General features: G+C 43.9%; 49 protein-coding genes, 2 tRNA genes and 1 rRNA gene (1 of these 52 running past the window's edge). 35 read left to right on the forward strand and 17 right to left on the reverse strand.

Annotation, left to right across the window (positions count from 1 at the left end; all coding sequences use genetic code 11):
* A 5S ribosomal RNA gene (gene rrf / locus BUC17_RS10485) occupies positions 1 to 92 on the forward strand; the annotation flags it as partial.
* A 328-nt stretch (positions 93 to 420) separates the two neighbouring features.
* Here rrf and BUC17_RS10490 read toward each other — a convergent pair.
* Together BUC17_RS10490 and gldJ are read right to left on the reverse strand one after the other, a co-directional pair.
* On the reverse strand, positions 421 to 1698 hold the full coding sequence (locus BUC17_RS10490; protein ID WP_073364102.1) for a UDP-N-acetylmuramoyl-tripeptide--D-alanyl-D-alanine ligase: 1278 nt from the start codon (positions 1696 to 1698) through the stop codon (positions 421 to 423).
* 61 nt (positions 1699 to 1759) lie between these two features.
* A complete protein-coding gene (gene gldJ, locus BUC17_RS10495; RefSeq protein WP_073364104.1) occupies positions 1760 to 3469 on the reverse strand; it encodes a gliding motility lipoprotein GldJ in 1710 nt (569 codons plus the stop codon).
* A 191-nt stretch (positions 3470 to 3660) separates the two neighbouring features.
* Here gldJ and porU point away from each other — a divergent pair, with 191 nt between their 5' ends.
* From porU to BUC17_RS10520, 5 genes are all read left to right on the forward strand, one after another.
* Entirely contained in the window at positions 3661 to 7482 is a 3822-nt protein-coding gene (porU, locus tag BUC17_RS10500; RefSeq protein ID WP_073364286.1) for a type IX secretion system sortase PorU, read from the forward strand.
* Between the two features lie 37 nt (positions 7483 to 7519).
* A complete protein-coding gene (gene porV / locus BUC17_RS10505) occupies positions 7520 to 8716 on the forward strand; it encodes a type IX secretion system outer membrane channel protein PorV (RefSeq protein WP_073364106.1) in 1197 nt (398 codons plus the stop codon).
* A gap of 71 nt (positions 8717 to 8787) precedes the next feature.
* Complete coding sequence (gene cdd / locus BUC17_RS10510) at positions 8788 to 9270, forward strand: cytidine deaminase (protein WP_073364288.1); 483 nt, start codon at positions 8788 to 8790, stop codon at positions 9268 to 9270.
* A gap of 181 nt (positions 9271 to 9451) precedes the next feature.
* Complete coding sequence (gene pdhA / locus BUC17_RS10515) at positions 9452 to 10450, forward strand: pyruvate dehydrogenase (acetyl-transferring) E1 component subunit alpha (protein WP_073364108.1); 999 nt, start codon at positions 9452 to 9454, stop codon at positions 10448 to 10450.
* Positions 10451 to 10456: 6 nt separating this feature from the next.
* Positions 10457 to 12079 carry a pyruvate dehydrogenase complex dihydrolipoamide acetyltransferase gene (locus tag BUC17_RS10520; protein ID WP_073364110.1) on the forward strand — a complete coding sequence of 541 codons (1623 nt, stop codon included), beginning with the start codon at positions 10457 to 10459 and terminating at the stop codon, positions 12077 to 12079.
* Positions 12080 to 12149: 70 nt separating this feature from the next.
* On the opposite strand, the gene BUC17_RS10525 is transcribed toward BUC17_RS10520, so the two are convergent.
* Positions 12150 to 12545: an ExbD/TolR family protein gene (locus tag BUC17_RS10525; RefSeq protein ID WP_073364112.1), complete on the reverse strand. Its 396-nt coding sequence runs from the start codon at positions 12543 to 12545 to the stop codon at positions 12150 to 12152.
* Entirely contained in the window at positions 12529 to 13239 is a 711-nt protein-coding gene (locus BUC17_RS10530) for a MotA/TolQ/ExbB proton channel family protein (protein WP_073364115.1), read from the reverse strand. The genes BUC17_RS10525 and BUC17_RS10530 overlap by 17 nt, the downstream gene beginning before the upstream one ends.
* A 124-nt stretch (positions 13240 to 13363) precedes the next feature.
* Here BUC17_RS10530 and BUC17_RS10535 point away from each other — a divergent pair, with 124 nt between their 5' ends.
* The 3 genes from BUC17_RS10535 to BUC17_RS10545 all read left to right on the forward strand — a co-directional run bounded on the left by BUC17_RS10535 (position 13364) and on the right by BUC17_RS10545 (position 14857).
* Positions 13364 to 14584 carry a bifunctional folylpolyglutamate synthase/dihydrofolate synthase gene (locus BUC17_RS10535; RefSeq protein ID WP_073364118.1) on the forward strand — a complete coding sequence of 407 codons (1221 nt, stop codon included), beginning with the start codon at positions 13364 to 13366 and terminating at the stop codon, positions 14582 to 14584.
* A 70-nt stretch (positions 14585 to 14654) separates the two neighbouring features.
* A tRNA-Val gene (locus BUC17_RS10540) sits at positions 14655 to 14729 on the forward strand.
* 54 nt (positions 14730 to 14783) lie between these two features.
* Positions 14784 to 14857: transfer RNA gene (locus BUC17_RS10545), tRNA-Val, on the forward strand.
* Positions 14858 to 14950: 93 nt separating this feature from the next.
* Here BUC17_RS10545 and BUC17_RS10550 read toward each other — a convergent pair.
* From BUC17_RS10550 to BUC17_RS10570, 5 genes are read right to left on the reverse strand one after another with little or no spacing between them, the layout of a single operon-like run.
* Entirely contained in the window at positions 14951 to 15748 is a 798-nt protein-coding gene (locus BUC17_RS10550) for a TPM domain-containing protein (protein ID WP_073364121.1), read from the reverse strand.
* Entirely contained in the window at positions 15745 to 16182 is a 438-nt protein-coding gene (locus BUC17_RS10555; RefSeq protein ID WP_073364124.1) for a TPM domain-containing protein, read from the reverse strand. The genes BUC17_RS10550 and BUC17_RS10555 overlap by 4 nt, the downstream gene beginning before the upstream one ends.
* Positions 16183 to 16191: 9 nt before the next feature.
* Positions 16192 to 16794, reverse strand: coding sequence for a LemA family protein (locus tag BUC17_RS10560; RefSeq protein ID WP_073364127.1), 603 nt, complete (start codon positions 16792 to 16794; stop codon positions 16192 to 16194).
* Between the two features lie 60 nt (positions 16795 to 16854).
* On the reverse strand, positions 16855 to 17187 hold the full coding sequence (locus BUC17_RS10565; RefSeq protein ID WP_073364290.1) for a MerR family transcriptional regulator: 333 nt from the start codon (positions 17185 to 17187) through the stop codon (positions 16855 to 16857).
* A 19-nt stretch (positions 17188 to 17206) separates the two neighbouring features.
* Positions 17207 to 18187, reverse strand: a complete 981-nt coding sequence (locus BUC17_RS10570) for a M23 family metallopeptidase (protein WP_073364129.1) — start codon at positions 18185 to 18187, stop codon at positions 17207 to 17209.
* Positions 18188 to 18461: 274 nt separating this feature from the next.
* Between BUC17_RS10570 and alaS the strand changes: the two genes are divergently transcribed.
* The 9 genes from alaS to BUC17_RS10615 all read left to right on the forward strand — a co-directional run bounded on the left by alaS (position 18462) and on the right by BUC17_RS10615 (position 30559).
* Complete coding sequence (gene alaS / locus BUC17_RS10575; RefSeq protein ID WP_073364131.1) at positions 18462 to 21098, forward strand: alanine--tRNA ligase; 2637 nt, start codon at positions 18462 to 18464, stop codon at positions 21096 to 21098.
* Between the two features lie 67 nt (positions 21099 to 21165).
* On the forward strand, positions 21166 to 22110 hold the full coding sequence (locus BUC17_RS10580; RefSeq protein ID WP_073364134.1) for a GSCFA domain-containing protein: 945 nt from the start codon (positions 21166 to 21168) through the stop codon (positions 22108 to 22110).
* A gap of 82 nt (positions 22111 to 22192) precedes the next feature.
* Complete coding sequence (locus tag BUC17_RS10585) at positions 22193 to 22564, forward strand: hypothetical protein (RefSeq protein ID WP_073364137.1); 372 nt, start codon at positions 22193 to 22195, stop codon at positions 22562 to 22564.
* A 21-nt stretch (positions 22565 to 22585) separates the two neighbouring features.
* Entirely contained in the window at positions 22586 to 24388 is a 1803-nt protein-coding gene (locus tag BUC17_RS10590) for an outer membrane protein assembly factor BamB family protein (protein ID WP_073364140.1), read from the forward strand.
* A 66-nt stretch (positions 24389 to 24454) separates the two neighbouring features.
* Positions 24455 to 25864: a hypothetical protein gene (locus BUC17_RS10595; protein ID WP_073364143.1), complete on the forward strand. Its 1410-nt coding sequence runs from the start codon at positions 24455 to 24457 to the stop codon at positions 25862 to 25864.
* A gap of 68 nt (positions 25865 to 25932) precedes the next feature.
* Positions 25933 to 26220 (forward strand): hypothetical protein, encoded by a 288-nt coding sequence (locus tag BUC17_RS10600; RefSeq protein ID WP_073364146.1) that lies wholly within the window; start codon positions 25933 to 25935, stop codon positions 26218 to 26220.
* Positions 26207 to 27988, forward strand: coding sequence for a tetratricopeptide repeat-containing sensor histidine kinase (locus BUC17_RS10605; protein ID WP_083544919.1), 1782 nt, complete (start codon positions 26207 to 26209; stop codon positions 27986 to 27988). Before BUC17_RS10600 ends, BUC17_RS10605 begins: the two co-directional genes overlap by 14 nt.
* Positions 27954 to 29915 carry a tetratricopeptide repeat-containing sensor histidine kinase gene (locus tag BUC17_RS10610; RefSeq protein WP_073364151.1) on the forward strand — a complete coding sequence of 654 codons (1962 nt, stop codon included), beginning with the start codon at positions 27954 to 27956 and terminating at the stop codon, positions 29913 to 29915. Before BUC17_RS10605 ends, BUC17_RS10610 begins: the two co-directional genes overlap by 35 nt.
* A complete protein-coding gene (locus tag BUC17_RS10615; protein ID WP_073364154.1) occupies positions 29912 to 30559 on the forward strand; it encodes a response regulator transcription factor in 648 nt (215 codons plus the stop codon). The genes BUC17_RS10610 and BUC17_RS10615 overlap by 4 nt, the downstream gene beginning before the upstream one ends.
* A 33-nt stretch (positions 30560 to 30592) precedes the next feature.
* Here BUC17_RS10615 and BUC17_RS10620 read toward each other — a convergent pair whose 3' ends face one another.
* Positions 30593 to 30904 (reverse strand): rhodanese-like domain-containing protein, encoded by a 312-nt coding sequence (locus BUC17_RS10620; RefSeq protein WP_073364293.1) that lies wholly within the window; start codon positions 30902 to 30904, stop codon positions 30593 to 30595.
* Positions 30905 to 30993: 89 nt separating this feature from the next.
* On the opposite strand from BUC17_RS10620, the gene BUC17_RS10625 reads away from it, so the two are divergent.
* The 16 genes from BUC17_RS10625 to BUC17_RS10700 all read left to right on the forward strand — a co-directional run bounded on the left by BUC17_RS10625 (position 30994) and on the right by BUC17_RS10700 (position 48427).
* The gene (locus BUC17_RS10625; RefSeq protein ID WP_073364295.1) at positions 30994 to 31578 is read left to right on the forward strand and encodes a TetR/AcrR family transcriptional regulator; all 585 of its coding nucleotides are present in this window, start codon (positions 30994 to 30996) and stop codon (positions 31576 to 31578) included.
* 89 nt (positions 31579 to 31667) lie between these two features.
* Positions 31668 to 32741, forward strand: coding sequence for a 1,2-phenylacetyl-CoA epoxidase subunit PaaE (paaE, locus tag BUC17_RS10630; RefSeq protein WP_073364298.1), 1074 nt, complete (start codon positions 31668 to 31670; stop codon positions 32739 to 32741).
* A 207-nt stretch (positions 32742 to 32948) separates the two neighbouring features.
* Positions 32949 to 33905: a 1,2-phenylacetyl-CoA epoxidase subunit PaaA gene (paaA, locus tag BUC17_RS10635; RefSeq protein ID WP_129461618.1), complete on the forward strand. Its 957-nt coding sequence runs from the start codon at positions 32949 to 32951 to the stop codon at positions 33903 to 33905.
* Positions 33906 to 33940: 35 nt separating this feature from the next.
* Positions 33941 to 34222 (forward strand): 1,2-phenylacetyl-CoA epoxidase subunit PaaB, encoded by a 282-nt coding sequence (paaB, locus tag BUC17_RS10640; RefSeq protein ID WP_073364158.1) that lies wholly within the window; start codon positions 33941 to 33943, stop codon positions 34220 to 34222.
* 78 nt (positions 34223 to 34300) lie between these two features.
* Entirely contained in the window at positions 34301 to 35053 is a 753-nt protein-coding gene (gene paaC, locus BUC17_RS10645; protein ID WP_073364159.1) for a 1,2-phenylacetyl-CoA epoxidase subunit PaaC, read from the forward strand.
* A 16-nt stretch (positions 35054 to 35069) separates the two neighbouring features.
* On the forward strand, positions 35070 to 35558 hold the full coding sequence (paaD, locus tag BUC17_RS10650) for a 1,2-phenylacetyl-CoA epoxidase subunit PaaD (RefSeq protein ID WP_234977708.1): 489 nt from the start codon (positions 35070 to 35072) through the stop codon (positions 35556 to 35558).
* 84 nt (positions 35559 to 35642) lie between these two features.
* A complete protein-coding gene (locus BUC17_RS10655; protein WP_073364161.1) occupies positions 35643 to 36428 on the forward strand; it encodes an enoyl-CoA hydratase-related protein in 786 nt (261 codons plus the stop codon).
* Positions 36429 to 36489: 61 nt separating this feature from the next.
* A complete protein-coding gene (locus tag BUC17_RS10660) occupies positions 36490 to 37698 on the forward strand; it encodes a 3-hydroxyacyl-CoA dehydrogenase NAD-binding domain-containing protein (protein ID WP_234977709.1) in 1209 nt (402 codons plus the stop codon).
* Positions 37699 to 37877: 179 nt separating this feature from the next.
* A complete protein-coding gene (locus tag BUC17_RS10665; protein WP_073364163.1) occupies positions 37878 to 38279 on the forward strand; it encodes a PaaI family thioesterase in 402 nt (133 codons plus the stop codon).
* A 122-nt stretch (positions 38280 to 38401) separates the two neighbouring features.
* A complete protein-coding gene (pcaF, locus tag BUC17_RS10670) occupies positions 38402 to 39604 on the forward strand; it encodes a 3-oxoadipyl-CoA thiolase (protein WP_073364166.1) in 1203 nt (400 codons plus the stop codon).
* A 157-nt stretch (positions 39605 to 39761) separates the two neighbouring features.
* Positions 39762 to 42260, forward strand: coding sequence for a phenylacetic acid degradation bifunctional protein PaaZ (paaZ, locus tag BUC17_RS10675; protein WP_073364168.1), 2499 nt, complete (start codon positions 39762 to 39764; stop codon positions 42258 to 42260).
* 166 nt (positions 42261 to 42426) lie between these two features.
* Positions 42427 to 43176 carry an enoyl-CoA hydratase/isomerase family protein gene (locus BUC17_RS10680; protein ID WP_073364171.1) on the forward strand — a complete coding sequence of 250 codons (750 nt, stop codon included), beginning with the start codon at positions 42427 to 42429 and terminating at the stop codon, positions 43174 to 43176.
* 119 nt (positions 43177 to 43295) lie between these two features.
* Positions 43296 to 43892 (forward strand): acyltransferase, encoded by a 597-nt coding sequence (locus BUC17_RS10685; RefSeq protein ID WP_073364173.1) that lies wholly within the window; start codon positions 43296 to 43298, stop codon positions 43890 to 43892.
* A gap of 96 nt (positions 43893 to 43988) precedes the next feature.
* The gene (locus BUC17_RS10690) at positions 43989 to 45284 is read left to right on the forward strand and encodes a dihydrolipoamide acetyltransferase family protein (protein ID WP_073364176.1); all 1296 of its coding nucleotides are present in this window, start codon (positions 43989 to 43991) and stop codon (positions 45282 to 45284) included.
* A gap of 16 nt (positions 45285 to 45300) precedes the next feature.
* The gene (locus BUC17_RS10695) at positions 45301 to 46356 is read left to right on the forward strand and encodes a branched-chain amino acid aminotransferase (protein ID WP_073364179.1); all 1056 of its coding nucleotides are present in this window, start codon (positions 45301 to 45303) and stop codon (positions 46354 to 46356) included.
* A 25-nt stretch (positions 46357 to 46381) separates the two neighbouring features.
* Entirely contained in the window at positions 46382 to 48427 is a 2046-nt protein-coding gene (locus BUC17_RS10700) for an alpha-ketoacid dehydrogenase subunit alpha/beta (RefSeq protein ID WP_073364181.1), read from the forward strand.
* A 937-nt stretch (positions 48428 to 49364) separates the two neighbouring features.
* On the opposite strand, the gene BUC17_RS10705 is transcribed toward BUC17_RS10700, so the two are convergent.
* The 6 genes from BUC17_RS10705 to BUC17_RS10730 all read right to left on the reverse strand — a co-directional run bounded on the left by BUC17_RS10705 (position 49365) and on the right by BUC17_RS10730 (position 54574).
* Positions 49365 to 49943, reverse strand: a complete 579-nt coding sequence (locus BUC17_RS10705; RefSeq protein WP_073364183.1) for a hypothetical protein — start codon at positions 49941 to 49943, stop codon at positions 49365 to 49367.
* Between the two features lie 199 nt (positions 49944 to 50142).
* Positions 50143 to 50571, reverse strand: coding sequence for a TolB-like translocation protein (locus BUC17_RS10710; protein WP_073364186.1), 429 nt, complete (start codon positions 50569 to 50571; stop codon positions 50143 to 50145).
* 581 nt (positions 50572 to 51152) lie between these two features.
* Positions 51153 to 51716, reverse strand: a complete 564-nt coding sequence (locus BUC17_RS10715; RefSeq protein ID WP_073364188.1) for a tetratricopeptide repeat protein — start codon at positions 51714 to 51716, stop codon at positions 51153 to 51155.
* A gap of 82 nt (positions 51717 to 51798) precedes the next feature.
* Positions 51799 to 52341 carry a DUF4136 domain-containing protein gene (locus tag BUC17_RS10720; RefSeq protein WP_073364191.1) on the reverse strand — a complete coding sequence of 181 codons (543 nt, stop codon included), beginning with the start codon at positions 52339 to 52341 and terminating at the stop codon, positions 51799 to 51801.
* 45 nt (positions 52342 to 52386) lie between these two features.
* A complete protein-coding gene (locus BUC17_RS10725; protein WP_073364193.1) occupies positions 52387 to 54372 on the reverse strand; it encodes a urocanate hydratase in 1986 nt (661 codons plus the stop codon).
* A gap of 1 nt (position 54373) precedes the next feature.
* The gene (locus BUC17_RS10730; protein ID WP_073364196.1) at positions 54374 to 54574 is read right to left on the reverse strand and encodes a C1orf53 family protein; all 201 of its coding nucleotides are present in this window, start codon (positions 54572 to 54574) and stop codon (positions 54374 to 54376) included.
* 27 nt (positions 54575 to 54601) lie between these two features.
* On the opposite strand from BUC17_RS10730, the gene BUC17_RS10735 reads away from it, so the two are divergent.
* A complete protein-coding gene (locus BUC17_RS10735) occupies positions 54602 to 54928 on the forward strand; it encodes a hypothetical protein (protein WP_073364199.1) in 327 nt (108 codons plus the stop codon).
* On the opposite strand, the gene BUC17_RS10740 is transcribed toward BUC17_RS10735, so the two are convergent.
* A protein-coding gene (locus BUC17_RS10740; protein WP_143161781.1) for a hypothetical protein crosses the window boundary here: on the reverse strand, positions 54925 to 57671 show its 3' portion. 1621 nt of this gene lie beyond the right edge of the window; only the last 2747 of its 4368 coding nucleotides appear in the window; its start codon lies off the right edge, out of view; it ends in the stop codon at positions 54925 to 54927. The genes BUC17_RS10735 and BUC17_RS10740 overlap by 4 nt on opposite strands.

The raw sequence follows: 57671 nt of genomic DNA on the forward strand, positions 1-57671 counted from the left end.
GGGGCTCACCTCTTCCCATTCCGAACAGAGAAGTTAAGCCCGACAGCGCAGATGGTACTGCATAACTGTGGGAGAGTATGTCGCCGCCTTGTTTTTTGAAAGACCTTTACAGTAATGTAAAGGTCTTTTTGTTTTTATGATAAATTGTGAATTATAAATTATAAATGATTGGTTGCCCATTGGCAGGTTTTTTTGGGGGAATACGATAGGATTACTTCCATAGTAAACCAAGACTAGGGTTGTAAAAGCGCAATCACCCGCGTGAGGGACAGCAGTGGAAAGCCCACAGCGCAGGGCAACGGAGCGAGGACTTGCAACGGATTGCCCGACCCGCAGGGGCACGCTCGAGGAATTATTTTGAATTTTAAATTATGAATTATGAGTTTCGATTAAGCTGAAAAGTACATTTACAATACTTTGTTATAGCAATTCTAAGACTCGTTCAAGGGCCATGCCGCGGCTTCCTTTAATCAATACTAAAGCAGGGGGATTTGTTTTGAATTGGGCTTTGAATGCGTCAAAATCAGGGTAAAAGTGAAGGTTATTTTGTGACGTTTTAACGCGATTAAACCAATTTCCGATAAAATGACATACTAGATCTGAGGAGTCTGGAATTAGTTGAACAATTTGTCGGTGTTCCTCTTCACTTTCAGGACCGAGTTCAAACATGTCGCCTAAAATTGCAATTTTTGGAGTTTTGCTTAATTGCATAAAATTTTCCAACGCAAGTTTTAAACTGCTAGGATTCGCATTGTAAGCATCCAATATGATTTCGTAGTTATTCTTTTGGATGATTTGCGAGCGGTTGTTTTCTGGAATATAACCTTCAATAGCCTCTTTAATCGCATCGGTATCGACTTTAAAGTATTTTCCTATGGTAATTGCGGCACAGATGTTTGTGGCGTTGTATAGGCCAATCAAATGCGAATGAATCACTGTGTTTTGATATGTAATTGTCACAAAGGGGTTGGCTTCTATGGGGCCAAAAGTAACATCAGCTGTGTTTTCTTTTGTGGTAAAGGTAAAGCGAGGATGCGTAGTTGATTTTTCCCATTGAATTGCATCATCGGCGTTGATAAAGGCCAATTTCTGATGGGAGAATAAATGAGTATACATTTCACTTTTTCCTTTGATAACCCCTTCAATACCCCCAAATCCTTCCAAGTGGGCTTTGCCAAAATTAGTGATATAGCCGAAATCAGGTTCAGCAATCGCACAAAGGAGTTCGATTTCTTTTTGATGGTTAGCCCCCATTTCTACGATACCTATTTCTGTTTCATGGGTAAAACTAAGGAGTGTTAAGGGAACGCCGATATGGTTGTTTAGATTTCCTTTGGTCGCCTTAGTATTGTATTTTTTCGAGAGTACGGCTAAAATAAGTTCTTTAGTTGTGGTTTTTCCATTACTACCGGTAAGAGCGACGATGGGTAAGCCTAATTGTCTGCGATGGTGTTGCGCTAATTTTTGTAATGCGACTAAACTATCCTCAACCAGTAGGGTGCGCTCATCAATATAGTAATCGGCATTGTCAATGATAACATAGGATGCGCCGAGGTCAAGTGCATTTTGGGCAAACGTATTGGCATCAAAACGTTCTCCCTTTAAAGCCACAAATAGGCTGTTTGGACCAATAGTACGCGTATCAATACTGAGAGAAGCGCAGCGTAAAAAAGCTTCGTACAAGTTCGCTATATTCATGGTTTAAAAATATAAAAAAAGCCCTAAAAATAGGGCTTCTTTTTTTGAATAGATATTGTAATTAACGCTTTTTGTTGCGTGCAGTTTTCTTTTGATCTGATTTGGGTCCAACACGTGACATCGCACAACGGAAACCAATATAATCAGTGGCCATATCTTGTGGGAAGTAACGGCGTTGTGCTGGGTCAAGCCAGTACGCTCTGTCTCTCCAAGAACCTCCTTTGTAGACACGAACATCGTCATTGATAAGTGTTGAACGCTTGTTAGAACGGTCGTATTTACGAATCATATTTCCAATGGAGTCTACACTTACATTGTGTTTTGGTGAATCGTACATGCGTTGATCATCTTTTAACTTCGCTTCAGTGCCACCTTCAGAACCAAAATCGAAATAACGTGTCGATTGTTTGTCTCCATCACGGTAGTTTCTGTGATCGCTTTTGTCAAAGTTTTGACGTAAATACGTTTCTTTATCGTCTACAGGTACTTGAGCAATTTGACCGATAAAGTTTCTAGAAATTACTTTACCATTGGGCATGGTGTCAAAACGTTGTGTTTCGGCAGTAACTAATTCTACTTTACCATCTTCACCAATTTTGTTTTTGGTGTAAACGTTTCCACGGTAGTAGTTGAAGTCGTTGGCTTCATCGTCTACGATAGGACGGTATACATCGGCAACCCATTCGGCTACGTTACCTGCCATGTCATATAAACCAAAATCATTTGGAGGATAAGATTTTACTTTATTGGTAATATCAGCTCCGTCATCAGACCAACCTGCCAATCCACCGTAATCTCCTTTTCCTTGTTTGAAGTTCGCCAATTGATCTCCGCGAATTTGTCGTTTGCTAGAACGGGTATACCCACCTGACCAAGGATATTTTTTCTGCCCTTTGTAGATGTTGTATTCGCGCTGTCCGATATCAGCCGCCGCTGCATATTCCCATTCTGCTTCAGTAGGTAAACGATATTCAGGTAAAATCAATCCAGAGGTGCGTTGTGCATACACATTTTTAGCCTCTTGTGTTTCCCCTTTAGCATTGGTCGTTGCTTTTCCTTTTGAACCTCTGCGTCCTTTCAATACCACTTCTTCATTCCCTCCAAAAGTTTTGGTCGGGGCAGCAAGATACGTTTCCGTATCAAAAGTAGCATCAGCTTTCGCTTCAGTAACTTTAGCGTCTTTCTTCAAGTAGCCTTCACGCTCAAGAATTGCTTCGTTAACACGATTAGTTCTCCATTTTGCAAATTCAGTGGCTTGAATCCAATTCACACCCACTACAGGATACTCCGCATAAGCAGGGTGACGCAAGTAGTTGTTGGTCATCGTTTCGTTGTATCCTAAACGATCTCTCCAAACAAGGGTGTCAGGAATAGCACCTTCGTAAATGTTTTTGTAATTTTCTTCTTCTGGTGGGAAAACACGTTTTAACCAATCCAAGTACTCCATGTACATTAGATTCGTTACTTCGGTTTCGTCCATGTAAAACGATTGCACGTGCTGTTGATTTGGGGTGTTATTCCAGTCGTGCATCGGATCATCGGCCACTTTACCCATGGTGAAAGTACCGCCTTCCACTAAAACCAATCCAGGACCGGTTTCTTGTTTTTTGAATTTAGAGGCATATTGAAACCCTCCTTTTTTGTCGTTAATTTTCCAGCCGGTGGCTTTCGATCCGCTGTTGGAGCTTGATTTCTTGCTACAACTGGAGAATCCGGCCAGCAAAATTACCGCAAAAAACCATCGCATTGCCATAAATTTGTTTACTTTCATACTCGTTAGTAGGTAATTAATTTTAGTGGCGCAATATAAGCATTAACCTTGATATTGCAACTACTTTTTTAAGAAACTGCATTTTTTTTCGTCTTTTTCAAAACGTAACATTTCTTTTGATATTGTATACCTTTGAAAAAATTAATTTTGCCTTTTCAAAATAAACCCTTGACAACAACGTTTGTATGGTGATGAAAAAAGTTGCTATTCTCCTTGGATTTTTCTCCATGATTGTTTCTTATGCCCAAAATTCTGGGCAGTATACCCTTATTTGGACAACCAAGCAAAACTATAAACAAGGCTTGAATTCTATCGCGATACCTCATTTTTCCAATGATGGTTTTGAATTTGATGCCGAAAAAAAAGCGGTTTATTTTACCTTTAAACTAACTCCGTCTTCTGGGTTGCCCAATCCGGATGTCCTTATTCAGAACCCCGTTTACACTCCCATGTCTGAGTCTGAATTGGGGATTTTGGATAAATCAATTATAAAGGAAACTTTACAGAAAGAAGTTTTTACCTACTTCAACAGAACAGCTCCAATAGTTCAAGTACGTTTGTCCCCTTTTGTGAAAGTCAACGGACAATATCAGAAATTACTTTCTTTTAGTTATACGCTACAAAATTCCAACAAAGCAGCACAACCGCAAACCACTAGTATTCCTCCTTTGACAAATTCAATGTTGTCTTCGGGGACCATCAGACGATTTTATGTAGAAAAGTCGGGTGTATACAAACTTACCCGTAGTTTCTTGAGCAGTTTAGGGGTGCCTGTGAATACGGATCCACGAAAAATTAAAATTTTCGGCCATGGGGGTCGTATGGTACCGTTATCCAATCAAGTGGATTTCCCGTTTGATCCCGAAGAAAATGCTATACAATTTATAGGCGAGGCGGATGGAAGTTTTGACAATGAAGATTATATCCTCATGTATTGTGAAGGCATGGATAATTGGAGTGCTGAAAACGAAACCCATTTGAATCTTTATGCCGATCGGTCGTATTACTATGTGGTGGCCGGTGCCGATAACGGAAAACGCATAACTCCCATGACGCAACCTACTGGAGCACCGACGCAAGTATATACCACTTTTGATGATTATCGTTACCATGAAGTCGATTTAAACAACATTGGGCGATTGGGACGGGTTTGGTTTGGTGAAAATTTCAGTACCGATAACGAACAGGAGTTTGAATTTTCATTTCCTACTATTGCTCCCTCAGCCATAACACGTTTGACCATTCATGCGGGAGGTAATTCGTTTGCGACGTCCAATTTTAAGGTCGCCGTCAACGGTCAAAACGCAGGTACACTCAACCTCTCGGCCGTGATCCCCGATTCTGGAACCGAAGCATCTCACAATTATCTAAATACCACAGTTGCCACTACTCAAAATTATACCGTGAAACTCACTTTTGATAATGAAGGTGTACCTACGGCTCGTGGATTTTTGGATTATATTATTTTAAAGACACGCTCCAATTTAACGGGAACGGGTAAACAGTTCCGATTTACCGACGAGAATGCAGCGTTCACCTCGGGAATTGGCGAGTTTCAAATAAGCAATGCTTCCACGGTACAACAGGTGTGGGACATAAGCGATATCTATAATGTAACGCAAGTTTCTAATACTACGGGAGCTTCGTTTTCGTTCAAAACTACATTGGGTTCACCCAAACGATTTATTGCGGTTTCAGAAGCAGATTATTTCACACCCTTACGGGAATCCAACCCAGGTGTTGCCAATCAAAATTTGAAAGGGACTTTGTTCCTAGACGATAACGGAACTTTTCGTGATATTGATTACGTCATTGTAACGCCCGAAAATTTAAAGAGTCAGGCGGATGTTTTGGCCAATTTTCATCGGTCGTACAATGGCTACAATGTCAAAGTGGTCACCTTGCCCATGATTTATCAGGAATTTAACAGCGGAAAACAAGATATTGGTGCCATTCGCAACCTCATGCGCTATATTTACCACAATGCTTCGCAACCGGCCAATCGGGTGAAGTATTTGAATTTGTTTGGTGATGCTTCGTATGATTTTAAAAACAGAATTTCCAACAACACCAATATTGTTCCGATTTATCATGCCTTAAGTAGTTATTTTTCGGGGGAAACTTCATTTGCCTCTGATGATTTTTTTGCTCTGATGGATGCTACAGAGGGCGATCCCTTGTCGGGTTTTGCGGCCGATTTTGCGGTGGGACGTATGTTGGTTTCCACGCCTCAGCAAGCAGCCGAAATGGTAAATAAAGTAATTGAATACCACGATTTGCAATCGTATGGAAGTTGGCGCAATAATTACGTATCAATATCCGATGATGCCGATAAGGACCCCGATGCGAGTCTCCAAGTGCGTCAAAACATTCTTACTGACGCCATTTATACCCAAAAGCCATTTATCAATTTTAGAAAGATATTTTTGGATTCCTATGTGCAACAAACCTCTTCTGGGGGTGATCGGTATCCGCAAGCCAAATTGGATTTAAGTAATGCTTTTGAAAAAGGAGCTTTGGTATTTAACTATTTAGGGCATGGAGGAGAAGACGGCCTAACCGCTGAGCGTTTGTGGGATAAATTTGATGGGTTTAACTATCAAAACCGTTATCGCTATCCCTTATTTATTACCATTACTTGTGAGTTTTCCCGTTTTGACAATCCTTTGCGGCCCGCAGCAGGGGAATATACTTATTGGAATCCGAGAGGGGGAGCGATTTCCTTGATTACGACCATTCGCTCTATTGGTCAGTTTCAAGCGGAAAACTTTAACGATAATTTATCGAGCAAACTTTTTGCTTACGGGTCCAATACCTATGTGTCGATTGCCGAGGCGATGCGTCAAGCCAAAATCATGTCCAATAACAATTCGGCCACACGGGTTGTCTTTTATTTAGGGGATCCTGCTTTAAAATTGGCAATCGCCCAACCTAAAGTGGTATTAACCAAAATTAATGACGTCCCGATAACGCAACCTACCGACGATTTAAAAGCGTTGGCTACTATCAAATTAAGTGGCGAGGTGCAAGATGAAAACGGTCAACTTTTGTCCAATTATAATGGAGAATTAGCCATCAATGTTTTTGATAAAAACTTTACCAAAAATGCATTAAACAACGATGGGTTTACAACACCTTTGACTTTTGAAAATTTAGGCGAAACGATTTTCCGTGGGAATGTGAGTGTCGTAAATGGGCAGTTTGAGGTCACTTTCGTTGTGCCTCGAGATATTCGTATTCCACTAGGGCCAGGGCGGGTGAGTTTTTATGCCAAAGGGACTCAAGTCAACACCGATCGAACCGGACATAGTTTTGATATTCGTGTGGGCGGTGTCAATACTGCTGCAGTGGCTGATAATATAGGTCCTCGTGCCCGCTTGTTCATGAATGATGAAAGTTTTGTCGACGGCGGAATTACCAATGCCTCTCCTTTCTTACTTGCCTTTCTAGAGGACGAGCATGGGATAAATACAGCGAGTGGTATTGGGCATGATATTATAGCTATTTTGGATGGCGATGAAATGAACCCTTTTGTGTTGAATGACTATTATGAAACCGAGTTGAATGATTTTACCAAAGGGAGAATTCGATTTCCGTTTCGTGACTTAGCAAAAGGACCGCATACTATTGTTTTCAAAGCTTGGGATGTGTACAATAACCCCGTAACGTCAGAAATTCATTTCGTGGTAGCCGATGGGAATGGGATTACTTTGACCAATGTGTTGAATTACCCGAATCCTTTTGTGAATTATACCGAGTTTTGGTTCAATCATAACCGCCCTTTCGAACCCTTAGAAGTTCAAGTTCAAATTTTTACCATCACGGGGAAAATTGTAAAAACGATTAACCAAACCGTGACTACGGAAGGCTTTTTGAGTCGCCAAATTCAATGGGATGGACTCGATGATTTTGGGTCAAAAATTGGGAAAGGCGTATATGTCTACAAATTGACGGTGCGATCGACGCTCAACGGTAATACTGCAGAAAAAATTGAAAAATTGGTTATACTGTAAAAAATACTATATTTGTTAACTTTTTTAAATTGCAACAATGAAGAAGCTATTATGGGCGCTGAGCCTCCTAAGCATCACTACTACAATAAACGCACAACAACGAGTTATCACTACCGGTGTTCCCTTTTTGATGATTGCCTCCGACGCCCGTGCGGCAGGGTTGGGTGATCAAGGGGTGGCCACTTCTGCCGATGCCTATGCGCAACAATGGAATCCAGCCAAGTTTGCTTTTGCTACTGATAAGCAAGGGTTTTCGTTAGGGTATACGCCCTATTTGACGCAATTGGTAAACGACATTTCTTTGGGACAAGTGACCTATTACAATCGTATCAATGAGCGAAGTGCTTTTGCCGGCTCCTTGCGATTTTTTAGTTTGGGAGAAATCGAGTTACGCCAAAGTTTTGACGATCCTGCCAATGTAGTGAAACCGAATGAGTTGGCTCTGGATGGGTCGTATGCTTTGAAGTTGAGTGATCGTTTTAGTATGGCGGTGGCCGGACGTTACATTCGTTCTAATTTGCGAATTCCAGATGCGACTACCGATGCTCGTGCTGCCAATACTTTTGCCTTCGACGTTGCTGGTTTTTTTCAATCGGAAGAATTTGCTTTAGATGATTTTAACGGTCGTTATCGTTTGGGATTCAATTTCCAAAATTTAGGGCCTAAAATCAGCTATGACAACGATGAAAGCGATTTAAATTCCAATTTTATTCCTGCCAATATGCGTTTGGGAGGTGGATTTGATTTCATTTTGGACGAATACAATAAAGTATCCTTGAATGTTGAAGCCCAAAAATTATTGGTTCCTACACCTCAAGTAGGTTTCGATAATGGAACATACAACGGAACCGATATGAATAATGACGGAACAATAGATTCTGTGGACATGCAATTGGCCACGGAAGAATACAAACGTATCAATTGGGTGTCGGGTATTTTCCGTTCTTTTGGCGATGCTCCAGGAGGATTTTCCGAAGAGTTGCGAGAAGTGAGTTATTCGATAGGCGCCGAGTACAATTACCAAGATGCTTTTGCCATGCGTTTGGGGTATTTCAATGAAAGTAAAGATAAAGGAGGGCGCAAGTTTTTTACCCTCGGTGCTGGATTCAAGTACAACATCGTTCGAGTAGATGTTTCTTACTTGTTTTCCGCCTCGCGCATACGAAACCCACTAGAAAATACGCTTCGTTTTTCGTTGACGTTTAACTTTGGCGACAAATATGAAGATTATTAATCGTTTTTTAATTACCAATGATACAATCCAAATTTCAATTCGAAGTTTGGATTTTTTTTCCGCAATACGTTATGAAAGAACTAACTATTCAAACGGTCTTTACCGTCTACGATGCGCTTGACCAAACGCCCCGCGAAGTGCAAGCTTTGATGGAAAAAGCAATTGCTGCTCGAAATACGGCCTATGCTCCTTATTCGCGTTTTCGTGTGGGTGCCGCTTTGCTTTTGGATAACGGGGAAGTAGTTGTGGGCTCCAACCAAGAAAATGCAGCCTATCCATCCGGACTTTGCGCTGAACGTGTCGCTATTTTTCAAGCGGGTGCATTGTATCCCAATGCTGTCATCACTACGCTGGTCATCACCGCTGCTTCTGAAACCAATCCTACGCTGTCGCCAATTCCACCCTGTGGGGCATGTCGTCAGTCGATAGCCGAGTACGAGTTTCGACAAGACACCCCCATCGCCATTTATTTTATGGGTGAAAAAGGGGTGGTGTATCAATCCGAGTCCATTGCCAATTTGTTGCCACTGACTTTTGATAAAACCTCCTTGTAAACTAAAACGATGTAGTTAATATTTCACCCTCTAAACGGTTGCTAAAAACTATATTTTTAGGGGATTTAATTTTTAGTTCTACAATCATTATTCTATTTTTGCATTCCGATTATTCCGTGATTTAAAGAATTTCGCATAATCGTGCCCACAAAATTTTGTAAAACGCAGTAATTCAGTCAAAATGAAAGAAATTACCAAAGAAGTTTACCTGCAATGGTATGAAGATATGCAGTTCTGGAGAAAGTTTGAAGACCGTCTCGCTGCTGTGTATATTCAACAGAAAGTTAGAGGTTTCCTTCACTTATATAACGGACAGGAAGCGGTATTAGCTGGTGCTTTGCACGCGATGGATTTATCCAAAGACAAAATGATTACCGCTTACCGTAACCACGTGCAACCCATTGGAATGGGCGTAGATCCTCGAAGAGTTATGGCAGAGTTGTATGGAAAAGTTACGGGAACATCCAAAGGGATGGGAGGTTCGATGCACATTTTTTCCAAAGAACACGGATTTTATGGAGGGCACGGTATCGTTGGGGCACAAATCCCAGTGGGCGCTGGAATCGCTTTTGCCGACAAATATTTTGAAACGGGTGGAGTAACGCTAACCTATTTTGGAGACGGTGCAGCGCGTCAAGGGTCACTTCATGAAGCCTTTAATATGGCGATGAACTGGAAATTGCCCGTAGTTTTTATTTGTGAGAATAACGGGTATGCCATGGGAACTTCTGTAGAGCGAACCGCAAATCATACCGATATTTGGAAATTAGGATTAGGCTACGAAATGCCTTGTGGTCCTGTTGATGGGATGAATCCTGTTAAAGTGGCTGAGGCTATGCATGAAGCCATCGAACGAGCTCGTCGCGGCGATGGACCTACGTTTTTAGAAATGAAAACGTATCGTTACCGTGGGCATTCCATGTCGGATGCGCAATTGTACCGTACCAAAGACGAGGTTGAAGAATACAAAAAAATAGACCCTATCACGCAAGTTTTAGATATTATAAAAGAAAAAGGATACGCGACTGAAGCTGAAATTGAAGCGATTGATGAGCGTGTTAAAAATTTAGTGGACGAATGTGAGCGTTTTGCCGAAGAGTCCCCCTATCCCGAAGTACAACAATTGTACGATGTGGTTTACGAAGAACCGAATTATCCATTTATTCCCCATAAATTATAAGCAATTATGGCAACAGTTGTAACGATGCCCCGCTTGAGTGATACGATGACCGAAGGAACGGTAGCAACATGGTTGAAAAAAGTGGGTGATACGATAAAAGAAGGTGATATTTTAGCTGAAATCGAAACCGACAAAGCGACCATGGAGTTTGAATCTTTCAACGCTGGGGTCCTTTTACACATCGGCATTCAAGAAGGTCAGTCCGCTCCCGTTGATTCACTATTGGCCATTATTGGTCAGGCAGGTGAAGACATCAGCGCTTTGTTGAATGGGGGAACTCCTGCACCGGCTGCCCATGTTACTGCCGATGCACCGGCTGCTTCACCCACAGTTACATCGGCTCCTGCAGCTGTGGCACCAGCGGGTATTCAAGTGATTACGATGCCTCGTTTGAGTGATACCATGACTACAGGTACCGTGGCTACTTGGTTAAAAAAGGTGGGCGATACGGTCAAAGAAGGCGATATCTTGGCTGAAATCGAAACCGATAAGGCTACCATGGAATTTGAATCATTTCATTCCGGAACTTTATTATACATTGGTATTCAAGAAGGAGAATCGGCTCCAGTGGATAGTGTTTTGGCGATTATTGGTCCAGCAGGTACCGACGTACTTGCTTACGCTGAATCGTTAAAATCTGATGGAGTTCCTACGGCAGCTCCAGCTTCTGCTCCGGCTGAAATCCCAACTTCAGTACCTGCCGCTACGCCTGCAGCTGCTCCGGTAGTTCAGGAAGGAGGTCGCATTTTTGCATCGCCATTAGCGCGTCAAATTGCAAAAGAAAAAGGCATTGATTTAGGTCAAGTCAAAGGTACAGGCGAAAACGGACGTATCGTGAAAAGCGATGTGGAGCATTTTACACCAGCGCCAGTTGCTACCCCTGCCGCACCAGTTGCCGCAGCTACGGCAGCAGTACCAGCGGTGAAACCTTTCGTTCCAGCGGGATCCGAATTTGCCGAGCAAATCAAAAACTCTCAAATGCGCAAAACGATTGCACGTCGTTTGTCAGAATCCATATTTACGGCTCCACATTTTTATTTAACCATAGAAGTAGCTATGGACGAAGCCATGAAGTCGCGCGGTGTAATCAATTCAGTGCCCGATACCAAAGTATCGTTCAACGATATGGTTATCAAAGCATGTGCGATGGCTTTGAAAAAGCATCCTAAAGTAAATTCGCAATGGAGCGATGAAGCCATCACGATCAACCACCATGTTCACATTGGCGTAGCCGTGGCTGTAGAGGATGGATTGGTAGTTCCAGTGGTTCGTTTTACCGATCAAATGACGTTGTCACAAATTGGAAATGCGGTCAAAGATTTAGCCGGGAAAGCCCGCAACAAAAAATTACAACCCTCCGAAATGGAAGGAAGTACTTTTACCGTTTCCAATTTAGGAATGTTCGGTATCACCGAGTTTACCTCAATCATCAACCAGCCCAATTCTGCTATTTTGTCGGTGGGAGCCATTATTCAAAAACCCGTTGTTCGTGATGGGCAAATTGTTGTAGGGCATACCATGAAAGTAACTTTAGCATGTGACCATCGTACTGTAGATGGTGCAACAGGAGCAGAGTTTTTACAAACCCTTCGAACTTTCTTGGAAAATCCCGTAACGATGTTAGCGTAATAATAAATTGATACCCTACAAAAAATCCTGCTTTATCGAGCAGGATTTTTTATTTTATAACAAACGATGGCTACTGACTATTGCTTGTGGCAATAACAAACTTGAGTTTGTTTTTAACGCCAATCTGAAGCACATCGACCAAGTCTTGTACTTGAAGATTATACGGAATCCGAACGACAATAGTTTCGTCTGAACCAGGGGTAATTTTGGACATTAATACCGATTCTAATTGGTCAAAAGGAACTTCCTCCTTGTCCAAAAAGTATCTCTTTTCCTCCGTAACCGAAAGGCTAATCAATTGTTTGTTGGTTTTCTCATTATTTTTTGACTTTGGCAAGGTCATTTTAATCACATTCGGATTCGCCAAAGTGGAAATGATTAAGAAAAACAACAAGAGGAAAAACATGATGTCGCTCAACGAGGAAGTCGCGACTTCAGCATGAAAGCGTTTATTTCGTCTTACCATTGGGTCGTTGAATTATGTTGACAAACTCTAATACTTGTTTCTGAATGCTCAGCACGAAGCCATCAATTTTACCATTAAACAAGTGGTAGGCCGCGTAGGCGATGATTCCAACGACGAGACCCGCTCCCGAACTAATCATTTTTTCATACAAACCACCCGAAATGTTACCTATACTGATGTCTTCTGTCTGCGAAATACTGTAGAATATTTTAATTACCCCAGAAATCGTTCCAATGAATCCCAACGTTGGCGCAATCCCTGCGATTAATCCCAATTGCCCTAGTTTTTTCTCCATTTCACCCACTTCAATGTTGGCAGCGCGTTCCATATTGGATTCAATTTCGGCAATCGGACGACCAATGGTCAAAATCCCTTCACGCAATACGTAGCCTGAAGCAGTATTGTTGCGTTCGGTAATGGCGACGGCCCGTTGTAATTCGCCTGAATTTAGGGCTTCACGTACATCACGCGTGAGATTCGGGTCGATTTTTGAGCGTTTGTGAATATACAACCAACGTTCAATGATGATAAATAAAGTATAAAAGAGTAAAAGTGCAATAGGAATAAGGAAAAAACCTCCTTTGGTTACAAACTCCAAAACGGAAATTTCTTTAACGGCAACCGTGTTTTCAATCACTGCACCCGTCGCTTGCGCGATACTGTCGTTTTGAACTTGAAGAAAAAATAAATTCATAGTGGTCCTAAGTTTTATAATACTGGAATTATTCTCAAATTTGCCCTAAAGATAAAAGCAGTTACAATACTAAACTAAATTTTTAGGAAAATATTTTATCTCAAAATTAGTTATCACAAAAGAAATGAACTACGCCGAAACCGTTGCTTGGATGTTTTCCCGTTTGCCGATGTACCAACAGGTGGGAGCCGTTGCTTATAAAAAAGATTTAACCAATACGCTTGCCTTTGCCGAAGTTTTGGGGCATCCCGAGCGATCATTACTTTGCATCCATGTAGCGGGAACAAATGGCAAAGGATCAACGTCGCATTTACTTGCTTCCGTTTTACAAGCAGCGGGTTATAAAGTAGGATTGTATACTTCACCCCATTTAAACGATTTTCGGGAACGCATACGAATTAATGGAGCGCTAATTGAAGCCGATTTTGTAGTCGATTTTATCGCTACCCACCGAGCATTTCTGGAACAACAGGAATTGAGTTTTTTTGAGATGACAGTAGGAATGGCATTTGCCTATTTTGCCGCGGAAAAAACGGATATAAATGTTATCGAAGTTGGAATGGGTGGGCGTTTGGATTCTACCAATATTATTATCCCCGAAGTGGCAGTGATTACCAATATCGGATTGGATCACACCCAATTTTTAGGCACCACACTTCCTGAAATTGCGGGAGAAAAAGCGGGGATTATTAAGCCTGGCATTCCTGTGGTGGTAGGCGAATGGGAGGCCGCAACACAACCGGTCTTTGAAAGTCGCGCGCAAGCCCTTCAAGCGCCTTTGTATTATGCTGGAGCATTACAAACGACTACCTATCCCTCGACGCTAAAGGGCGCTTATCAGGAAGCAAATAAAAAAACGGTACAACAAACCCTGGCCGTACTTCAGGCACAAGGAAAGTATGTGATCCCTGAGGAAGCGATACAAAAGGGATTTATGGAAGTGATGGAGCGCACGGGATTGCGGGGACGTTGGCAAATTTTGGGTCATCAACCCAAAATCATCGCCGATACAGCACATAATGCACATGGTTTACGGGTGGTTATGCCACAACTTTTGGCGGAATCATTTGTACAATTGCATATTGTTTTAGGAGTGGTCAATGATAAAAATTTGGACGAAATTCTTCCTTTATTCCCTGAAAACGCTTTGTATTATTTTTGTAAGCCGAAGGTGCCACGGGGATTAGATGCCGAAATTTTACGACAAAAAGCGGAAGAATTTCAGCGTAATGGAAAGGTATTTTCTTCCGTTTCAGAAGCTTATGATGAAGCTAGAAAACAAGCGGGTTCTAGTGATGTGATCTACATAGGGGGGAGTACTTTTGTGGTAGCAGAACTTTTTTGATTTTTTTTGATTTTTTCCTTGCAGAAACAAAAAACAGTCTTATATTTGCATCCGCAATCAAGCACTAATCGGGCGATTAGCTCAGCTGGTTCAGAGCACCTCGTTTACACCGAGGGGGTCGGGGGTTCGAACCCCTCATCGCCCACAAAGCAAGTCCTACGACTTGCTTTTTTTATGGACTTCGTTCTGTAAATTGTAGGGGTCATTAACTCAGCGGTTCAGAGTGCTACCTTGACAGGGTAGAAGTCACTGGTTCGATTCCAGTATGACCCACAAAAGAAAAGCCTTTCGGATTAGAAAGGCTTTTTTTATGGTTTATGATTTCTTTTTGACCGTTAAAACGACCTGAAGGGAATAACGATGCGTCTACCAATCGCCGCTGGCACCGCCACCGCCAAAGCCGCCGCCGCCGCCAAAGCCGCCCCAACCTCCAGAGGAGGAACCACCACCCCAGCCGCCGCCAGAACCTCGTCCCAAGCTGCTGAGTATGATGATGTCGGCCAAATCGGGACCGCTGAATCCGCTGCCGCCACGCCCACCGCCACCGCGTCTATTTCGCGAAGCAATGGCAATGATAATGATAAAGACAAGTAAAAAGATAAAAAAAACGATGCCACCCACCAAGGTGTCACCCGATTTGCCTTTACAATCGTTTTTGTATTCGCCTTTTAGCGTTTTGAAAATCGCTTCGGTTCCCGATTGAATCCCGCCATAATAGTCCCCTTTTTTGAAAAAAGGTTTCAGGTCTCGTTCAATGATACGACGCGACTGCGCATCTGTAAGGAGATGTTCTACACCATAACCCGTTGCAATCGTCATTTTCCGATCCTCGAGTGCAATAAGAAGCACCACGCCATTGTCTTTCCCTTTTTGACCAATTTCCCACGCTTGTCCCAAATCGGTAGCGTACCGGTTGATGGATTCGCCTTGGGTAGTTTTAACCACCATCACAAAAATCTCGGTCGAGGTACTGTCGGAGTAAATCTTTAGCTTTTCGTAGAGCGAAGCCAATTCCGCTTTCGACAACGTTTGGGTGCTATCGATAATCGGGGGGATAAATCCTGGTTTTTTGGGAATGGTTACCTGCGCCAAACTGCATTGATGCACCGCCAATAAGGCCGTAAAAAGGAGGAACTGTGCGAGTTTATAGGCCAACTTTATCATCCTTTTGAAATTTCATTGGTTAATTCATTGGTGTCATCTTCTGTATACGGGAAATAGTGTTTCAACTGTTCCCCCACACGTCGGATTCCCTCGCAAAGTGCCGTTGCATTTTTTCCTGCTCTAAAATACTCTTGCATTACTTCTTTGGTAGCATCCCAAAAGCTATGGGTCACTTTTTCATGTATCCCTTGATCTCCGCAAATGGTAAACTTACGACTTTCAACGGCCACATAAATCAGCACCCCATTGCGTTGTGAGGTAGCTTCCATTTTCAATTCGTAAAAAACTTCCAAGGCACGTTCCATCGCCTCCTTGGTAAGCGTTTTTTCCAAATGCACACGAATTTCCCCAGAAGTCGCTTTTTCCGCTTCTTGGATGGCCATGACCACCGCTTTCTCTTCGTCGGGGGTTAAAAATTGTTCTACCGATGACATGGGTCAGAATTACTTCTTGCTGTTGAAATCGAAGTTAACCTCGGGCGCTTTTTCGGCTCCTTCTTCGGCTTTGAAACGCGCCATTTCATTAAATCCAAAGATTTTCGCAAACAAAACCGAAGGGAAGGTTTTCGTGCTTTTGTTGTAAACATTTACCGACTCGTTGAAGCGATCACGTGCTACATTAATGCGGTTTTCTGTGCCTTCCAGTTGCGACTGTAATTCCAAAAAGTTTTGGTTGGCTTTCAGGTCGGGGTATTTTTCAACACTAACCAATAAACGCGATAATGTACTAGAAACGCCTGCTTGCGCTTGTTGGAACTGCGCCAATTGTTCAGGTGAAATGTTGGTCGGATCAATCGTTACAGCGGTCGCCTTAGCACGCGCATTTACCACAGCTTCTAATGTTGATTTTTCAAAATCAGCCGCTCCTTGCACAGTTTTAACCAAGTTGCCGATCAAGTCATTTCGGCGTTGGTAGGCACTTTCCACATTCGACCAAGCCGTTTTCGCATTTTCTTCTTTACCTACTAAACCGTTATACGATCCAATTCCGAAGAGGATAAGAACTCCAAGAACAATAGGTACAATCCATTTTTTTAAAGCATTCATAGTTGTTTTTATTAATTAGCGTTTTACAATTAGTCCAAAAATCGTAAGCATTGTTACGACTTACAATCCATTTTTAATTTTCTGTAATTCGGTTTTCACCGCTTCAAGTTTAGCGATGATTTCAAACGTATCCAACGTTTTTTTCTGTTTGTCTTTCAAATGGGTTTTCGCCCCTTCCAAGGTAAATCCGCGTTCTTTTACCAAATGGTAAATCAGTTGCAAGTTTTTTACATCCTCCTGTGTAAACATTCGGTTGCCCTTGGCATTTTTTTTAGGTTTCAAAATGTCAAATTCCTTATCCCAAAAACGAATCAACGAAGCATTGACCCCAAAGGCTTTGGCGACTTCCCCAATGCTGAAATACAATTTATCTTTAGATAGTTCAATGTGCATAGTACTTTTGTTTATTTGGTTAATCAAGCGATTGGTTCTCTTGGTTGGCAATTTTTGAAATGACCACATATTCTGCCGCCGAAATATTGCCGTAATAAAAATTAATCGGATTCACAGGTTTCCCGCCTTTGTGCACTTCATAATGCAAATGGGGCGCTTCACTTCGTCCGGTGCTGCCTACAAATCCAATAACATCGCCGCGTTTTACCCGCTGTCCGGGGCGCACTTTTATTTTGCTCAAGTGGGCGTATAGGGTAAGGTAACCGTACCCGTGGTTGATTTGTATATGGTTTCCATAGCCCGATAAGCCGTTATCGGCGCGTTTTACCACACCATCGCCTGTAGCGTAAATCGGAGTTCCCGTTCGCGCCGTAAAGTCCATACCCTCATGCATTTTTCGCGCTTTGGTAAACGGATCCGATCGGTACCCAAATCCCGAGGCCATCTGCTTCAAGTCCTCATTCTTCACCGGTTGTATCGCCGGAATCGAAGCCAACAACCGCCCTTTGGTTTTCGCCATTTTCAAAATCCCATCCAACGAACGCGACTGCACCACCAAAGCTTTGGCAATCTCATCTACTTTTTTGTGGGTATTGATAACCAAGTCCGAATTGTTAAACCCCTCCAACTCGCGGTACCGATCCTGCGTGATGATTCCCGCCCTGCGATCGGCAAGCGCAATCGGATTGGCATTAAAATACACCCGATACAAATTGTTGTCCCGCTCTTCCAAACTCGTCAACACCGCATCCAACTGCTCAATTTTTTTATTCAAAATCGAGTAGCTGATTTTCATGTTGTCAATTTCCCGTTTCATCATTTTATCCTTGGGCGTTTCCAAGTACGAAGTGTTCATCACCACCACAAAACTCAAAAAACCAAACAATGCCGAAGCGACCAGAAACAAGAGTGCATACGCTACTTTCGTGCGTTTTTTAGGCTTGATTTTGCGATACGCCAAGCTCTCTGAATCATAATAATATTTTACTTTCTTCGACATGCGGTTATTTACTATTTTTGTGGCGGTAAACGCCGAACGTTAGTTATACGAACAAATTTAGGAAATGTTTCGCGCAAACCTAAATTTTGTTGCAGTTCCCTAGTGGTAGCTTGATTATCAGGAGCATAAACCCCCGAGTGCTATGTCATCCTCCTCCTGCTACCGCCCGTCGCTTTGTCCGCGATGCTCCCAAGAGCTCCAACAAGGGCGGTATCAGGGCTATATCGAATATCCGTTTGCCAAAACCAAACCATAAACCAATTGAAATTCGCCCATGAAATCGCAGGACATTCGCAAAGCGTACCTCCAATTTTTTGAAAGTAAAAACCACTTGATCGTGCCTTCAGCGCCCATCGTTTTAAAAGACGATCCCACCCTGATGTTCAACAACTCGGGAATGGCGCAGTTTAAAGAATTCTTTTTAGGCAACGGCACGCCCAAGAGTCCCCGTATCGCCGATACCCAAAAATGCCTTCGCGTTTCAGGGAAGCACAACGACTTAGAAGATGTTGGGTTCGACACCTACCACCATACCATGTTTGAAATGCTGGGCAACTGGTCGTTTGGCGATTACTTCAAAAAGGAAGCCTTGGCCTGGGCTTGGGAATTTTTAACCGAAGTTTTAAAGCTGGATAAAGACCGTTTGTACGTGTCCGTATTTGAGGGCAACCCCGCTGAAAATGTCCCCTTCGATCAAGAAGCCTTTGATATTTGGAAACAGTACGTGTCGGAAGACCGCATCATTCTCGGCAATAAAAAAGATAATTTTTGGGAAATGGGCGATCAAGGACCCTGCGGACCCTGTTCTGAAATCCATATTGATTTACGTACCGATGCCGAACGTGCAGCCGTTTCAGGTCGTAGTTTGGTCAATGCCGATCATCCGCAAGTGGTGGAGATTTGGAACAATGTATTCATGGAATTCAACCGCAAAGCCGACGGGTCATTGGAAAAATTACCTGCGCAACACGTCGATACCGGAATGGGCTTCGAGCGTTTGTGTATGGCCATGCAAGGCGTCACGTCCAATTACGATACCGATGTTTTTACGCCTTTAATTCACAAAGTGGAAAGCATCACCGGATTGAAATATACCTCCAACGAAATTAAATCGATTTCTGAAGAACAAAATAAAATCAATATTGCCATTCGTGTCATTGTAGATCACGTGCGTGCTGTAGCCTTTGCCATTGCCGACGGTCAGTTGCCGTCCAATACCGGAGCGGGGTATGTGATTCGTCGTATTTTGCGTCGCGCAATTCGTTATGGTTTTACCTTTTTAAATCAAAAAGAAGCGTTCATCCACCAATTGGTAGCGGTTTTAGCCGATCAAATGGGTGAATTCTTTCCCGAAATCCGTGCCCAACACAATTTGGTGACCAATGTCATCAAAGAAGAGGAAGCGTCCTTTTTACGTACCCTCGAACAAGGGTTGCAATTGCTCGATAAAGTGGTGGCCGAAACCCAAGGAACAGAGGTCAAAGGAGAAAAAGTGTTTGAATTATACGATACTTTCGGGTTCCCCAAAGATTTGACGGCTCTGATTTTGAAAGAAAAAGGATTTACCTATCAAGAAGCCGAGTTTGAAGCGGAATTGGCTAAACAAAAAGCCCGTTCACGCGCGGCCTCCGAGGTGACCACCGAAGATTGGAAGGTTTTAATCGAAGGCAATGTAGAAACCTTTGTCGGGTATGACCAAACCGAAAATGAAGTAAAAATTACCCGCATCCGTAAAGTGGATTCCAAAAAAGACGGATTGTTATACCAAATTGTGCTGGATGCCACCCCTTTTTATCCAGAAGGTGGGGGACAAGTAGGCGATAAAGGAACGCTGGTTTCGGCTAATGAAGTCATTGAAATTATCGATACCAAAAAAGAGAACAACCTGATACTGCATTTTGCCAAATCATTACCCGAGAATGTAAATGCTGTTTTCGTGGCCAAAGTAAACACCAAATTGCGTACTGCCACTTCCAAAAACCACTCGGCAACGCACTTGATGCATTTGGCCTTGCGCACTATTTTGGGAACCCATGTCGAACAAAAAGGATCGTTGGTGAATCCCAATTATCTGCGTTTCGACTTTTCACATTTTGCCAAAGTCACCGATGATGAGATTCGTCAGGTAGAAGACTTTGTCAATGCACGTATTGCCGAGCAATTGGCGTTGGTGGAATACCGTAACTTGCCAATTCAAGAAGCGATGGCCAAAGGCGCTATGGCTTTATTTGGGGAAAAATACGGCGATACCGTTCGTATGATTGAATTTGGCGAAAGCCGTGAATTGTGCGGAGGAATCCATGTAAAAAATACTGCCGATATCTGGCATTTTAAAATTGTATCTGAAGGCGCCGTCGCTGCGGGAATCCGTCGTGTTGAAGCGATTACGGGAACGGCCGTTGCTGATTTCTTTGCCCAGCAAGAAGCCGCTTTGGCCCAAATCAAAGAAACCTTGAAAAATCCGCAAGATGCGTTGAAAGCCGTGGTGAGTTTGCAGGATGAAAATGCCAAGTTGAAAAAGCAAATCGAGCAGTTATTAAAAGACAAAGCTAAAAATTTGAAAGGCGAACTAGCTGCGCAGTTACAAACGGTGAATGGCGTTCGTTTCTTAGCTACTCAAGTCGATTTGGATGCCAACGGAGCCAAAGATTTGGCCTATGAATTGGGGCAAAATCAAACTGATATCTTCCTGGTTTTGGCCACGCTAACCGATGATAAACCCATGCTAACCTGCTATATTTCGAAAGAATTGGTGGACAGCAAAGGCTTGAATGCGGGTCAAGTAGTTCGCGAGTTGGGCAAATACATCCAAGGCGGCGGGGGCGGTCAGCCGTTCTTTGCCACAGCAGGAGGAAAGCTTGCTGCGGGAATTCCTGAAGCTTTGCAAAAAGCCATTACATTTATCCAATAACAAAGAGCCTCCTTTCACGGGAGGTTTTTTTTGACCCTTGAATTCGTATTTTTGAAAAAAAATAACCATGCAATTGCTTACCCATGTTCCCGTAATCCCTTTGGAACCCCCAATTAGTTACCAGGCGAAGGTCTTTAGTATGGGGTCGTGTTTTGCCGAACACATGAGTGAGAAGTTGCGCTATTATGGATTTGACAGTGATGCGAATCCGTTTGGAATCATTTTTAATGCCATTTCCATGCAACGTTTGGTAGCGCGTATCGTGCAGCAGCAAGCGTTTACGGAAGCAGATATTTTTTTTCACAACGAACTCTGGCAATCCTATGAAGTGCATTCTGCCTTGAGTTCGACCGAGGCCAGTACATATTTAGCGAACTTGAATGCCCAATTAATAGCTACTCGGGATTGTTTAGAAAAAGCCACCCACTGTATCTTTACCTTGGGAACTTCTTGGGTGTATACCCATCAAGGAAACGTTGTAGCGAATTGCCATAAAGTTCCCAATTCCCAATTTGAAAAAAAGCTACTAAGTGCTGAGGAAAATCAGATTGCACTCCAAAAAATAAAGGATTGTATCCATCAAATTAATCCCAACTTACAATTTATTTTTACGGTTTCTCCCGTACGTCATACCAAAGATGGATTTACAGAAAATCATATCAGTAAAGGGAATTTATTGCAGGCCATTGACAACGTGCAACAAAGCACGAACGATTATTATTTTCCCGCCTATGAGATAGTCATGGATGAGTTACGGGATTATCGTTTTTTTGCTGCCGATATGATTCATCCCAATTCCTTGGCTATCGATTACATTTGGGAGCGATTCTCAACTCACGCTATCGAGAGCAGTTGCGAGCCAATAATGAAAGAACTTGCCGAAATAAAACGGGCACTTCACCATCGCCCACAGCATCAAAATACCCAAGCTTGGGCGCAATTTCAACACCAATTGGAACAAAAGATCGCCAACTTCAAACAACGTTTTCCAGATATACTTCTCGAACAGTAAATGTTAAAATACGATTTTTATCGTATTTCTCACTGTGTTTTACTATCCTAAGTTTGCCTTGTAATTAACTCATTTACAAGGCATGAAAATCGTAAAAATAATTATCGGACTCACTTTTTTGTTACTCATCGCTCCCGGGATGCAAGCGCAACGCCCTGTATTAACCGATGAAGAACAAGTCATGGAAACCGTTACTCAAGAAGTAGACGCGGTTTTTCAATCAGAAGATTTTATTCGTAGAAAAATGAAAAAGTATCCCAATGCCAAAGGAACTATGATCATTGATATTGGGGTAATTCAAAGCGGGAAAGTAGCTACTTTTTTCAAAGTCGATAGTGAAATCAACGATATCGATTTTATCAACTTCATGTCCAAGTACATCTTAGAGCACAAGTTTAAATTTAAGCTACAAAAACAGCAGCGCTACAAAATTCGCTACTCGATAACCTTTTAATCAACCTCTAACAAAATAATCATGAAAAAAATCACACTTGGTCTACTTCTGCTTTTTAGCGTAAGTGGATACTATGGAAATGCACAATTTGGAAAGTTATTAGGAAAAAGTTCCGCAGGAAAAAAATCGGGAAGTTTTGCTACTGTATGGGAATCTGAATTTGACAATAAAGCCACCCGTTTGGCGGTCAATGATGGTGATGGGACGTATATTCTTGGAACCGACGATAATTCAGCTACCGTTTTGGATAATTCTGGGAGAATCATTTGGAGTGGCGACTATAAAAAAATTACGACCAACAAAACCAATAAAAGTGAATACCAATATGTCATCTGGAAAGAAAAGGGCGGTTATTTGTTTTTATTTGACGAACGAAAATTGGGGACCGATCGCGTTGCGGTGATTGATGTGGCCTCGGGAAAGGAGCTTTGGAATTCAGAAGAATATCAGAATCTCATGCCTAAAGGAACAAAATCAGAAGATGGGGCCGATCAAGGGGAATTGGAAACTGTAAAATACATCAATGAGTTGGATGCTTTTTTGATTTCGCAACGCAATTCAGTCATTTTGGTTAAAGCCGCTACAGGCGAGAAAGTTTGGGAAACCAACCGGTATAAAGGAGGTGTGGGAAAATATATTTACGATGCCAAACGCAATGAGATTATCATGGTAAACTTTAAACCCACCGCCTTGGGGGCATTGTTTGCAGGATTTAAAAATCAAATGGTAAAGATTAACGCGGCCAATGGTGAAATTCTTTGGGATGCCACCTTTGTAGGGAGCGTGGAAAAAGAACTTGTGACCCGTAGAGCGATTTTGGATTTGTGGATCAAAGGAGATAAAGTGTATATGTATCTTAATGGGTTACAAGTGTATGACATCAATACGGGACAAAAGTTGTGGGAAGCCGTGTATGAAAATGATATGGATGGCGGTAAGGGGTTGTTTTCAAATTCAGCGATGAAAAAATACTACCGCACCATTGCCGATCCTGTTTTTACTGAGGATGCAGTATATCTAGTTATGTTTGGTACGCGAGATCGCACCAAATACATAGAAAAACACGATTTGAATTCGGGGAAATTGTTGTGGGCTTCTGAAAAAATAACAGGGGCATTCAGTATGCCAAATTTATACAAATCTGGTAACCGTATATTATTGCAAATTGGGGGAAAAGTGCAAGTACAAGAATATCGTTGGGAAACACAAAGTAGTCCATTGGGGGGTACTTATAGACAAATGGTTCCTTATATTTATTGGGATTATAAAGCCCAGAAAAACGGCGTGTTATGTATTGATGATGCCAACGGACAAACCGCTTGGCGTTCAGAACGATTTGACAAAAGAATTACAGATATTATCATCGATCAAGAGGGAAAAACAGCCTTTGTAGGCGATGGAGACGAGTTTTATGGTTATGAAATCGGGAGTGGAAACCAATTATTTGATGTCAAGCATAATGACGCAAAAGTAGGAAAAGCCACTGATGTAATTGATTTTGGCGATAAAGTGGTTGTGTTATCCGAAAAAGGCTTGGCGGCGTACTACAAGAAAGACGGAAAGCGTGTTTATGCCTCCGAAAAGATACGCGGTGTAGATTTCTTTTATGAGATAGGAGGGAACTATTATCTGCGTGACCAACGAAATAGCAAAAATATTATCTACGGTATTAATATGGAAAATGGCGAAACCAAAGGTTCAGTACAATCTAAGGGGAAAGGGGGAAGTCCACAGTATGGTAGTGGTATTGATATCACCGATGATGGGGAGTATATCTTCGCTTTTAAAGGTCGTAAAGTTGAAAAAATCAAAGTTAATAATTAGAGGTTATTATGCTTTGTTGCCAGGGCTGTAACACTTTGTTGCAGCCTTTTTTTAAAAACTAATGCAATGCTATTTCGATTCATTTTTTTGTTTTTTGGGGCCACCACGATGCTAGCACAGCAAGTTCAGTATGCCCATCAACTCCTCAAATACTCTTCAGATTTGGGTGGAAAACAATTTGGGATTAAACGATTGCTGGGTAAACCCGATGTTTATCCTCAGGGTGGCTTCAGTCCCAATGCATGGATGCCCAAAAACGCTTTGGATGGTCGTGAGGTGATCATCGTTTCATTTGAAAAAGCCCAAACGGTGCAGCAAGTCGCTATTTTTGAAAATTTAAATGCAGGTTGCGTTGTTGCCTTGGCGGTTTCCTCTGATGGAGAGGATTTTCAAACCGTTTGGAGTCGTCGTCCCGATTACCAAACGCCTGTTTACAAAAAGAGCTTGGCCGCCGACCGAGCGTATTATTTTGGCCGCAAACGACGAAAAGTAGAACAAGCCCCAGAGATTGTCAATCCCGGCGTTGAACGTATTTTTTTGGAACAACCTCATGCTGCTATTAAAGCCGTGAAAGTGGTTTTTAATTTTGCACTTTTACCTGGGGCAAAACAAGTTGACGCTATTGCCATTTCGGACAGTACGATTCCCATTGATCCTCAACCTGAAACCATTCCAGAACTAACCAAAATTTCGGCTCCAATAACCGTTGATGCGTCATCGTCTTGGAGTGTGCCTTGTGTGATTGGAAACACCCTTTTTGTAACCACTTACGCCGAAGATCGTGAACAAATTTTTACCTTTTTATGGGATAAGGATCGATGGAAAAAACACGAAAATCCTAAGGAATTAAATTTGAATCCTGCCTACAACTTTGTGGAGTTTGCCAACAATGAATTGCTTTTAAAAGGAGGAAAACCGTTTTACACTGGAACGCAAGAAACCGGATTTGAATTGTGGCAAAAGACCCACACAGGATACCAACTCTCTAGTGCGATAAAAATTCCGGCCTACAGCAATTTTGAACCTTATGCCGATGCAACCCTATCGTCGGACGGCAAGGTTTTTATTATGGCAGTAGAAACCGATTTTACCCAAGGCGGTACGGATTTATATGTTAGTTTTCAAAAACAAGACGGCACATTTGGGCTTTTACAAAATATGGGTAAAGCTATCAATAGTGCAGCCGATGAATCTTCCCCTCAATTATTATCAGACCAAAAAACCTTACTATTCTCCTCCAATGGGTTTAGTGGTTTTGGAAGTCACGACCTATATCTGAGTTACCGATTGGACGATACTTGGAAAAATTGGAGCGTGCCTAAAAATCTCGGTCCCATTATAAATACGGCATCCTATGAAGTTCACCCTTTTTACGATGAGGAACATGAGCAATTGCTTTACTCCGTTTCTACCGAAAATCAAATGCTATTAAAGTCCGTCTCAATTCCGAAGGCCCTATGGAATTGGCAACACTAAATACGAATTTTATCGTATGGTGTACAAAAGGAGAATGACCCATCTTTGGTTTTAAAAAAAGAGGTGTCATGGTCACACAATTCTTGATGTTGGTATTGATTGTTGGGGTTGGACTTGTAGTGCGATTGGGTTGGCAATTGAAGCAAATGCGACGCCATCATTCTTCAAAGATGCAAGCGTTGCAAGCGTTGATGATACGTTTACAAGACCGTCAAGCTTTGCTTTTTGAACAAAGCAAACTCATGCGTTCATACCAATCGATCTACACACAAGAAATGCGGCAAATCGGGGAAGAAATTTTGGAGCTTCAAAAAATGATGTTGCAACGAATAACAAGTCGAAATGATGTGTCATAGGGGTCAAGTAAAAAAAATAATTAAGGTACTAGGGTGGTTGTGTATTACCTTAGGACCTTTTTTGCATTTTGGACAAACCCGAAAATATATCGATTCGCTCAATCATTTATCGTTTGAACAAAAGATAAAAAATCCAAAGCAACTTTTGCCCTATTATAAAAGTGCCATTCAAAAAGCACAGAACATAAACTATGCGAAGGGGCAATGGGAAGCCTACGCCAATGCTAGTTTACTCTATTACTATTTGGGCAAATACGACTTGGAACTGCAATACGCTCGTGTAGCATTGAAAGGTTTTGAGCAAGAAAATAATCTGGACTATCAAGCCTATTTGTGGGGCGAAATTGGGTATCGAATGAAGCGCCGCAACCTCAAAGAAGCCGAGCGGTACATGCAAAAAGGAATACGACTTGCGGAAACACACCAACTAAAGCAACCGTTGATGGCCTTGTATGATAACTATGGCGTTCTTAAAGAGATGCAACGGCAATGGGATAGCGCTCACTTTTTTTATACCCAAGGATTGACTTTGAAAAGTAAGTTTCGCGATCGCTCGGGTATTCCTTACAGTCTAAATAATTTGGGGGGATTGTATTTGTTACAAAAGAAATGGGATAAGGCACAACCCTATTTTGAAAAAGCCATAGCCATACGTCAATCCATGGGGGATACCGTTGGACTTTGTGAATCGTATTTGACCTTATCCGATTTGTACCTTCAACAGCAGCAGATGAGTAAGGCAAAACGATTGTTGGATTGGGTAGTCAAAATAGCTTCGCAAAAGCAACTGCTTCAATTAGCACAGTCGGCTTATATGCAACGAGCCTCGTGGTTTGAACGCAATCAAATGGGAATGGCTTCGGCTCAAGATTTGCAACAAGCCATAGCTTACCAACAACGACTCGCGCAAAAGGAAACCCGAGACAAAGTTGCTGAGCTAGAAATTTTTTACCAAACACAAGAAAAAGAAAAGGAACTATTAGAGCAACGAATTGTCATCCAAGAACGCAATACATGGTTGTTATTGGCCTCTGTTTTGTTGGGAGCTATGGGGTTAATTGGGTTTTTGATCTACCGTCAACAGCAACTCAAAAATAGGGCACAACAACAAGCCTTTGCCTTAGAAAAAGCAATTGCTAAAATTGAAACCCAAAATCAATTGCACGATCAACGCTTAGCGATTTCCCGTGATTTACATGATAATATTGGTGCGCAACTTACTTTCATTATATCTTCAGTGGAAACCTTAAAATTTGGATTCAGTCTCACAGATTCTTTGCTTTTACATCAGTTGGATAAAATTGCAACCTTCAGTAAAATCACCATTCGCGAACTTCGGGATACCATCTGGGCAATGAATCAAGAGCATATTTCCATGCATGATTTGAAAGCGCGCTTGGTGAACTTTATCGAACAAGCCAAACAAACGTCCGATAGTATTGCTTTTAATTTTAACTTCCTCGAATCGAATTCTACCCTCGTTTTTTCAGCCTTGACCGGAGTTAATTTATATCGTATCATTCAAGAAGCACTTCACAATGCTATAAAATATGCCCAAGCCACCGAGATACACGTGGTAACAACTCTTGATAATCAGCGGCTTCATGTTGAAATTCGTGATAATGGTAAAGGTTTTGACCTTGAAAATGTTAACTTTGGGAATGGATTGCACAATATGCGGAAACGGATGGAGGAGATCGGCGGTAATCTAGAAATTAAAACCCTAACCAACCATGGTACGCAAATCCTGCTACAGCTCCCTGTTTAAGAAGCTTTATCTCTTCTTTTTTTTGAGTTTCGGATGGAACCTAGCCGCACAAGATGTCAATGCACTTATCGACAAACTTAAAACAGAATTACAATCCCATCCCGATGCGAAACGCACCGCGGTAATTTTTTCGGATTTAACCTGGTATTACTCCAATGTTTCCAGCGATTCTGCACTCGTTTATGGTGGAAAAGCCTTGCGAGAAGCACAAAAATTAGGCGATTCGACCTTGATTGCCCAAGTCTATAGCGATGTGGGAGCCGTTCATTTTCGTAAAGGCGATTACCAACAATCGAAGGAAAATTACCTTAAATGTTTGAAAATTCGAAAGGCACGTAAAGACACCAAAGGGATCGCCAAAGTGCAAAACAACTTAGGGAATATCTACGAGCGGACCTTTGACTATAAAAAATCAATGGAGTCTTTTTTAGAGGCCTTGGCCTATTTTGAATCCATCAACGATCAAAAAAACACCCTCACCATCAAAGGAAATATCGGTTTGGTGCTTTTGAAATTAAAAGATTATCCCAAAGCTAAAAAATACATTCAAGAGGAAATTGACTTTGAAACCACAAACAATCTCAATGACGGACTCTGTGTTTCCTGCACCAATATGGGGAATGTGTTGTTGAAAATGAAAGATACAACGGGGGCACTTCGCTACTATGAAAAAGCATTGAAGGCCTGCCAAGCCGTCGGGAATAACAAAGGAATTTCCACTGCTTTGAGTAATATTGGTAGTGTCAAAGCCGATCAGAAAAAGTCGCAAGAAGCCTTGGCCTTGTATCAAAAGTCTTTAGAAGTTCGCCAACGGTTAAACTCGGATTTGGATGAAGCGGTTTCTAAACTTAAAGTCGCTAAAGAGGAAGTTGCCCAAGGAAAATTCAAAGAAGCAAAGTTTATTCTGAAATCAGTCGAACCCCTATTTGAAAAACAGCAGTTTAAAGATCATGCCTTGCAAACATATCAGTTGTTGGTGGCCGTATATGCCCATGAAAATTTAGGCGATAGCGTAATATATTACACCGAAAAATATACGGATGCTAAAGATAAAGCCCTCGAAAATTTCACACTGAAAGCAACCAATGAATTGGAAGCCAAGTACCAAAATGAAAAGAAAGAAAAAGAATTGTTGCAACAAGAGATTGAAAATCGAAAGAAAACTACTTGGTTGATTATTTTGTTTTTGATTACACTTTTTGTAGGGCTCGTAGGCTATTTGATTTACCGCCAACAGCGACTTAAGTATGTACAACAGAAACAAGAGTTTGAATTGCAATCCGCTAGAGCGCTAATCGAGAGTCAGAATCAACTGCATGAGCAACGTCTTGCGATCTCCCGTGATTTGCATGATAACATCGGGGCACAGCTCACCTTTATTATTTCGACGGTTGAAAATTTAAAGTTTGGTTTTCCCACTGTCGATTCCAAATTGAGTGCCCAACTCACCAAAATTAGTGACTTTAGTAAAACCACCATTCAAGAATTACGCGATACCATTTGGGCAATGAACAATGATAATTTCAGTATGGAGGAATTGCGTTCCCGTTTGATGAATTTCATGGAAAAAGCCCAATTGGCTAAAGAGCAAGTAAAGTTTCAGTTTACCTTCACGGATGATTTAAATACTATTCATTTCACCTCATTAGAAGGAATAAACCTTTATCGTTCCATTCAAGAAGCCGTAAACAATGCGTTGAAATATGCTTCGGCACAATCTATTCAGGTGGAAGGGCGTCTTGAAAATAATAAAATTCAGGTTTGTATTTCTGATAATGGAATCGGTTTTTCCGAAGAATCAATCCTTCAGGGTAATGGATTGCAAAATATGAAAAAACGAATGGAAGAAATCGGTGGTAATTTTGCCATTCATTCCAAACCACAAGATGGAACACTTATTCAATTGACGCTAAATAAAAGTTTATGATACGCGTAGCCATAGTCGATGATAATACATTTTTGCAAAAAGCCATACTCGATAAATTGTCTTTTTTCGAGGATATCGAAGTGAAATTTCGGGCGTTTGACGGTATGGAGTTACTGGAAAAATTAGAGAAAAATCACCACCTCGATCTCATTTTAATGGATATTGAAATGCCTAAAATGAACGGTATTGAAGCCACAGAAGCGGTGAAAAATAAATACCCCCAACTCAAAATTATCATGTTGACGGTATTTGATAATGATGAAAACATTTTCAAATCCATCAAAGCTGGGGCCGATGGGTATTTTTTGAAAGAAGTCAATCCCCAAGAATTGTACAACGGTATCGTTGAAACCCTCAACGGCGGTGCAGCGATGACGCCTTCGATAGCGATGAAAACCCTCAAGTTGTTGCGCGAACCCGTTACTTTTGATGATTCGGTGAATCGGGAAGAAATAACCTTGACTACACGGGAAATTGAAGTGCTCGAGCAATTGAGCAAAGGCTTGAAATACAACGCAATTGCTGAAAACCTTTTCCTGTCTGCAGGTACCATTCGTAAACATGTGGAAAATATCTACACCAAGTTGCAAGTCCACAACAAACTCGAAGCTATTCAGAAAGCCAAATCGAATAAGTTGATATAAAATAAAGTCCCGAATCACTCGGGACTTTTTATACTACCCCAAATCCCGTTCCAATCGTTCCCAGCCACCGCCGTTCATGACTTCAACACCTTGTGCTTTCAAGAGTGAAGCGGCTTGTGCACTGCGCATACCACTACGGCAGCATACAATGACGGGTTTGTTTAGTTTTTTAATGTCGGCAACTTTATTGTTGATAACCTGAAGCGGAATGTTTTTCGATCCTTTGATATGACTCGAAGCAAATTCTTCATAGGTGCGCACGTCAATGATCACCGCGCCTTTTGCCATAAATTCTTTCGCACTTTCTCCTTTACTCCCAAAACCAAAAATGTTCAATAATCCCATAAAGTTATTTTTGACCAAAGGTAAATGACCCATTCCTCACACAAGGTAACTCAAGTTACCAAACGCAAAATTGTGTACATTTGATGCCCATGAAACCCACCGATCGCAAAACGGAAATTATCAACGTCGCGGCCCGACTCTTTAAAGAGAAAGGATACAGCGCCGTAACCGTACGCGATATCGCCCAAGCCATGAATATCAAGGCAGCGAGTTTGTACAACCACATTCAGTCCAAACAAGAAATTCTCGTCCTCATCGTGATCACCATCGCCGAGGAATTTACAACTGTAATGGAAGAAGTACAGCAAAGTGAAGCTTCCGCAATTGCCAAAATCGAACGCATTATCCAATTGCATATCGATATCACCCTGCGCAATCCCGATGCACTCGCTTGTTTGAATAACGATTGGATGCATTTGGAGCAAGAAGCCGATTTGAAATATTTCCTAAAAATGCGCACCGATTACGAGGAAAATTTTCGTCAAATTGTAAAAGAAGGCGTTCGCAACGGCGAAATCCAACACCATAATCCCGAAGTCATTATCTTCTCTATTTTATCCACCTTGCGCACGCTCTACCTTTGGTACAACAAAACCAAAAGCCTCAGCGAAAACACCTTGCGTAACGATATGCGTAATGTTTTACTTAACGGCATCACAATAAACGCACGTTAAAAATTTACAACGATTTCGTAACCCATTAAAAAAATCACTAAATTTGTATCGTAAACTAACAATTGTTAGTTAAATTAGATTCGCAAATTATGGTTCAGTTTTACAAGGTAAAAGTTGCTGCTATTTACAAGGAAACCAAAGATTGTTCGGTGGTAACCTTGGATATTCCTGCCGAAATCCAACCGGCTTTCCAATTCAAACAAGGCCAACACCTCACGTTCAAAACGCAGTTGAACGGCCAAGAAGTGCGTCGTTCCTATTCTCTTTGTTCGGCACCACATGAACAAAAATGGCAAGTGGCGGTGAAACAAATTCCCGGCGGGTTGTTTTCGACCTATGTCAACGAACAATTGCAAGCGGGGGACGAAATCGAAGTGATGGCACCCGATGGGAAGTTTTATGTGGAAACACAAAAAGAAGCGGCTAAAAATTACATCGCTTTTGCAGCAGGTAGCGGAATAACACCCATGTTGTCCATCATCAAAACGCATTTGGCCAATGAACCCCACAGCACATTTAAACTGTTTTACCTGAATCGTAGCGTAAAATCCATTATCTTTAAAGAAGAAATTGAACAATTGAAAAACACCTATTTCAACCGTTTTGAGATTTTCCATTTCTTGACCAAAGAGCACCGCCACGCCGAGCTGTTCAACGGTCGTTTTACCCAAGAAAAAATACAAACGCTTACCAAGCGAATCATCGATATTCCCAATACACACGACTGTTTCTTGTGTGGACCCGAGGAAATGATTCACTTGTTGCGGGATGAACTCATGGCTGCGGGATTGCCCAAAGAATACATTCATTTCGAATTGTTCAATACCGGAATTTCCGATGCCGATAAAGAACGCATTAGTAAAATCGTCGAGAAAAAAGTCGAAGGAACCGAAGTTACCATCATCGATGGCGGTAAAGAATTCCACTTTGTGATGGGCGATGATTTTGATAACATCCTCGATGGCGCGATTGCCGCGGGAGCCGACTTGCCCTATGCCTGCAAAGGCGGTGTGTGCAGTACCTGCCGTTGCATCGTCAAAGAAGGGTCGGTCGAAATGAAGTTGAACTACTCGCTGGAAGAAGACGAATTGGCCAAAAACTATACGTTGAGTTGTCAGGCTGTTCCAACTTCCAAGAAAGTGGTAGTGGACTTTGGGGTGTAATTTTTTGGAGCAAGAACCCTTGTTTTCAAAGGGAATACTGACCCGCTTTCGCCTTTATCTCTCCGCTTCGCTGCGAGGATACCGGCTCAATCGGGGCTAAAAAAGAACCGTATTTTAAACAATAAATCCCCGAAAGGGAAAACATAAAAACAAAAAAAACGATGTGCCTTCGGGATCATCAAGTTGTCTAACGAAAAGGATTCAACGATGTCAGAAAAAGAGATCAAAAACTTAGAAGAATTGTTTCAACGTCGCATCGATAACGACGAGAAAATTGAACCCAAAGATTGGATGCCGGAGAAATACCGTCAAACGCACATTCGTCAAATTTCGCAACACGCCCACTCCGAAATCGTTGGGATGTTGCCCGAAGCCAATTGGATTACCCGCGCGCCATCCTTGCGTCGTAAAGTTGCCTTGTTGGCCAAAATCCAAGATGAAGGCGGACACGGCTTGTACTTGTACAGCGCCGCAGAAACTTTAGGCATTTCACGTGACGAAATGTACGAGCAATTGCATACGGGTAAAGCAAAATATTCCAGCATTTTCAACTATCCTTCCTTGACATGGGCCGATATCGGTGCCATCGGTTGGTTGGTTGACGGTGCCGCTATCATGAATCAAGTAGCCTTGATGGGAACGTCTTACGGACCCTATTCGCGTGCCATGATTCGCATCTGTAAAGAAGAAAGTTTTCACCAACGACAAGGCTACGAGATCTTATTAACCATGTCCAAAGGAACGCAAGAACAAAAGGATATGGTGCAAGATGCTTTAAACCGCTGGTGGTGGCCGTCTTTGATGATGTTCGGACCCCGTGATGCCGAATCACCGAACACCGAACAATCCGTGAAATGGAAATTGAAACGCAAAACCAACGACGAACTTCGTCAACAGTTTGTGGACCAAACCGTGCCGCAAGCCGAAATCTTGGGCGCAAAAATTCCAGACGCGAACCTAAAATGGAACGAAGATCGTAAACATTACGACTTCGGTGAAATCGATTGGGAAGAGTTCTGGCAAGTCGTTAACGGACATGGAAAATGCAACAAATTGCGTTTAGAAGCCCGTCGTTCCGCCTGGGAAAAAGGAACTTGGGTACGCGATGCCGCCATGGCCCATGCCGAAAAACAAACCCAACGCAACCTAGAAAAAGCAGTGTAACAACACATAATTCATAACTCATAACTCATAATTTTATGAACAATTGGCCTCTATGGGAAGTCTTTATCCGTAGCAAAAACGGATTAGAACACCGCCACTGTGGTTCCCTTCACGCAACCGATGCAACCATGGCATTAGAAAATGCACGCGATGTCTATACCCGCCGTGGCGAAGGGGTAAGCATTTGGGTTGTACCCTCTAGCCAAATCACCGCCTCCAATCCCGAACACAACGGAGAAACCTTCGAACCGGCATTGGATAAAGTGTACCGTCATCCCACATTCTATGAATTGCCGGATGAGTTAAAGCATATGTAGAATGAGACATTAGACATTAGTCGTTAGTCTGTAGAAAAGTCTAACGTCCAACGTCTAACGTCTAAAGACTAAACAAACATGAGCAATTCAAAAATCAACTATATTCTGGGTATCGCCGACAACGCACTCATCCTTGGCCAACGCTTAAGCGAACTGTGTGGGCACGGACCCAGTCTGGAAACCGATATTGCCACCACCAATATCGCCTTGGACCTGCTAGGGCAAACGCGCAGCTATTATCAATATGCAGCCGAATTGCAAGGCGGGGAGGCTACCGAAGATACCCTGGCTTTTTTGCGTAAAGAGCGCGAATACAAAAACGTCTTGTTGGTAGAACAACCCAATACCGATTTCGGGTATGTGATGGCACGCCAATATATGTTTGATGTGTTTCATCTGTTGTTGTTGGAACAATTACAAAACAGCAACGACGAAGTACTAGCAGCCATTGCGAAGAAAAGCATCAAAGAAGTGAGTTACCACAAGCGCTTCTCCGGCGATTGGATCAAACGCTTGGGCGACGGAACTGAAGAGAGTCATAACCGTATGCAAGAAGCCTTTGACAATCTATGGACTTTCACCAACGAGTTGTTCCTAATGACCGCTGACGATACCGCCATGGTGGAAGCAGGAGTAGGGGTGGATGTTGCTGCTTTAAAAGCGGCTTGGACCCAAGAAATCACGGCCTTATTGACGGAAGCGACCTTAACCGTGCCCGATTTGAAGTACTTCTTAAAAGGAGGTAAAGAAGGTATCCATTCTGAACACATGGGATTCATCTTGACCGAAATGCAGTACATGCAACGCACCTATCCCAACATGACTTGGTAAGAATATGGTAATAGAAATGAAAACACTACCTCCGCAAATAAATGCGATTCTCGAGTCGGTTTCCGATCCCGAGATTCCTGTCCTCTCCATTATGGACATGGGCGTAGTGCGTGAAGTTGAGGTGCAAGAGCGCGACGTTTTCATCAAAATTACACCCACCTACAGCGGTTGCCCCGCCATGGATACCATCGCCGATGATATCAAAGCGGCCTTCGCCAAAGAAGGGTACGAAGCCCAAGTCAAACTCATATTAGCTCCCGCTTGGTCCACCGATTGGATTACCGAGCGCGGGCGAAAAGCACTCGAAGCCTATGGCATCGCAGCGCCCCTAACCGAGGAAGCCGACAAGGAAGCGCTTCTTGGGAATAAAAAAATAGTGAAGTGCCCGCAATGCGGTTCCACCCACACCCGATTAGTCAGTCAGTTTGGTTCGACCGCCTGTAAAGCCTTGTTTCAATGCGAGGCGTGTCACGAACCCTTCGACTATTTTAAATGCTTAAAATAAAGTTCACCTGCACAATTTCGGTTGCTGCAGGTGTTTATATAACAAACCATAACGTAAGTCCGCTTACAACTAACCAATATACCGATGAGTACAAATTCAATTGAAAAAAAGATTGAAAACAAGGTCGCGTACCTACACTTGAACCGACCCGAAGTATTCAATAGCTTTAACCGCGAAATGGCCCTCGCCATGCAAACCGCTTTGGATGAGGTGGCTCAAAATCCTGAGGTGCGCGCCATCGTCATTACCGGAAACGGAAAAGCCTTTTGCGCCGGTCAAGACTTGAAAGAAGTGACCACACCCGAACTCAATCCGGGGTTCCGAAAAATCTTAGAAGAACATTATAATCCCATTATCGAACGTATTCGCGCTATCGAAAAACCCATTGTAGCTGCCGTTAATGGTGTTGCTGCGGGAGCAGGAGCGAATATCGCTTTGGCCTGTGATATTGTGGTTGCCAACGAACAGGCAGCCTTTATCCAAGCTTTCAGTAAAATTGGTTTGGTGCCCGACAGTGCCGGAACGTTTTTCTTACCCCGATTAATCGGATTTCAAAAAGCATCGGCTTTGATGATGCTCGGCGATAAAGTGTCCGCTACCGAAGCCTATGAAATGGGAATGATCTACAAATGTTACCCCACGGCCTTGTTCGAAGAAGAAGTGCAAAAGCTTGCTGTAACGTTAGCTGACATGCCGACACATGCCTTGGCGCTTACCAAAAAATTATTGAACCGTTCTATGATCAATAACCTGCAAGAGCAATTGGCCATGGAAAGCGATTTGCAAATCGAAGCGAGTTCCTCCAACGATTACCGTGAAGGCGTTGCCGCTTTTGTCGAAAAACGCAAACCGGAATTCAAAGGAAACTAGGGATTAACGATCGAAGATCAACGAAATCAGATTGTAGAACTGATTTCAAAGCAGCATTACCATGATAGAAAGTAATAATCAAAAATCAACAATCGACAATCATCAATCGTTAATCCGAGTGGCGATTATCGGTTCGGGGACCATGGGCAGCGGTATCGCGCAAGTGGCGGCCACCGCCGGGTGCTCCGTAAAATTGTTTGATGTAAACCAAGGGGCATTGGATAAAAGCAAAGCCGCACTCGAAGTGACCTTGTCCAAATTGGTGGAAAAAGAGAAAATCACCGCCGAGACGAAAGCTGGTATTCAAAGTCGCACGACCTATGTGACGTCTTTGTCCGACTTGTCCGATGCGGATTTGGTGATTGAAGCGATCGTGGAAAACCTAGAAGTGAAGCGCAAGTTGTTTGCCGAACTCGAAAGCATCGTGGCGCCAACATCTATATTGGCCTCCAATACATCCTCGTTGTCCATCGCGTCCATTGCCGCTTCCTGTCAAAAAGCAGATCGCGTCATCGGGATTCACTTTTTCAATCCCGCACCCTTAATGCAGTTGGTCGAAGTCATTCCTGCGGTGCAAACGGCAGAAACCGTGTTGCAAACCGCGGTGGAAACCATTCGTTCCTGGAAGAAAGTCGTAGCCGTTGCCAAAGACACTCCCGGATTTATTGTGAATCGTGTGGCCCGACCCTTTTACAGTGAGAGTTTACGCATTTATGAGGAAGGGATGGCCGACTTTGCTACCATCGACTGGGCGTTGAAAACAGTGGGCGGGTTCCGTATGGGGGCGTTCGAACTCATGGACTTCATCGGAAATGATGTGAACTATGCCGTAACCGAATCGGTGTTTACCTCTTTCTATTTTGATCCGCGGTACAAACCATCGTTTACGCAAAAACGCCTTTCGGAAGCCGGATTCTACGGAAGAAAGTCGGGTCGTGGTTTCTACGATTACAGCACAGCAATGCCGCAACCCACTGAAGATACCGCGTTGGCACAATGCATTTTTCAACGGGTCATCGTCATGCTTATCAACGAAGCCGCCGATGCGCATTTCCTGAATGTCGCATCCGTACAAGACATCGATAATGCCATGACCAAAGGGGTGAATTATCCCAAGGGACTCCTCGCTTGGGCCGACGAACTCGGGATTCAATGGTGTGTCGACAAACTCGATGCGCTCTACGACGAATACCGTGAAGACCGCTACCGCTGCAGTCCGCTCCTCCGTCGAATGGCCAAAACCAATCAACAGTTTTATAAAAGTGACTAGTAACTAGTGACTAGTAATTAGTTAGATAAAAAAATGAATAGAAATAAACCAATCACCAGTCACTAATCACTAATCACTAGTCACTAGTCACTAGTCACTAATCACCAGTCACTAGTCACTAATCACTAATCACAAGTCACTAACAACTCATAATTCATAACTCATAATTCATAACTCTAATGACGCCTTCCGAAATCGTCCATACCATGCTCTCCAACGACGCCTTTAGCCAATGGCTAGGGATCGAATTGGTGCACATTGACCACGGAACCTGTACCTTGTCACTCACTGTTCGTGCAGAAATGCTCAACGGATTTGGCATCGCACACGGAGGCATCACCTATGCGTTGGCCGATAGCGCTCTAGCGTTTGCCGCCAACTCCCACGGACGCCAATCGGTGAGTATCGATACGTCCATCAACCATGTGGAAACCCTCAAAGTCGGGGATGTGATTACCGCCACCGCCACCGAGGAAGCCCTCAAAAACCGCTTCGGATTCTATGCCGTAGCCATAAACAAAAACGAAACCACCGTCGCGCTGTTCAAAGGAACGGTCTTCCGAAGTGAACGCGAATGGTAGTTTTTATAGGAGCTTTTTCCCGCGAAACCTGCCTGCCGTAGGTAGGTCGGGGCTAGGGGCTCCTGCTCAATACAGTGAATCAGTAAAAATCGATTGCCCAGTGCAATCATGAACAAAAAAATATGGAATCTTACATCATCGACGGCCTTCGAACGCCCATCGGAAATTACCAAGGAACGCTCGCTGCCGTTCGCCCAGACGATTTGGCGGCTCACGTCATCAAAGCCTTGGTGGAACGCAATGCACAAATCCCCACAGACGCCTATGCCGATGTGATTTTAGGCTGTGCCAACCAAGCCGGTGAAGACAACCGCAACGTGGCGCGTATGGCACTTCTTTTAGCGGGCTTGCCCTATACCGTTCCGGGAGAAACTGTGAACCGTTTGTGCAGCTCCGGACTATCGGCTGTGATTCATGCCCACCGCGCCATTCAAGCCGGCGACGGTAAGGTATTTATTGCAGGCGGTGTTGAAAACATGACCCGCGGACCACTCGTGGTGTCCAAACCTTCAGCCGCTTATGGTACCGATAGCAAAATGTACGATTCCAGTTTTGGATGGCGTTTCGTCAATCCCAAAATGCACGAAATGTACGGCACCGATGCCATGGGGGAAACCGCTGAAAATTTAGTGGATTTGTACCAAATTTCCCGTGCCGACCAAGATGCCTTTGCCTTGCTCAGTCAGCAAAAAGCAACCGCTGCCCAACAAAGCGGCCGCTTGGCACAAGAAATCGCTCCCGTAACCATTCCCCAACGCAAAGGCGATCCCATCGTTTTTGAAAAAGACGAGTTTATCAAACCCAATTCCTCTATGGAAGGATTGGCCAAACTCCGTCCCGCTTTCCGTAAAGACGGTAGCGTTACCGCCGGAAATGCTTCGGGATTAAACGACGGAGCCGCAGCTTTGATTGTCGCTTCAAGCAAAGCTGTAGCCGAATACGGCCTGAAACCCTTAGCCCGAATCGTCAGTTCGGCAGTAGTCGGGGTCGAACCCCGAATTATGGGAATCGGACCCGTAGAGGCGAGCAAGCAAGCCTTAGCGAAAGCGGGTTTAACGCTTGAGCAAATGGATGTGATTGAACTCAACGAAGCCTTCGCAGCCCAAAGCATCGCGTGTATTCGTGCCCTAGGGTTAGCCGATAACGATCCGCGCATCAACCCGAACGGAGGAGCTATCGCCATCGGTCACCCACTGGGTGTAACAGGTGCGCGCATTGCCTACTCTGCGGCTTTGGAATTGCAGCAAACGGGTAAACAATACGCCTTGATTACCATGTGTATTGGCGTGGGCCAGGGCTATTCAGTCATCATTGAGCGCGCGTAAAGAAATAGGGCGTGACGGTTTAGCCCCGATAGGAGCGGCATCCCCGGAACGCAGTGGAGGGATATAGCGGATAGCGGGACAATGCGTGTAAAGAACACTAAACGTCCTGCTCCAAAAAAATAAAAATCAAACGACGTCAAACGTCAAAAGATAAATTATGAAAACAATTCAACATTACGTTTTGGGTCAGTGGACCACCGCCAACGGGTCGGGAACACCCACTTACGATGCGGTTACCGGCGAATTCATTGCAGAGACTTCTGTAGAAGGATTGGACATCCCAGCCATTTTGCATTACGGTCGCACCAAAGGCGGTGAGCAACTCCGCAAAATGACTTTTCAGGAGCGCGGGAATCGACTCAAAAGTTTGGCGCTCTACTTGAACAAACGCAAAGAACAATTTTATGATCTGAGTTACCGCACGGGTGCTACCCGCGTGGATAGCTGGATCGATATTGAAGGGGGCTTCGGGAACCTGTTTGCCAATGCTTCGTTGCGCAAATTATTCCCCAACCAACCCTATCACGTAGAAGGGGATCCCATCGACTTGTCGCGTGGCGGTCGCTTCATGGCGCACCACATTATGGTGCCCAAAAAAGGGGTTGCCATTCATATCAATGCCTTTAACTTCCCGATTTGGGGAATGCTGGAGAAATGTGCGGTCAACTGGATGGCGGGCATGCCTGCTGTGGTGTTACCAGCGCCGTCGACGTCGTATTTAACCGAAGCGGTGGTGCGTGAAATCATCGCGTCTAATATTCTTCCAGAAGGGGCGTTGCAACTAATTTGTGGTACCGTGACCAATATTTTTGATACGGTAGAAAGTCAGGACGTGATTACCTTCACGGGTTCGGCAGCCACTGGACGTAAATTGAAAGCCCATCCGCGCATCATCCAAGAAGCGGTTCCGTTTACTATGGAAGCCGACTCGCTCAACGCGTCTATTTTAGGCGCTGATGCTGTGCCGGGAACCCCCGAATTTGATTTATTCATCAACCAAGCGCGTAGCGAAATCACCGTGAAGGCCGGACAGAAATGTACTGCCATTCGCCGTATGATTGTCCCCGAAAATTTGATGGACGACGTGCAAAATGCCTTGGCTAAATCCTTAGATAAAGTAACCATTGGCGACCCACGCCTCAAAGAAGTTCGCATGGGTGCTTTGGTGAGCAAACACCAAGTCGAAGTGTTGAAAGGGCGCGTGAACGAACTCGCCCAACACAGTCAGATCGTATACGGTGGGGATTGGGATGCGGTATCCTTAGTAGGTGCCGATACCCAAGGGGCGTTTGTCGCGCCTGTCGTATTGCGTCAAGACCGACCTTTCGAACATACTGCTGTGCACGAAATCGAAGCGTTTGGTCCTGTGTCAACCATCATGCCGTATAAAAACCTCGACGAAGCCATCGAATTGGCCCAAATGGGGAAAGGTTCGTTGGTGTCTTCGATTGTTACCAACTCCGATGACATCGCCAAAGATTATGTGGTCAACGCTGCATCGCACCACGGCCGTATTCTCGTGCTCAATCGCGAAAATGCCAAACAAAGCACCGGTCACGGTTCGCCACTTCCATTACTCGTTCACGGCGGTCCCGGACGCGCCGGTGGCGGTGAAGAAATGGGCGGAGTGCGCGGTATCAAACACTATATGCAACGCTGCGCAATTCAGGGTTCGCCCACTACCTTAACCGAAATCACGGGCATCTACCAAGCCAATGCGAAATACAAAGAAGTGGACCAACATCCGTTCCAGTACCATTGGGAAGATATCCAGCCCGGTATGTCGTTGAAAACACACAAGCGGACAATCACCGATACCGATATCATCAACTTTGCAAACCTGACCTGGGATCATTTCTATGCCCATACCGATATCACCTCCTTAGACGGCAGTATTTTTGAAAAACGTACCGCCCACGGCTATTTCATTCTTTCGGCTGCCGCCGGATTATTCGTGTACCCCAACAAGGGACCGGTAGCTGCCAACTATGGGTTGGAAGAATGCCGTTTCTTACGTCCGTTGTACCATAACGATACGGTGTATGTGCGCTTAACGTGCAAACAAAAAATCGAGCGCGATGTCACTTCGGCCGAACATCCAAGCGGTATTGTGAAATGGTTTGTTGAAGTTTTTGACAGCGAAGACGAATTGGTAGCCGTGGCCACGATTCTCACCATGGTGCAGAAAAAACAAACCGTTTTTGTGGAAATGACTACCGAGAAAATCCAAGCCTGTTTGGACAAATTAACGGAAGCGTCTCAACCGAAATGGGGGATACTCACCGCGCAACATTTGATCGAACATTTGGAAGAAGGCTACCGCATCATGTCGGGCGAAAAGCAAGATTTCGAGATTGCCACCCCCGAGAAAATTTTGGATAAAGTACACCATTCGTTATACAATTACGAGCCCTTCCCGAAAGGAACCGCATTCCCAACGATGAAGAAAGGGGAGTTGGAAGACTTGATCCACCCGGATCTCGCTACCGCCAAAGCCAAATTCTGGGAAGCGCGTGAGGCCTATGTAAACTTCTTCAAGCAAAACCCTGAAGCCGTGATGAAAAATATGGTTTTTGGTCATTTGAACCGCTACGAGAGTTATTTGCTCGAACGCAAACATTTGAACCACCATTTTGAACAGTTTGATGTACTGTAAGAATGAGGAGCTATTTCCCGCTTTCGCCTTTATCTCTCCGCTCCGCTGCGAGGATATCGGCTCTATCGGGGCTAGGGCTTAAGCGAAGCAAGAAGCAAGAGGAATGAAACAAGATGTTAGTCACTAATCACTAGTCACTAGTCACTAATCACTAATCACAAAAAAAATGGAACCTTACGTAAAACACCACATACAAGAAAATATCGCGACGATTGAGTTTTTTCATCCGGAGCAAAATTCACTGCCAGGCGCCGTTTTAGCCGAATTGGCACAAACGATTACCGAAGTAGGACAACGCGACGACGTCAAAGTCATCATCCTGCAAAGCGGCGGCGACCGTACGTTTTGTGCGGGGGCAAGTTTCAAAGAACTCATCGCCATCAACGATGCCGCTACAGGAAAAGTTTTTTTCTCGGGCTTTGCCAACGTGATCAATGCCATGCGCAAATGTCCGAAGTTCATCATCGGGCGTATTCAAGGGAAAACCGTAGGCGGTGGCGTGGGTATTGCTGCGGCAACCGACTATTGTATGGCGACCCAGTTTGCCGCAATTAAGTTGAGCGAACTCAATGTAGGAATCGGACCCTTTGTGGTGTCGCCCGCCATTGAACGTAAAATTGGGGTTTCCGCAACCTCGCAGATTGCCATTGATGCCAATACGTTTTATGAAGCATCTTGGGCTCGTGAGAAAGGATTGTTTGCACAAGTATTCCCTACGTTAGAAGAATTGGATGCTGCGGTTTGGGCTTTCGCACAACACCTGTGCACCTACAATCCCGAAGCCATGCTTGAAATGAAGAAAGTCTTCTGGCGCGGCACCGACGATTGGGATACCTTACTCGCCGAACGCGCAGCCATCAGCGGCCGTTTGGTACTGAGTGATTTCACGAAACAAAAACTGGAAAAGTTTAAATAGAAGCAAGACCGCTTCGCTGCAAGAGCAAAGACCGCTTCGCTGAAAGAACAAAGTGGTTGCGATACTAAGATTTCTTTTTTCTTGCAATGCAATGGTCTTTATTCTTTAATCTAAAAAATATGATTTACGCATTCAAAGGATTCATTCCGGTCATTCACGAGAGTAGCTTTATCCACCCGCAGGCTTCGGTTACGGGGAATGTGATTATTGGGAAAAACGTGTATGTCGGACCCGGTGCTGCCATCCGTGGGGATTGGGGCGAAATCATCATCGAAGACGGATGTAACGTGCAAGAAAACTGCACGCTGCACATGTTTCCGGGTAAGACGATGGTTTTAAAAGCCGGGGCTCATATCGGCCATGGCGCGATTATTCATGGCGCGAATATTGGGGCCAACTGCCTCATCGGAATGAATGCCGTGTTGATGGATGATGTGAATGTCGGCGACGAATGCATTATTGGTGCCTTGGCGTTTGTCAAAGCCGGTATGCAAATTCCCAACCGAAAAATGGTTGTCGGCAATCCCGCCGAAATCATTAAAGACGTTTCCGACGAGATGATCGCTTGGAAAACCAAAGGGACCCAATTGTACCAACAATTGCCCCAAGAATGTTATGAAACGCTACAAGTGGTCGAACCTTTACGGGAAATCCCCAAAGACCGACCCACACAAGAAGCGTTTTATGCAACATTAAACGATTTTAAAAAGAAATAAATATCCGGTTTTCGTTTTTAAAGTTTATTCCCTAAGTCGGGTGTAACTTTAAACCTGAAACCTGAAACCTGAAACCTGAAACCTGAAACTAATACAATGGTTGAATTTAGAATGCCCAAATTGGGGGAGAGTATTGCTGAAGCGACGGTCATCAGTTGGTTGAAAAATGTCGGGGACTATATCGCGGCCGAAGAGACTCTTTTGGAAGTCGCCACCGACAAAGTAGACAGCGAGGTGCCATCACCCGTTTCGGGAATTATTAAAGAAATTCGTTTCCAAAAAAACGATGTGGTACCTGTAGGAACCGTGATGGCGTTGATTGAAGCGTCTGAAGGGGAGTCTCAGTTGCAGTCTCAGTCGCAGTCACAGTCGCAGACGCAGCAGTCCGCACAAGTCGCAGAACCGAGTTCGCCCTATGCCTCTGCCGCACCTTCATCCGTGGCGCAATTGCGTCAGGGAGGCACCACCTTTTTGTCGCCGCTCATCATTAGCATCGCACAAAAAGAAAACTTATCGATAGAAGAATTGCAGTTGATACCAGGTTCAGGAGCTGACGGTCGTTTGCAAAAAAGCGATGTGTACCAGTATTTGAAAAACCGCAAATACCCGGTGCAAAGCAAACCCGTGGTTCAAAATCCACCCACGTCTTCCTATCCCAAACCGAAAATCAATTATACCGAAGGGAAAGATTATATCATCGAAATGGACCGTATGCGCAAGATGATTGCCGATCATATGGTGTATTCAAAACAAACTTCACCCCACGTTACGTCCTATCTCGAAGTGGATGTGACCGATCTCGTGGCGTGGCGCAATAACCACAAAGAGGCCTTTCAAGCCAAAACGGGACAGAAGCTTACCTTCACGCCGCTTTTTGTGGAGGCTGTTGCCAAAGCAATTCAGGCGTATCCGTTGATTAATGTGGCCGTAGAAGATACCAAAATCTTCGTTCGTAAAGACATCAATATCGGCATGGCGACCGCATTGCCTACGGGGAATTTAATTGTACCCGTAGTGCGTAACGCCGACACCAAAGATTTAGCCGCTTTAGCTTCTGATGTAAATCAATTGGCCGAAAGTGCGCGCACCAATACCTTAAAACCCGAACAAATTCAAGGCAGTACCTTCACCATTTCCAATGTGGGTACGTTTGGGAGTTTGATGGGAACACCCATTATCAACCAACCCGAAGTGGCCATCTTAGCCTTTGGCATCATCAAAAAACGTCCCGAAGTGATTACCACCGCAAAAGGGGATGAGATTGCCATTCGCAGTATGATGTTCCTTTCATTATCGTTTGACCACCGCGTCGTGGATGGCTTCCTCGGCGGCTCGTTCCTGCGCAAGGTGGGCGATTACCTCGAACAATTTGATACCAATACAACCTACTAAATAAAGAATGATACCAATGACGCAAGAAATAAAAATTACGAAAGTAGCGCAGTCGCAAGCGGCCGGCGTGGATTTTCACAACATTGTCATGGGAACGCGATTTAGCGACCACATGTTTATCTGTGACTATGAAAATGGCGCGTGGCACAACCCGCGTATCGAACCCCTCGCTTTGATTCCGACGCACCCTGCTACCATGGCGTTGCATTACGGTCAGGCGATTTTTGAAGGAATGAAAGCCACCCTTGGACAAGACGGAACGCCCTTGTTGTTTCGCCCTGAAGAAAATGCGAAGCGCTTAAACCACAGTGCCGATCGTATGGGCATGCCCGCATTTCCAGAGGACTTGTTCGTGGAGGCTTTGAAGCAATTTGTGGCCCTTGAAAAAGAATGGATTCCAACCCAAGAAGGAAGTGCATTGTACTTGCGTCCGTTTATGTATGCCGATGAGGCGTTTATCGGAATGCGTGCGGCGACTTCTTATAAATTTATCATCATGGCTTCACCGGCCGGACCTTTTTTCAGTCGTAAAATCAAATTGTACGCGGAGAAAAAATACGTGCGTGCCGTTAACGGGGGAACTGGAGAAGCGAAAGCCGCAGGGAACTACGCTGCAGCCATTCGTCCGACCGAATATGCCAAAGCCCAAGGTTACGACCAAGTTTTATGGTTGGATGCCCACGATTTCAATTATATCCAAGAAGTGGGGACCATGAACATCTTCTTTAAAGTAGATGGGAAATTCATCACGCCGAGTTTGAGCGGTTCTATTCTCAACGGAATTACCCGCATGAGTGTCATCGACTTGTTGCGTCACAAAGGGTATGAAGTGACCGAGCGTCCGATTACCATGGATGAAATCAAAGCGGCCCATGCAGCGGGACTCCTCGAAGAAGCCTTCGGAACCGGAACCGCAGTAGGAATCGCCATGGTAGAAGCCATTGGCAATAACGATTTCACGTTGACCTTGCCTGAAGCCAATCCCGTTTCGCACATGGTCAACGATACCTTGAATGCGATGAAAGTACAACAAGAAGCCGATCCGTTTGGATGGATTGTGCCCGCTCAATAATTTGCGCTTGACGCACCCCATGGATATGTTAGATAAAAAAATACTTGAAAAAGCGTTTACGACCTTAGTGACAGCCAAAACCATGGCCGAATGGTACGAAGCGAATTTTAAAACCGTTTCCAAATACGTGCACGCCACCTCGCGCGGTCATGAAGCGATACAGATTGCGGTAGCCATGCAATTGGGCCCCCAAGATTATGCGTTTCCTTATTACCGTGACGACGCCATGTTGTTGGGAATCGGGATGCAGCCCTATGATTTGATGTTGCAATTGTTGGCCAAGCGTGACGATCCGTTTTCGGGGGGACGCACCTACTATTGCCACCCGAGTTTGCGCGATGCCGACAAACCCAAGATTCCGCACCAGTCGTCTGCGACAGGGATGCAAGCCATTCCCGCTACGGGGGCTGCCATGGGATTTTGGTACAAAGAAAGTATGGGCTTGACGCAAGAAGCGGGTGATCTGCCTTTAGTGGTTTGTTCGCTCGGCGATGCCTCGGTTACCGAGGGCGAAATTGCGGAAGCGTTTCAAATGGCCGCCTTAAAGCAATTACCGATCCTGTATTTGGTACAAGATAACGGCTGGGATATTTCGGCGAATGCCAAAGAAACCCGTGCCCAAAATGCCTTTGAGTACGCCAAAGGATTCCATGGTTTGGAAGCCATTAGTATTGATGGGGCCAATTTTATAGAAAGTTATACCGCACTGGAACAGGTTATCCAGACGATACGTACCGAACGCCGTCCGTTTTTGGTACATGCCAAAGTGCCGTTGCTCAACCACCACACTTCGGGTGTGCGGATGGAATGGTACCGTGACGACTTGGACGAAGCCCGTTCGCGCGATCCGTATCCCGTTTTATGGCAGCAAATGCTAGATGCCGGATTCACAGCAAGCGAATTACAAGCGATCGAAGCCACCGTGCTGCAACAAGTGGAAGCGGATTATGAAAAGGCGTTGGCCGCAGAAGATCCGCGTCCTGAAGATTTATTTACACATGATTTTGCTCCAACACCCGTTACGGAAGAAGTCGGGGAGCGTTCCCCCCAACGCGAAGATAAAGTGGTCATGGTCGATTGCGCCTTATTTGCGGTCGAAGAACTCATGAAGAAACATCCCGAATGTTTGCTGTACGGTCAAGACGTAGGCGGACGCTTGGGCGGGGTTTTCCGTGAGGCAGCCACCTTGGCCCAGAAGTTTGGCGACAACCGCGTGTTCAATACTCCCATTCAAGAAGCCTTTATTGTAGGGTCTACAGTGGGAATGTCCGCCGTTGGTTTAAAACCCATTGTTGAGGTACAGTTCGCCGATTACATTTGGCCGGGCTTGAACCAATTGTTTACCGAGGTGAGTCGTTCCAATTACTTAACCAACGGAAAATGGCCAGTGAGTATGATCTTGCGCGTGCCGATTGGCGCGTATGGAAGCGGCGGCCCTTATCACTCGTCGTCGGTGGAGAGTGTGTTGACCAATATTCGCGGGATTAAAATTGCCTATCCGAGTAATGGTGCCGACCTGAAAGGCTTGCTAAAAGCGGCCTATTACGACCCGAATCCGGTGGTGATTTTGGAACACAAAGGCTTGTACTGGAGTAAGGTGAAAGGTACGGATATGGCACGCGTAAACGAACCGTCAGAAGACTACCTATTGCCGTTTGGAAAAGCGAATATCGTGCAAGAAATATGGCCGCAGGAAACCCAAGAAACCCTTACGGTGATTACGTACGGTATGGGGGTACACTGGGCGTTGAATGCCTCGGCGGGCATGGCGACGCAGGTGGAAATTGTCGACTTGCGCACCTTATACCCGTTGGATGAAGATACCATTTTCAAATCGGTTCGCAAAGCCAAGAAATGTTTGGTGGTGACCGAAGAGCCGGTAAACAACTCGTTTGCGCGCAGCTTGGCGGGTCGTATTCAAGAGGAATGTTTCCGCGACTTGGATGCGCCTGTGATGGTCATCGGTTCCGAAAACCTACCTGCGATCCCGTTGAACAGCACTTTGGAACAAACCATGATCCCGAATGCGGAGAAGGTGAAGGCGAAGATGGAGGAGCTGTTGCGGTATTAGTTTCAGGTTTCAGGTTTCAGGTTTCAAGTTTCAGGTTTTCGGGAAAATTGAAGTTTACGTTTGCTCTGGGCTTAGCATCTCAGTGTCTCAGAATCTCAGTAGCCCAGTAGCTTTAATTCTATGAAAACGATGTCCCTATGTGGTTAAATTTTTTTACTACACGATGTTAACGCATAGTAAACTTAAAAATTCGATAGCCTTTTTTGTTAAACCGCATAGTAACATAGTTAGCATAGCTGTTACGATGTGCTTAAAGTTGGAGTCTAGGGAAGATTTGACGATTACGATGGCTCAGGAGCTTAGCTTCTCAGGGTCTCAGCAGCTTTAATTCTATGAAAACTATGTCCCTATGTGGTAAAATTTATTTACTACTTGGATTTAACGCATAGTAAAATTAAAAATTCGATAGCCTTTTTTGTTAAACCACATAGTAACATAGTTAGCATAGCTGTTGCGATGTGCTTAAAGTTGGAGTCTATGGAAGAGTTGTTGTTTACGAAGGCTCAGGGGCTCAGCGTCTCAGTGTCTCAGTAGCTTTAATAAAGTTTCAGGTTTAAAGTTTAAGGTTTTCGTGGTAAATTGACGTTTACGAAGGCTCAGGAGCTTAGCTTCTCAGGGTCTCAGCGGCTTAATTCTATGAAAACTATGTCCCTATGGGGTTAAATTTTTTACTACACGATGTTAACGCATAGTAAACTTAAAAATTCGATAGCCTTTTTTGTTAAACCACATAGTAGCATAGTCAACATAGCTGTTACGATGTGCTTAAAGTTGGAGTCTATGGAAGAGTTGTTGTTTATGAAGGCTCAGCAGCTTAGTGTCTCAGCGGCTCAATCCCTTTTTTTCTAGAGTTTTTGGAGTACAGTAGTAGTGTGTTATCAAGGCTACGAAGTCGAGAGAATGCGCAGAGCGGGGGTGGGCGTTTTTCTCTCTGTTGTCATAGTTCACGTTCACATTTAGTCCAAAATTCTGTCCAGCTTATTTCTGGTTGGTGATTTTCAAAATATTCTTTTATCTCGTCTTTCATAACTTGTCTTGCTTCTTCTAATATTGAAAAGTAGTCAATAACAAGTCTTGGTTGGTTACACTCATCCTTTCTGAAGATTTCACGTTCAAAGTCAAACCTGTTCCCTTTGTCTGCCGTGTCATTTATAGCCTGTAAAATTTTTCCTGGGTGTTGGTGGTGTCCGCACTCAGAACTCATAAGTGAAGGTGCTGTGCAGTTGCCAATGAATTTCGGGTATAATGTTTTTCTCTGAAAAGTTGGATATGACTGTCTATAGTTTGAATAAAATGTTTGGTCAACCAAAACAGTCCAAAAAAGTGCGACTGCGAAAAGTCCTTGTCTGTCTTGTGGAATTATGTTTAAATACTTGTATTGCGGTGTCAAAAAGAAGTATTGAAAATTAAACTCGTTTTTGTCGTAATGCTTATTGCCTTCAATAGGTATTTGTCCTACGAAATTTAGAAGGTCTCGTTGGAAATACTGCTTGTAATATGTTTTTAAGTCTGTCAATGTGTTGTCGTCTTAAAATGCCCTATAACGTTCGGCTAGGTATGATTTAGCTAATTAATTATTTCGCAAATTAAACATACTTCTAAAACTCCCTTAGAATTTTCCCCCATGAGGTAGGTATTTTTCCCGTGGGTTAGTTGTTTTCTTGCTGTTGCGGAAGGGAATGGTATGAATTATGCTTATTATGGGTTTCAAACTTTTAATAGGCACCCCCAAATTCAATGTCCACTGCGGTCGGAGTAGGAACGACTTCTTGGACATTATTTCCGTTGATGTCACAAGAATAGATTGCAGCGTAGTTGTTTCCTCCTGCGCTGTTGATGCCTACAAAAAATATTTTTTGACCATCGGGAGAAATTCTGGGTTGGACGCCATTGGTAACCTGATTAAATGATACGTTAGGAGGGAAGTTAACCATAACTTGTGTTTGATTCGTTCCATCATAGTTGGCTATCCAAAGTTGCTTATTGGTAATACTCAAATTCTTAATATAGACTATTTTACCCAAAGGCGCAGCTTGGACTACGTTATTGTTTTTGGAGTCTTCATTAGAACAACTAATTTGGAATAAAATCCCAGCAGCAGCAAATACAAAAAGATACAAAGTGGTGTTTAATACATTTTTCATGATATAAATGGTAAAGATTAATGCTAAATGAACGAAGTTTAATAGTTACATGCGATACAAAACAAGGCATATACTCTAAAGGATATTGCAAATTACTATTTTTTTCAATTCGTGGAAATTGAAGGGCGCATTTATTTTTTTTTAACTATGTAGTAAAGAGAACCTTGCGAAGGTTTTCAGTATTCCAAAAGGAGAGCAGTAAGGAGGTATTTTTCTTAGACGTAATGCTCCATTTTCGGGTTGCGCCTTCCTGTTATGTATACCAAATTCCTGTTGCCCAGCCCTCAAAAAGGGGTCAAGCCTAGCAAAGGCATGGATAAAGCATAGATAAAGCATGGATACTGTATGAAAAAGGCATGGAAACGCTCTGTCAAAAAGTTGGCAAAAACCATCGAAAAGTATAAAAAAACAGTAAAAATTAATGGGTCGATGGGGTGTGTAAATGGCTTTGGAGCAGCTATACTTTTTTTGCAAGAGGTTTTATAGTTGCTAAGCCGCTGAGCTTCTAAGCTACTGAGTTGGGGTGTGGGTTTTGCAAATGACGTATCCAAATGAAAGGCGTGTAGTTCATCTTTATATTTTTAGAATAGCAGTTGGTAAAAGGAGCATTTTTTTGCGAGTGCTGCTAAGGTATAGCTTTTCAGTTCTTCTTCAGTGAGAACGATTGGGGCATAAAAACAAAAAGTATACCCCAAGTCGTTAAGAGATACGCAATAGGTTGCATCAAATTGGGCTGTGTCCGGATTCATTTGTACAACTGCTTTTGTAAAGGCAGCGTTCACTTTTTGTAGGCCGTGTTTTTTAATCAACGTGACTATTTTCAACGAATCCCGTTCCAAGCAGTTTACGCCAAAACTCGCGCCGTGTGTGGTGTCTAATACCCGCAAGGCATCGTCGTACCGTTTTTCTTGAAGTAAAATTTGTGCTTCAATGAGGTTCATTCGGCTATGGGCCGTTGCCTCAGGATTACCGCCATGAAAATCAACTTTTCGGGCGCTTTCCAAATAATCGCGGGCTTGGGCTAACTGGCCTTGAGCTAACTTTCGTTGGGATTTCTCCATGTAGCTATAGCCTTTTTTCGTGTGGTCTTGACTGTAAAGCGTGAGGCTTATGAATAAAGAGGCGACAAATAGAGTACGTTTCATAACCGTGAATTGATTCTTTAAAATGCAAAAAAAACCGGTGCAATTTCGTAATCACACCGGTTTTCCAAAGACAGCATGCGTCTTATTTTTTCTCCTGTTGTGGAGGATAATGTTCGAGAATCTTGGTTACAAATTCCTTGATGTTTGCATCTTTTTTCTCCATACGTTGGGTAAGCTCGCCTTCGCCCACACCTTGCCAAATCAGTTCTTTCGTTTTGGCATCGCGGAAATCAATGGTCAGTTTTCCTTCCACATATTGGTACACCGAATTGAAGCCGCCCCAAGCCCAAGGACTCCAACCCCAGCCCCAGCCCCAGCCCCAACCCCACATGGGCGATTGGATGACATCGACTTGCTCTTTTTCTTGGGTGAAAATGGAAACAATTAGGTCGGGCGTCTCACTTTTGGTAAAGCCTTTGGTAGCCATCACTTCGTCAATCGATCGTAAAATACGCCGCTTATCCAAGTCCGAAATGGCCGCTTTGTCAATGGCCGCTTTTTGATAGGCATAGGTCTTGTACTGGCTAAATGTGACCTCTTTGTCATAGTCAGCATTCACACGAATCGTACTACAGGACGTTAAGCATAACGCCAAAACTGCGGTGAGTAAAAATAGTTTTTTCATAACAATTGGTATTTAGAGTGCAGCTTCTTTCGGAGTGGAAATCGGCTACAACAAGGTTTCGTCTACCAAGTAGGGAAGGGTTACTTTCAACAAAGGTTCCACTTCCATGGCCCGTTGGATGGCAAAAATAGCGCCTTCATTGCGGGCCCAACTGCGGCGGGAAATTCCGTTATTCACGTCCCAGAACAGCATGGATTTCAGGCGTCTATCACTATCGGCAGAACCATCAAGAACCATACCAAAGCCACCGTTCATCACTTCGCCCCAACCAACACCACCGCCGTTGTGAATCGACACCCATGTTGCCCCACGGAAACTATCGCCAATCACGTTGTGAATTGCCATATCTGAGGTAAAACGGGAACCGTCATAGATGTTGGACGTTTCGCGGTACGGAGAGTCCGTTCCCGACACATCGTGGTGATCACGGCCTAAAATCACGTAGCCAATTTCGCCACGAGCAATCGCTTGGTTAAAGGCTTCGGCAATTTTCATGCGGCCTTCGGCATCGGCATACAAAATGCGGGCTTGCGAACCGACCACTAATTTATTTTCTTGGGCTCCTTTGATCCATTGGATATTGTCGGCCATTTGTTGGCGAATCTCCTCAGGCGCAGTTTCCATGATTTTTTCTAAAACTTCACAAGCAATCGCGTCGGTTTTCTTCAAATCTTCGGGATCACCGGAGGCACACACCCATCGGAAGGGGCCGAATCCATAATCAAAACACATCGGTCCCATAATGTCTTGAACATAACTTGGGAATTTAAACTCGCGGCCCAACGTAGGGTGGTCGTTCATCACATCGGCACCGGCGCGAGACGCTTCGAGTAAGAAGGCGTTGCCGTAATCAAAGAAATAGGTGCCTTTGGCGGTATGTTTGTTGATGGCTGCAGCATGACGGCGCAGAGTTTTTTGGACTTCCTCGCGGAACTTTTCAGGGTGGTTGGCCATCAAGTCGTTGGATTCTTCAAAACTGTACCCCATTGGGTAGTAGCCGCCCGCCCACGGATTGTGTAGCGAGGTTTGGTCGGAACCCAAATCGATATGTAAGTTTTCGGCATCAAAACGTTCCCACACATCCACAATATTCCCCAAGTAAGCGATAGAGACCACTTCTTTGGTTTCTTGGGCTTTGCGCACGCGGGTGACGAGTGCGTCAATATTTTCAATAATCTCATGAATCCACCCTTGTTCGTGACGGATGCGGGTGATTTTAGGGTTGACTTCGGCACATACCGTGATACAACCGGCAATGGTACCCGCTTTGGGTTGTGCACCGCTCATCCCGCCAAGACCCGAGGTGACAAAAAGGTTGCCTTTCGGACTCTTTTTGATTTTTCTAAAACCGTTGAGTACAGTGATGGTGGTACCATGCACGATACCTTGGGGTCCGATGTACATATAACTTCCTGCGGTCATTTGCCCGTATTGGGTAACGCCTAGGGCATTGAATTTTTCCCAATCATCGGGTTTGGAGTAGTTCGGAATCATCATGCCGTTGGTCACGACAACGCGCGGGGCATCCTTGTGTGACGGGAAGAGTCCCATCGGGTGGCCCGAATACATGACGAGCGTTTGTTCGTCCGTCATTTCGGATAAGTATTTCATAGTAAGGCGGTATTGGGCCCAGTTTTGAAACACGGCACCGTTTCCTCCGTAGGTAATTAATTCGTGCGGGTGTTGCGCCACGGCATAATCCAAGTTGTTTTGAATCATGAGCATGATGGCTTTGGCTTGCTCGCTATTTCCGGGGTATTCCGAAATAGGTCGGGCATACATGCGGTAATCGGGGCGAAGGCGGTACATGTAAATACGGCCGTAGGTTTCCAATTCTTGCTTGAATTCTGGAATGAGTTCTGCATGGTGCTGCGGTTCAAAATAGCGCAAGGCATTTTGAAGCGCCAGTTTTTTCTCTTCGTCGTTTAAGATTTCTTTGCGTTTGGGCGCATGATTGATAGCGGGATCATACGGTTTCGGTTGGGGTAAAACCTTTGGAATTCCCTCGCGTATTTGTTCGTGAAAAGTCATTTTAGTTTTTAGGTTTGTTAGTTTGTTTGGTTCGAATGGTGCCGGTGCTTTTGTCAAAACCGTAGGGGCAATGGCGGCAACCGGATTTGCAACAGTATCCGCGTTTCAAGTGGTAATGTTCGGTAAATACGCGATATCCTTCGGGACTTAGGTAATAATCGACACCTTCCACAAGATTATTCGGATTCAATTGGTCATTCATAACCACAAAATTAACAACTTTGCAGGAATGAAAGTCATCGTTGCCAAATATTTAACGCCTGTTGGATTTCGGGCCATTACCCTTTTTCCTTTTGTGATCATACGGTCTAAAGAAGCCTTGTTGGATCCCCATTTGCTAACGCACGAACGTATTCATATTCACCAACAACGCGAACTGCTCGTGGTGTTTTTTTATGTATGGTATATCTTGGAATTTTTAATACGTTGGCTACTATTGCGCGACCGAAAGGCGGCCTATCGAGCGCTCTCTTTTGAACGAGAGGCGTATACCAACGAAAACGACCCTCACTATCTCAAGCGAAGGTCGTTATATTCTTTTCTTTCTTATTTTTAAAAAATAACCTTTGTTGCAGTAATTATGCCATTGGCCAAACGGGTTTGCACCAATAATGGCGTTTGGTTGCGGGTTAAATTAGGAACCTCAAAGTAGGAGGCATTGATTGTATCATATTGACCAATAACGCGACCCAACATGTCCAAAACGGTGACGGAAGCAATGACTTCTCGTGCAGAACTAACTTGTAGGCTTTCTTGGGTGATAACGGTCACTTCATCTTCAGCCTCTACCGATTGTTTCAATCCATTGTTGTAGATAATGATAAAGCGATTCGAACGTGTTCCCGCTGTGGTTGTAAAGCGATACGGACTTACTTTTAGGTTGTGTACTATATTCAAATCTTTATCACGGATAAAAATATCTTGATCGCTAAACATTCCATCGACAGCAGCCAAAGCGATATGGTATTGCCCTGCAGCAGGAGCGTGGAAACCAACAGGAACTTCATCCATTGGGTTAAAAGGTAAAGCCCGTCCTTGAATTTGGTATTTTTCAGTATCGATCAGTGAAAAGATACTCATGGATCCTAAAATTGCCGTATTGCTGTCAAAAAAGTTGTCTTTTCCATTGCTAGCGGTTTGAACATAACCGACCAAGGTCCGATCCGATTGAAGGTTGCTGTTCACGATATCCAACCAAAAACGGTGGCGTTCTAGTTCAACATTTACCGGCGGTTCAATGATATAATCACTACTGCGGTAGAAGTTGGTGTTATCAAACGAATTGCTTCGTAATCCATTGTTGAAAGCAACGGTGTCAGTTGTCGCTGGGCCATCAATCATTTGAACAAAGAATCCTTGGCCAGCACCTATGAAATAATCGCTAGAGGCAGCAGGACAACACGAAGTTCCGGTAAAATTATACGTCAAGTAATCACTAGGATTATAGTTGTATGTATACGAATTATAAAACGGACTCGCGATTTGAGACGGTAAAGTACCGTGGGTCCAAACTTTGATGTTCCCCATGATTTTTGTACGGTTATTGAACAAGAACTGACTCGCGCGAATCGCTGAAGGATAGGGGTTACCGATCAAATTCCAGTTGTCGCTGTAATTGGTAATTTCGGTACCATTTAATCCTGCGTGATACGCTGTATTAGTGTCGGAACCACGCGCAATAGCCGTAGTGATATTTCCATTGTTAGGAACACCCGTAAACCTATTGACAAGGGTTTGTGGTGTTACATTGCCAAACGAATCAGGGCCGCGAACAATATATCCTCTACCCGCAGTCATCGTGTTGCCCACAGCCATTTCCCAATTGCCTTGTCCGCCATTGGTATTGGCAATGGTAGGGTTCCAGCGCCAGATTAATCCAGAGGTGGTAGGTGCCCCAATGTTGCTTGTGCTAAAACCTGCAACAGGGGAGGACCAATACACGTAGTCTTGGCGACGAATGTTCGCATTGCGAGTATAGTTGATCGATCCGGTGTTGGCTACGTTATTGATTTGCACCAAACTTGAATTGTTTAGCAGGTTAAATTGAGCCCCTGTTTGCACATTCACCCAATCGGTAACTGTGATGGTGTTGGAGGCGTTTACAGTTAAGGTAGCGCCTGTTTGCACAATCAAGTTTCCGGCGAAGGCATGATAAGCGCTTCCTGAAATGACAGGGTTATTAGCAGTCACAGGAATAATCACACAATCGGCATTGTTTGGGATGCTGGTGTTGGGTGTCCAGTTGTTTACTTTATTCCAATCGGTATCTACCGAGCCATTCCAAATTTTACGGCTATTTACTGTAATGGTGGCATCGTCGGTGACATCCATGATAACCCCATTACAAAACGTATAGCGAATGCGTGCCGTGTAGGTTGTTGTTTGGTTTGGACAAACCGAAAGTGTTGGCGAAGTTCCCACAACAGGACCCGATGTTCCCACACCTTCAAACCAAGTTATCGTAGTAATCGAAGGTCCAGCTGGCATAAAGCGCCAAGCTTCGTTGGTGGTAGTCCAATCAGGATCTAAAGAGTTACGATTGGGGGCAACTACTCCAGCGGTACCTGTATTGTTTTGAATCCCAATAACTGCATTACCACTATTCCAAGAGGCACAAACGCGTTTTTCTTTAATGTATACTTCTATGATATTTGTGTTTTCATACAAAACAATCATTCCGGTGTATAACAAATTGTTACAAGTGGCCGAGAACATCGGAACATCGCTCCATCCAATAATCATGGCGCGGCAACCCGAAGGCATGGTGACCAATTCCCAACCTACTTCACCTCCTACACTGGGGTCGATATCGTGATAGGCTCCAAAGATAGTATTCAAGAAAAGCGAAGGGCTCGGTAAATTGGTGCTAAAGGCCCAGTTATTATACCCTCCAGGGGTGTTGTTGGTGGTGTTAAACGAAACAACTCCATTGGAACCAATCAACATTTGGTTGTAGGTGTTTCCATAGTAACAGAAGTTAAAAGGAATAGACACCAAGCCCGACCATACATCATCCACGTTAATACTTACCGAATTGGCTAAACATCCAAATTGGTAGGGTGGAGCGTATGGAATCGATTCAACCGTATAATTGGTAGTGTCGCCTAAGTTTTTATAAGTAGCCTCCAACGTAGTACAGGTTGAAGCACCGCAAGTAGTTATGGGTGCAGGGTCGACACCGCCAAGGCCTAAACCTCCTGCCACGTTGGTGGGACAGCCGGTTGAGTTAGTTCCCACGCCACCTCCAGGCGTACATGCGGTGGTGACACAAATGCTGAACGTACCTTGACCGATACCGT

The organism is Flavobacterium fontis (assembly GCF_900129405.1).
Classification (GTDB): domain Bacteria; phylum Bacteroidota; class Bacteroidia; order Flavobacteriales; family Flavobacteriaceae; genus Flavobacterium; species Flavobacterium fontis.

Bases quoted from the DNA above. Each gene is read 5' to 3' on its own strand.
- BUC17_RS10595 (WP_073364143.1), top strand. From the start codon at position 24,455: ATGCTATTTCGATTCATTTTTTTGTTTTTTGGGGCCACCACGATGCTA.
- BUC17_RS10620 (WP_073364293.1), bottom strand. From the start codon at position 30,904: ATGGGATTATTGAACATTTTTGGTTTTGGGAGTAAAGGAGAAAGTGCG.
- gldJ (WP_073364104.1), bottom strand. From the start codon at position 3,469: ATGAAAGTAAACAAATTTATGGCAATGCGATGGTTTTTTGCGGTAATT.
- paaD (WP_234977708.1), top strand. From the start codon at position 35,070: ATGAAAACACTACCTCCGCAAATAAATGCGATTCTCGAGTCGGTTTCC.
- BUC17_RS10585 (WP_073364137.1), top strand. From the start codon at position 22,193: ATGAAAATCGTAAAAATAATTATCGGACTCACTTTTTTGTTACTCATC.
- BUC17_RS10600 (WP_073364146.1), top strand. From the start codon at position 25,933: ATGGTCACACAATTCTTGATGTTGGTATTGATTGTTGGGGTTGGACTT.
- BUC17_RS10590 (WP_073364140.1), top strand. From the start codon at position 22,586: ATGAAAAAAATCACACTTGGTCTACTTCTGCTTTTTAGCGTAAGTGGA.
- BUC17_RS10625 (WP_073364295.1), top strand. From the start codon at position 30,994: ATGAAACCCACCGATCGCAAAACGGAAATTATCAACGTCGCGGCCCGA.
- pcaF (WP_073364166.1), top strand. From the start codon at position 38,402: ATGGAATCTTACATCATCGACGGCCTTCGAACGCCCATCGGAAATTAC.
- BUC17_RS10700 (WP_073364181.1), top strand. From the start codon at position 46,382: ATGTTAGATAAAAAAATACTTGAAAAAGCGTTTACGACCTTAGTGACA.
- BUC17_RS10490 (WP_073364102.1), bottom strand. From the start codon at position 1,698: ATGAATATAGCGAACTTGTACGAAGCTTTTTTACGCTGCGCTTCTCTC.
- paaE (WP_073364298.1), top strand. From the start codon at position 31,668: ATGGTTCAGTTTTACAAGGTAAAAGTTGCTGCTATTTACAAGGAAACC.
- paaZ (WP_073364168.1), top strand. From the start codon at position 39,762: ATGAAAACAATTCAACATTACGTTTTGGGTCAGTGGACCACCGCCAAC.
- BUC17_RS10565 (WP_073364290.1), bottom strand. From the start codon at position 17,187: ATGCACATTGAACTATCTAAAGATAAATTGTATTTCAGCATTGGGGAA.
- cdd (WP_073364288.1), top strand. From the start codon at position 8,788: ATGAAAGAACTAACTATTCAAACGGTCTTTACCGTCTACGATGCGCTT.
- BUC17_RS10555 (WP_073364124.1), bottom strand. From the start codon at position 16,182: ATGTCATCGGTAGAACAATTTTTAACCCCCGACGAAGAGAAAGCGGTG.
- BUC17_RS10615 (WP_073364154.1), top strand. From the start codon at position 29,912: ATGATACGCGTAGCCATAGTCGATGATAATACATTTTTGCAAAAAGCC.
- BUC17_RS10710 (WP_073364186.1), bottom strand. From the start codon at position 50,571: ATGAAAAATGTATTAAACACCACTTTGTATCTTTTTGTATTTGCTGCT.
- BUC17_RS10695 (WP_073364179.1), top strand. From the start codon at position 45,301: ATGACGCAAGAAATAAAAATTACGAAAGTAGCGCAGTCGCAAGCGGCC.
- BUC17_RS10610 (WP_073364151.1), top strand. From the start codon at position 27,954: ATGGTACGCAAATCCTGCTACAGCTCCCTGTTTAAGAAGCTTTATCTC.
- BUC17_RS10725 (WP_073364193.1), bottom strand. From the start codon at position 54,372: ATGACTTTTCACGAACAAATACGCGAGGGAATTCCAAAGGTTTTACCC.
- BUC17_RS10550 (WP_073364121.1), bottom strand. From the start codon at position 15,748: ATGATAAAGTTGGCCTATAAACTCGCACAGTTCCTCCTTTTTACGGCC.
- paaC (WP_073364159.1), top strand. From the start codon at position 34,301: ATGAGCAATTCAAAAATCAACTATATTCTGGGTATCGCCGACAACGCA.
- BUC17_RS10665 (WP_073364163.1), top strand. From the start codon at position 37,878: ATGACGCCTTCCGAAATCGTCCATACCATGCTCTCCAACGACGCCTTT.
- BUC17_RS10660 (WP_234977709.1), top strand. From the start codon at position 36,490: ATGATAGAAAGTAATAATCAAAAATCAACAATCGACAATCATCAATCG.
- BUC17_RS10535 (WP_073364118.1), top strand. From the start codon at position 13,364: ATGAACTACGCCGAAACCGTTGCTTGGATGTTTTCCCGTTTGCCGATG.
- BUC17_RS10655 (WP_073364161.1), top strand. From the start codon at position 35,643: ATGAGTACAAATTCAATTGAAAAAAAGATTGAAAACAAGGTCGCGTAC.
- BUC17_RS10570 (WP_073364129.1), bottom strand. From the start codon at position 18,187: ATGTCGAAGAAAGTAAAATATTATTATGATTCAGAGAGCTTGGCGTAT.
- BUC17_RS10685 (WP_073364173.1), top strand. From the start codon at position 43,296: ATGATTTACGCATTCAAAGGATTCATTCCGGTCATTCACGAGAGTAGC.
- BUC17_RS10730 (WP_073364196.1), bottom strand. From the start codon at position 54,574: ATGAATGACCAATTGAATCCGAATAATCTTGTGGAAGGTGTCGATTAT.
- BUC17_RS10715 (WP_073364188.1), bottom strand. From the start codon at position 51,716: ATGAAACGTACTCTATTTGTCGCCTCTTTATTCATAAGCCTCACGCTT.
- pdhA (WP_073364108.1), top strand. From the start codon at position 9,452: ATGAAAGAAATTACCAAAGAAGTTTACCTGCAATGGTATGAAGATATG.
- porU (WP_073364286.1), top strand. From the start codon at position 3,661: ATGAAAAAAGTTGCTATTCTCCTTGGATTTTTCTCCATGATTGTTTCT.
- BUC17_RS10580 (WP_073364134.1), top strand. From the start codon at position 21,166: ATGCAATTGCTTACCCATGTTCCCGTAATCCCTTTGGAACCCCCAATT.
- BUC17_RS10690 (WP_073364176.1), top strand. From the start codon at position 43,989: ATGGTTGAATTTAGAATGCCCAAATTGGGGGAGAGTATTGCTGAAGCG.
- BUC17_RS10520 (WP_073364110.1), top strand. From the start codon at position 10,457: ATGGCAACAGTTGTAACGATGCCCCGCTTGAGTGATACGATGACCGAA.
- BUC17_RS10560 (WP_073364127.1), bottom strand. From the start codon at position 16,794: ATGAATGCTTTAAAAAAATGGATTGTACCTATTGTTCTTGGAGTTCTT.
- alaS (WP_073364131.1), top strand. From the start codon at position 18,462: ATGAAATCGCAGGACATTCGCAAAGCGTACCTCCAATTTTTTGAAAGT.
- BUC17_RS10530 (WP_073364115.1), bottom strand. From the start codon at position 13,239: ATGAATTTATTTTTTCTTCAAGTTCAAAACGACAGTATCGCGCAAGCG.
- paaB (WP_073364158.1), top strand. From the start codon at position 33,941: ATGAACAATTGGCCTCTATGGGAAGTCTTTATCCGTAGCAAAAACGGA.
- BUC17_RS10605 (WP_083544919.1), top strand. From the start codon at position 26,207: ATGATGTGTCATAGGGGTCAAGTAAAAAAAATAATTAAGGTACTAGGG.
- BUC17_RS10525 (WP_073364112.1), bottom strand. From the start codon at position 12,545: ATGGTAAGACGAAATAAACGCTTTCATGCTGAAGTCGCGACTTCCTCG.
- porV (WP_073364106.1), top strand. From the start codon at position 7,520: ATGAAGAAGCTATTATGGGCGCTGAGCCTCCTAAGCATCACTACTACA.
- paaA (WP_129461618.1), top strand. From the start codon at position 32,949: ATGTCAGAAAAAGAGATCAAAAACTTAGAAGAATTGTTTCAACGTCGC.
- BUC17_RS10680 (WP_073364171.1), top strand. From the start codon at position 42,427: ATGGAACCTTACGTAAAACACCACATACAAGAAAATATCGCGACGATT.
- BUC17_RS10720 (WP_073364191.1), bottom strand. From the start codon at position 52,341: ATGAAAAAACTATTTTTACTCACCGCAGTTTTGGCGTTATGCTTAACG.
- BUC17_RS10735 (WP_073364199.1), top strand. From the start codon at position 54,602: ATGAAAGTCATCGTTGCCAAATATTTAACGCCTGTTGGATTTCGGGCC.